The sequence below is a fragment of the Limimaricola cinnabarinus genome (assembly GCF_047631075.1).
Lineage (GTDB): Bacteria > Pseudomonadota > Alphaproteobacteria > Rhodobacterales > Rhodobacteraceae > Limimaricola > Limimaricola cinnabarinus.
The window spans coordinates 1-56662 of record NZ_JBLHYX010000013.1; the positions used below are offsets into that span (position 1 = coordinate 1).

The window sequence follows — 56662 nt, forward strand, 5'->3', positions numbered from 1 at the left end:
CGCGCGCGCTTTCAGTAACCTGGTTCATGGCGTGATCTCCCTGGCGGTTGTCGCCGCCGGTTGGGTGGTTGCAAGTCACCCGGAGATTACGCCGCCCTCAAATTTCTACCAACTTCGCGACACGACCCCGACTGGCAGGCCGCGGTGCCGAGCAGAAGCGCGAGGACCGCGAAGATCCGGACGGGCCAGGCCAGGCTATGCCGGGGAACATAGTTCTCGAAGGCCAGGCCGCGCGCTTGGTCGATGGCATGGAACAGCGGGTTCCAGACGACCCAGTCGAGGAAGGCCGCGGGCAGGACATGGCCCAGAAACATCGCTCCCGACGTGACCATGCCGACCCGCATCCAGCCCATGGCGAGCAGGGAGGCGAGGCCGGGACGGCGCAGGCGCAAGCGCAGCAGCGCAAGGCCGAGGCCGAGCCCGGAGATCCACCCCGCGGCCAGCTGCGGCATCGGGGCGATCAGCGAGGCCTCGATGGGTTCGACAAGCGCGTGATGCGCAAAGATCAGCCCGGCGGCCGACACGAGCTGCAGGTAGGCCGCGCTGATCGCGCTATCGATGGCCAGCACCAGTGGCTGGACCGGATAGAGCCGTCCCGCGGGAGGCCCGGATGCCACCTCGGGCGATCAGCGCCCGGCTACCGCAAGAATCCCTCATAGCGGGCCGTACAGACGAAATGCGTCGTTGCCCGCCACCCGCTGCCGAAGCGCGAAGATGGCGCTCCAGCACCCCTCCTAGCGCCTCCTGGGGGCATTCTCGGCCGATGGGGTGGCCACGGTGGCCCGACGGCGCCGGGCACCGCGACACGCCCGTACGACGCGGGAGCAGGTTACCTGCCATGGCAAATCGTGGCCATCCTTCGGCCTGCCCGGCGGCCCCAGACCTCCCGAAGGGCAAGCGCCTCGAGAACGTCCTGCCGGATGGGCGCGCTCAACCCCTCTCGCCTCCTGCCATGGGGCCTTTCGAGAACGATCCTCTGGGGAGGTTTTCCACATAAATCGGAGTGCGGCACCTCTGACCCCCATTGCCGGGCCGAGGGCGGGCATGGGATTATCGAGGCCTGGCCGGCTGCGGCCTGAGAACGAGCCGGGTGGCGGCGATGGCAATCCCATCCACCCGACTCTCAGCTCTGTTCGCACCGTTTCATACTCAACCACCGCGGACAAGATTCCGCGAACGATGACCTGTGCGACATGAAAGGACAGTGCGCATGAACGACAATACCGAACCCGTGGGTGCCAGCCGCGCCGAACTCATGGCGAGTGCTGCGGCCCTGCCGGGCCAGCAACAGGCCGCGTCCCACCCGGCCCTTTGCGGGGCAATGGACGACGACGGGATGGGGCAGTTCAACCCTGACCACCTGTGGCTTCTGGAGGACGCGAACGCCGCCTTCGTCCGTGAGAGCCTGCGCATCGACCCGGCCCATCTGGACCTCGAGCCCTGCATCCGGTTCTGGTCGCATGTCTGCATCTCACATGGCGATCTGATCGCGGAGGCGTTCGCGCACGACATCCCCGCGCGGACCATCGTCGTGGCGCTGCACGAGGCGCAAGCCGGGTCGGAGGCGGCGCCCGGCATGGCAGAAATCGCGGCGCAGAGCCCGGAGCTCGCCGAGCGGCTTCGCGCGGCCGTCACCCACCCGGACATGACGCTGATTTGGAGCCCGGAAGAGCTTGAGGGCCGCGCTTGCGATTTCCGCCTGGGTGACCTCGCCTCGGACGTGGAGGGCTGGGACATGGAGGCGGTGCAGGACCTGTTCGGCCCGCTCATGGAGATGGTCGATCTGTGCGACATCGCGGGAACGAGCCTGTCCGACTATATCGACATCGACGACCTGCCGTCGGTCGAACTCCCGGCCGGATGCACGGGAGAGGCCATCTGGGCCCTCGATCGCCGCGGGCAGGTGATCGCCGGGACCGCCCTGGCGCGGAGCGAGGCCCGTGTGATGGCGCTCGAGGCCTGTCACTGGGCGTTTCCCACGCCGCACTAGGAGGCAGCGAGCCCACCGGTCGCCTGCGACCGGTGGGCTCGGGCCTTCAGGACGCGTGTCCTCCCGCCTCCCAAGAAGTCTCGCCCGGTATCACGCGCTGCTGCCACCGGACAGCTGTCGATGACGGGTCTGGGCCTGTCCTTCGAACCGGTCGCCCCGCTGCCTCAGGAACCGCGTAAGGATCCGACCTTCGAGGCGGGCCGAGAGGCGCTGCGCTGGTGCCGGGCTCGTCTTCCCGATCCAGAGGGCCGGGACACAAGGTGCTCAGAGCCCTAGCTCGGGGAAGTGCGGAGGCGCGGTCTCGCCGTCCGGCTCCGGAGAGCCGATGCCGTCCGTAGGCTTCATGACCTCGGAGATCTCCGGATTTTTAGGATCACGGGGACGCGGCAGGACCTCGGGCATGAGAGGTGCCTGCCAGCACACCGCGGCGAGGTCCAGCACGGCTTCGCTGCCGATAGCCTCATGCTGCAGGAGCTCGAAGGCGGCCATGAAGCCATCCGCGGCCCCACGGCTCTGCGGCGGGTGGGCGGCGCAAAGCTGCAGCAGGTCCGTGGCCCGCGCGATGGCGTCTGTCTCCCGGAGTGGAGGGCGCGCCGCCTGAGCCTGCGCGACGCTCTGCAGCAAGGCCTCCGCCGACCAGCCCTGTGCCGCGGCCTCCGCCTCCCATGCCACCTGCGCATCACGCAATGTGCCGTGCTGTTTTCTGGACCGGGTGGCATAGGCAGCGAACTGCGCCGCCCGCCGATCCTGCGCCGTGTCGCGCCCGATGGCCGCCATCCGCGAGACAATAGACCGGCGGCGCTTCGAGAACAGCACCAGCAGCGGCTCGGGCACGCCAATGATCTCGTAGCTCTGCGCGACGGGGCGGGTCCGCAACCCGAGCCGCTCGCGCAGCAGGAACACCTCCTCGCACCGCGCCAGCGCCGCGATCGCCCGTGCGTGGGTCAGAAGCAGGTAGTTGTCGAGTTGCCGGATTCTCCCATCCAGCCCGACCGCCGTCTTGGAGAGAACGGCGTGGCTGTGCAGCTGCGGATCGCCAGCCCGGCTGGTGGTGTGATCGAACCGGGCCCCGATTGCGCGCTGAACTGCGACGTAGCGGCCCCGGCTGCGGCTGGCGATGAGGCCCAGATCGAACGCCCACTGCAGGGCCCGGGATATCGCCTGCGCATGGATGGCCCGGATGGCCGCCAGCAGCCCCGGCCGGGCCATGCCCCCCAGCAGACCGAGCACGCTGACACTTTTGGGCAGGCTGAACTGCACGTCATAGCCGCCGGAGGGCGGCACCGCCGCGCCCGCTGCCGGGCGCCGCCGCTGGGCCGCCATCCGCCCGGTGGCCGGATCGCGCCCCGCCACGAGATCGCGCAGCACCTGAGGCGCGACCGGAGCGCCGGGGCGCAGCCCGTCGAGCATGTTCGGCACCCCCGGCCTCAGCAGCAGCGGGGCAGGCAGCTCGGGCCGCAGCACGATCCAGCGGCCTGCGTCATTGCAGGGATCGGCATCCTGCCGATAGCGGCCCTCGTCTCGTGGCGACTCCGATGCCGCATCCTCTGCCTCATGACCCTCGGGTGTCGCGGATGCGAGATAGTACTCGGCATCGAAGATCCTGGTGCAGCTGATCATCTCGCCCCCCTCCCGCAGGTCGGCAAGAGCCGCGCCACTTTCGGCCGCCTCGCCGGGCACAGGTTCGGATCGGGCAACAGCGATGCGGGCCGACAGCAATCGCGATGCGCCGAGAGGCGGTCACGCGGCGGACAGGTTGCGCCGGCATGCGGCCTCGCCCGGACTCGGGGAGGAGCGACGGCACGGGGCGAGCCGAGGGGTGCTGTGAGAGGCATGAACTTCTCCTTCGATGCAGGGCGTCGAAATCGATATTTCTCGCAGGCCCTGAAAACTCCAAACAGCCCCTCGCCGAAATCAGGCCCCGATATGCGTAGTGTGTCGTGGGAAAGGAAAAACGACGATCCGCATGGGGCTGTCTTGAATGCGCAGCCAGATGAATGGCGAATGCCAAGGGATTGCAGGGAAAGTAATGCGAGATGCATGCGGACGCATATGAAAAAAGTATCGGATAAAGAAAATCAATACAAACCATGGTCATGAACGACATCGATGGCCTCAGGGGCGTTCGCATGAAAAAAATGAGAGGCGAAATATAACATACCAGAATTCTTTTCGACGCGGCCTGATGCCTTGGAGCGAATTTGTCTTCTGATGTGGAAAAATGTGGATAACCTCGACGTCGCGCGATCCGGAGGTGAAGAGGTGCTGTATGAAAATGGGGACAGCAACGAAAACAGGATCAGCAAATGTCCGACCCCACCCCTCCCTCCCTGGCTGAGCGCCTCGAGCAGCGCGCAGCCAACCACCCCACGCCGCCCCGTGCCTCCTGCCTGCAGGAGATCATCGCGGCGCGCGGGACCCTCCGCCGCCTGCGCGACCAGGGCTACAGCTCGGCCCAGCTTGCCGCATGGCTCGGAGAGTGCGACCTCCCCGTCCGCGCCGGCACGGTGCGTGCCTATCTCGCCCGCATCGACCGGGTGGAGACGGCGCTCGAAGCCCGGGATCCGGACGCGGAGCCGAGCGACCGCGAGATCCTGAACGCGTGTCGGCGGGCGTTCGTACGCGATGCCGCCGCGAGCCGTGCTCCTGCCTCACCGAAGCTGGGCGCGCACCGTCCGTCTGTCGCAGCGCCAGCGGTTTCCAGGGACCCGGTCGGTGCTCTCAACCACAACCCCCATCGTGATCTGTAAGGAGCGCCGCAATATGACGCATTCGAAGCGCCGGACTGCCCTGGCGATGACCACCTCTCTCAAGGGCGGCACCGGCAAGTCATTCCTGGCCTCCGTCCTGCTCGACGTCCTGCGCCACCGGCAGGTGCCGGTGGCGGCCTTCGACGCCGACGGCGCGATCGGCGCGCTGTCGGCGATGCATGCCGAAAGGGATGACATGGGCCATGTGCTGGACCAGCAGGATGCCGGCACCGGCGTGGTCGCCTACAACATCCGCGACGAAAGCCGCACCAGGTTGATCGACTCGCTCGCCTGCCCCGAACCGCTGATCCTGCACGACTTGGCGGGCGGCTCGCTTGCCGACCTGCAGCGCCTGTTCGACGACCGGGATGGCTTGGGGAACTTCCTGCGCACGGCCGAGCGGCTGGGGATCACCTTGGCGTTCCTGCACATGATCACGCCGGATCGCGGCAGCGTGGAGTCGGTCGCGATCCACTTGGATCTGAGCGCGCCGTACCGCGACAGCGCGCTCGACATCCGGCACGTGGCGATCCTCAACCGCCGGGCCGCTCCCCGCGATAGCGATTTTCCGGTCTGGTTCGGGGATCGCGATCCCGCGGGCGTACCATTCGGCGGCCGGACCCGGGCGCGGTTTCTGGAGGCGGGCGGGATCGAGATGAACCTGCCAGCAGTCGAGGCACGCACCGCCGAACTGGTCAAACGCCTGCAGATCCCCTGGCGACAGGCGGTGCGCGACCCGCGCCTGCAGCTGACCGATCAGCAGCGGGTGCAAAATTTTCTCGAGCAGTTCGAGGCGCAGATGCCCGAGGGCCTGCGGAATCTGGCGGGGCTGCCCACATGACACACGAAGGAGACAAGACCATGGACGAAAAAGTCGAGATGAACCGCCTCGCGGCGTTCCTCGCGAACTATCACCTGAGCCCCGAGGCACTCGAAGATATCCGCAACAAGGTCAGCCAGGCCGGATGCGGTTTCGACGATCCGATGGCCATCCAGATCGCGGTCCCGGAAATCACCTACTACTACAACTACGCGCACCTGCGCATTCTGCAGACGTTGACCCTCGAGATCGTGCTCAAGGTCATCGATGCCGTGCGCTCGGAAATGGCGACGGGGGGGGCGGCCCTGCAGCGGCACAACGAGGGTTTGGCACGTCGGTTTGCGGCTGAAGCGGAGCGTCACCTCGAGGCGATCATGGGCCGGGTCCAGCGGCGCCTGCTGTGGACCAACGCTGCATGGATCGCGCTTGGTCTGATGGTGGCCTTCGGGGCCGGCGGCGGGGCCGGATTCTATCTGAAGCAGGCCTCCGTGGCGACCGGGGGCGCCTTGCCGGACCGGATCGCGGCGCGGCAGGATCTCGGGCACTGGAGCGAGCTCATCGCGGAGAATGGCGACATGGAGGTCCTGTTGAGCACGTACTGTCACGCCGACAGTTCGGCCAGCACGCTCAATATCGACAAGGAGGGTCGGGCATTCTGCTGGCTGCCGCTGAGGCCCCGCTGACAGGAAGAGGATGAGGTGGAGGCGCAAGAGAAAGGCCGCCCGGGGAAACGCCCGGGCGGCCATCCTGCCATCGGCTCATGAGGGACGGCACCCGTCGTCAGGACAGGGAAACGACCGGCTCACTGCCGAGCAGCCTTTCCAGCGCCTCTCCCTCGATGTCCTCCTCGATCATCAACGTCTCGGCAATGCGTCGCAGCCTGTCGAGATTCGACTCGAGCAAGCGGGCGGCCGCGGCCTCGGCCGCCTCCAGCCGCTCCCGCACCCGCGCTGCGAGTGCGCGGTCGAGGGAGAGATGCTGAGCTGACCCCGGGATCCAGAGCGGTCCTTGGCCGCCCAGGCCGAACACGGTTTCGATCCGCAGCGCGGTCTCCGTGGCCATGGCCAGATCGCTCCCCTCGCCGCCGCCCGCGCCAGCGGAGACGTCGCCGAGCAGCAGCCGCTCGGCGGCGCGTCCGGCGAGCAGCGTCTGCAACCGGGCTTCGAACTGGACCAGCGTCTGCGGCTCGACCAGTGTCTGCGGCTCGACCATGCCGCCGCCGAGCGTCAGCCGCATCGCCGTGGGGCGGGTGATCCCGAGCAGATGGTGCGCCAGCGCATGCCCCGCCTCGTGGATCGCGATGGGCTCACGATGCGCGGCACAGCCCCGCGGCCGCAGACCGTCAAGCGCCTGCTGCAGATCCATGCTATCGATCGGTCGCCGGGCCGCCCGCGCCGTGGTCCGGGCCTGCCGGATCAGCGCGGCGATATCGGCCGCCGAAAGCCCCGCCGCCTGTCGGGCAAGCGGCATCAGGTCGAGGTCGGGCAGCGCGCGACCCAGATGATGGCGCAGCATGCCCGCGATCTGGACCGGTCGCGGCAGCGGCAGTTCCAGAATGCGCCCGAGGCGGCCCGGGCGGCGCAGGGCAGGATCGACAAGCTCCGGGCGGTTCGTGGCGCCGATGACGATCACACCCTCGCGGCCGACGACGCCGTCGAGCAATTCCAACAGCGTCGCGACGACCTTGTTCTCATAGGTGGCCCCGCGATCGCTGCCGGCCGCGCTACGATTGCCGATCGCATCGACCTCGTCGATGAACAGGATGCAGCCGTTCGGCGCATTGCGGGCTTCATCGAAGGTCGCGCGGGCCGCGCGCTGCATGTCACCGAGGTGACCGGTCGACTGCCACTGCGCATAAGAGGCGGCGATCAGCGGCACACCGGCAGTCCGGGCCAACGCCGCTGCGAGCATGGTTTTGCCGGTGCCGGGCGGTCCCCAGATGAGCCAACCGGTCTCGATGTCCGACCATGGCAGATCGCCGACGCGCCAGGCCTCAAGGTCCGCCACGAGCTGGATGAGCGGATCATGCACGGCCCGTGGCAGATGCAGCTCTACCAAGCACGGTCCGGTGCCAGCCTGGTCCCGCTGCATGCGCTCGGCCTGACGCCGTAGCGCATCCGCAACCGCGAGCGTGGTCGACTGGCGCAGCGCGTAGACGAGCCCGTCGGGCGAGGCGGCCGTGAGTGCCGCGGGAGCTGGCAACCGCCTACGGATCTCCGTCTCATGCAGGTAGCCGGTCGCACTGCACCAGCGTCGCAGCATTGCCAGCAGCAGATCGGCGCCAAGCGGAGGCAACGCGACAACGGGCAGACCGAGCGCCTGCAGCTGCGGGCTCAGTTGATCGCGGCTCTCGACCAGAATGACGAGTGGTTCCTGCCGGCGCAGCTCGGGCAGGGCGTCCTGGGGCCGATTGGCGCGGCGATGCCGCAGCCCTTCTCCGCTGTCGTAGATCAGCGATCCGAGAGACGGGAACGCGGTCGGCAGGTCCGCGCGCATCATGGCGCCGAGCAGGACGATCTCCTCCTCCGGCGCCGTGCGGATCAGCCGGGCCAGTTCGTTGACGGCCGTCACCGTCTGCACGCTGGCGGGCCCGGGACCGGTCTCGACGATCGTCACGGCCGACGGCGCAAACAGCTGTGCGAAGTGGTTCTCATGCGCCAGCGCCACGCAGAGTGGCAGCAGGTCGATCAGATCCTCGAGAGCGGCGGGAGAAAGCGGCGGCACCTGCGTCCCATGCGTCTGCATGACCGCGTAGAGGTCGATACCCTGCGCAGCGGCAGCAGCGACCTCTGTCGGGGTGCGACCGATGGCGGCGGGGCAGGGCGGGCCGAACGGCACCTCTTCCTGCGGTGCGACTGGGACCGGGCCGGGATCCTCGATTTCCGATAGGTCGACCGGGCCGCCGAAGAGCGCTTCGACGGCATCGTCATATACGCCCCTTGTTTGCTGATACTGGCGGTGCGCGGCGTCGTCAGCATGGTGCCAGTCAGCCAATGCGGTGGCGTGTGCCTCGGCGGCTTTGCGCGCCATCAGCCAGTCGAAGAGCAACAGCCCCCGGGCGGCGGCGGATGTGCTGTCGATGTCGGAGGCGACCTCGGAAGCGCCAAGCGATGCGATGGAGGCGGTGCAGACGGGGGAGGCAGAGCCGGGGATCAGGGACACGAGGGACCTCGTCATGTGGGGGAGGACACAAGGGGATGGGTCCGATGCCGAGGCATCGGAGACGACAGGATGTCTGGAACGAGCAGGGCGAAGCTGAGCGGTCAGCAGGCGCGGTCGGCCAACTCTGCTGAGCGGCAGATCCCCGCGAGCGGTGTCGGCCGGGCAGCTGGAGAAACAGGCGTTGGGTGACCCGATGCCGTCGCTGCGCAAGGGCGTCGGCGCGCGACGGGCCCTACCTGGTGACCGGAACGCCCCGCTCGAGCGCGCCCCATATCCTGCAACGCGTCAGCCGACCTGCCGCCTCGGCGGCCGAGGTGCGCGCGACGGCGATCGAGGATGACACCGAACGAGCGGGGCGGGACTGGGGAGAAGAGGTCAGCATGTCGAACTCCGTTCAGCAGCAGCGCAGGCCATCAGCCGCTCGACGGCAATACCATCGGCTCCAGCTTGATAGCTTTCACTACACCTGTTATGTCAAAAGCATAATCACCCTGCGGCGACCAATCAAGTATCGAATAACATTCGTGATGGCACAGACATGATAAGCCTCGGGCAGATACGTGCCGCGCGCGCCTTCCTGCATATCGATCAGCCAACGCTCGCCCGCCTTGCGGAGGTGTCGGTCCCGACCATTCAGCGCTTGGAAAATCCTCAGTTCGGCCCGGAGCGCTCCTCCGTAAGGGTCATCACGGCCGTGAAGACCGCATTGGAAAAATCGGGCATCGAGTTTCTGCCGCCCTCCGATGAGGCTGGCGAGGGGGTCCGGCTGAGAGTCAGGCGCTGACGATGGCTCCAGGCGTTGCGGCCACGGTCTGAGACCTCTCAACTGAGGCAGGTGCCGCCAGAGGTCGTCCCGGAAAGGTGCGGCGCGACCTCGCCGGGCTGAAGGCGTCGACAGATCGCCGAACTTTTCAGAGACGAGCTTTTGGACGTGTCCCAAGCTTCGACCTCGGATCTTACATTCGAGTAATGCCGGGACATCTCGTGGACCAGACCATCCACGATGGATGTCGCCTCGACGGTGCCCAAGCCGAAGCCCGGGGCGTGATCGAGCATTCTCGTGAGCTGAACCCGCTGCCTTGACCGATGGATCTCGTTCTCCCAGCCAAAGCTCCACTCGGGGTTGAGGGAAAGGGAGAAGGAATGCACTGGCGCGAGCTCGATTTGGCGCCCGTCCCAGAAGAAGAACGGGTTGCAAGCCGAACTGTCGGTATCCCCAAGGAGGGTGCCGAATGCCATCCGTCGAAACAACTCGCGAAGGGCACCCCTCGTGCTCTGCAACAGGTTTGACCGGGTCAGTGCATCCGCCCGCTCCTGCCATCCTGCGTTTGAGGCCCTTTGCCCGGTGAGACCAATGAGGGTCCGCCCGGAGGTCACGGCTCGCCTGATCAGACCGCCGTGGTCGCGATCGAATCGCTCGACGAGCAGGACCGACCGATCACCGATCTGACGCAGGTCGGCTCCCGGCACGTCGAACCCGCAGCATCCTGCCAGTCGAAGCGCGGTGAACTCAGCACGCAGCCTGTCGCCGTGGTCATGCGCGCTGGCAAACTTGGCGATGCAGGGACGGCCCTCCACCTCGACCAAGACCTGGGGCTGCGCTCCCCCGATTGCCACCGCGTGGATCAGCGGAGCTGCCAGATCCGGTGGTAGGTCTTGCCCCGCCTCCACCCGCTCGACAGCTGCGGCCAGCACCGACAGTTCCACAGCTGGGCCGAGACGGGCTTCGAAGGTGGTCGCCGACGCCTGATAGGACAGCGCGCCGATGCCGTCCGTGCCCGCGAGAAGTCCGTACCCGATGTCACTGATTGCGCCTGGATCGACATCTCCATCGCGCCGGTCGAGTTGGCGAGCTTGCGTCACCCGTCGCCCCCACCGACCTGGAAGGGCATCGCGCAGCGTTCCGTTGAGCCCGGGCCCGGGAAGAGCCCGCATGCCTGGCGACAGGGGCAGGTCCGGGCCAAGCGCAATGGCATTCGGTCGGTTAAGATAATCAGACAGATATCCGAAATCATGGCGACTCTCGGTGCCGCCATGCAGTCGCCCTGCCGGCACGGGCCTGACCTCCCCTGGCAACCAGATCCAGACGAATGCAGAGGCGGCCTCCGCGAGATTGGTGAGGCGAGAGGTGGTCAAGGGCCGGCTTCCGTAGACTGAGGCGCCGATCGCGCTTGGCACGACCATATCGCACAACGGCATCCAAGAGACGATGACCGTGAACGAACAGCCGCCGATGCGGCGGCGGTCTGACATCGCGATCGGCATGACGCACCAGGTGCGGCCGCGGAAAGACGCGCGGTTGCGCAAGACGTCGTGTCGGCCAGCTGGCACTCGGACGGGTCGATTGATCCGTCTCATCGGCCAGGCCCCACGGCACTTGGCTGAGCACGATGACCGGCAGTGCTGATAGAACGGCATCCTGAACTCCATCAGCCCTCAGCTCGCGTCTGAGCGCGTGGATGGGTCGAGGCACACTCCTGTCCCCGGAGCGCGGTCGCCGGCTGAGAGGAATATTACGCCTTGTGCCTCGAGCGCCGCCTGTATCCGTTCGACCGTCGAAGCTTTGAGCACGGCACCGCGCTCGAGACGGGCCACGGTGTCGGGCGACACCTCCGCCAGCGCCGCCAGTTCCCGCACCCCGAGCGACAGCATGGCCCGGGCAGCCCGGCATTGCAGCATATCCAATTCATAACCTCGTTACGAAAGTATTGACAGATGATACGATTTGCCGGATCATGGTGGCAGGGTCGACAGTATAGGGCGGCCGCAGTCAATCGTAACAGGATAACGAAACCGGATTCTCCAGATTATGATGGTCATCTCCGCTCCCAGCCGGCCTGCGCTCTGCGCCTGCCAGGCGTTCGACAGACCCGGCCGAACGGTCGGGACGACGCGGACGCGACCATCGCCCTCGCGATGGAGAATCCCATGTCGTCCAATCCCGCCCAGCCCCCCGCACCGCAGCCCTCGGCAAAACGCCCCCGTTCGCGTCACCTGAGCCTGTCTCTTCGCCGCTTCGGGATCCGAGCCGCGAAGTTCCTGCTGGCGCATGCGCCGCGGCTGGTGATCACCCTGCTGTTGCGCTCCTTGGGCGCGGCATTCGATCAGCAAGCGCTGCGCTGGCTGGCTGCAGGCGCAGGACTCCTGACAGGGCTATGGTAACAGCAGTCCGGTTTCAGGCAGAGGCCGAGGCGGGAAGAGGCGCGAATGGCTTCGCCCTTCCTGCCCCCTTCGGGGCGACCCTTGCTGCCGAGCGATTGGAGGACTGGGCAGCATCGTCCCTCCCCGCTGGGAGGCAGGCGGGGAGGGAAGACCTGCACTGCGACTGGCAGAAGATCCGGTTGCCGGATGCCGGCATTGGCATATTATGCCAGTACAGGCATTGAAGGAGAAGCGCATGGCCACTCGAAATGTCGTTCTGACCCCGCAGCAGGACGAGTATGTCCAAGCTCTCGTAGCATCGGGTCGGTTCCAGAATGCCAGCGAGGCCCTACGCGCGGGCCTGCGCCTTCTCCAGGCCGAAGAGCATCGAAATACTGTGCTGCGAGCCCAGCTGAGCGCCAGCCTCGACGAAGCTCTTGCTGGCAAACGCGCGCCCGGTTCGGGAGAGCAGGCGGTCCGACGCGCGTTCGCGACCGCCCGGCAGCGGCACACCGAAGGATGAAGGTTTGGCGGCTCACTCCGCGCGCGGAAGAGAGCCTCGTCGACATCGCCTTGTGGACGCTGGAGACGTTCGGGCCGCGTCAGGCGGAGATCTATGAAACCGAACTTCTCGACAGGTGCGCAGCCTTGGCGGCAGGGCGGGCTGCGAGCCGAGATTGCTCGAGCCTACTCGATCCCGATGCCGATGCCGAAACCGATCTGCGCTATGCCCGGGCGGGCGAGCATTTCATGGTGTTCATCGACACGCCGGACGAACTCGTCATTCTCGACATCCTACATGGGCGCAGCGACCTGCCGGCGCGTATCGCGGCGATCCAAGCGCAGGTGTGAGTGGGGGTCACGGCAAGCCCAAACAGGAGAAGCTTGAGACGCGAGACCTTCGCTGTGCGATGTATGAGCGGCCGTTATGCGCAGAGAGCGGAGTACGTAAATTAGGACGGCAGCGTTGGGGTAACCGACGCGACCGGCCCTTAGCGGTCTATGATGCATTGCGCAGCGAAGGTCTGGATCGAGCCAGCCCAGACAAGCCATCTTGTTTGTGAAGGTCTTCCGGGTTGCAGTATAGGTTTGGTCGTCGCGACTGGACCTAAGCCGGCATCTCTCTCCCACGCAGAGAATAGCTGCTTCGACTGCTTGGCGACGGCCAATGAGGCCGTCGCCTCGCCCCACATCAAGGAATCGAACGGTGCTCAGTTGGGGCTTCCCCGGAACAGGTGCGTCTGCTCTGGGCGGAAGGTCAGGCTCACCTCCCGGCCACGCTCGAACACGGCATCCTCCGAGAGAGCGGCAATGAGAGGACTGCCATCCGTCAACTCGAGGTCGACCACTGTTTCGGAGCCGAGCCGCTCGGTCAGCTTCACTTTGCCGTGCAGCTTGCCTTCTGACGGGTCGAGCGAAGGGTGCAGGTATTGTGGCCTCAGGCCCAGTGTCAGCCGTTCGCCGGGACGAAGCCCGTCAAGCTTGCAAGGCAGTTCGATTGGGTCGAGCGCAGGGTTCTTCACCACCGCCGAGCCGGCACGCGCCTCGGCCACCTCAACCTCGATCAGGTTCATGGATGGCGCGCCGAGGAACTTGGCGACGAAGAGGTTGGCGGGGTTGTGATAGAGGTCCATCGGCGCGCCGACCTGCTGCACCTCGCCATCCTTCAGCACCACGATCTTGTCGGCCAGTGTCATCGCTTCGACCTGATCGTGTGTGACGTAGATCATCGTGGTCGCCAGTTCCTTGTGAAGCCGGCCGATCTCCATCCGCATGTCCATCCGCAGCGCCGCGTCGAGGTTTGACAGCGGCTCGTCGAACAGGAACACCTGCGGCTTGCGGGTGATCGCGCGGCCAATGGCGACGCGCTGCCGCTGGCCGCCCGAAAGCTGGCTCGGGCGACGGTCGAGCAGATGCTCCATCTGCAGGATGCGCGCGGCCTCGGCGATCGCCGCGTCCTTCTCGGCCTTTGGGGCCTTGGCGACGGTCAGGCCGAAGCCGATGTTCTCGCGCACCGTCATGTGCGGGAAGATCGCGTAACTCTGGAACACCATGGCGATGCCGCGTTCCTTGGGCTGCACCTCGTTGACCACGCGGCCGCCGATTTCGAGCGTGCCGTCCGAGATCGTCTCGAGCCCCGCGATCATCCGCAGCAGGGTGGACTTGCCGCAGCCCGAGGGGCCTACGAAGACGCAGAACTCACCATCCTCGATCTCGAGATCGATGCCCTTGATCACCTCGGTCGCGCCGTAGCGCTTGCGGATGTCCTTCAGCCTGACCGTTGCCATTGTCCTATTTCCCCCTGTCGACCGGTTCGATGTAGAGAAGTCCCTGGTCGTCCACCTTGAGCGGCACCGGGTCCATCACGTAGCCGCCGAACTTGTCCTTGCCGCCATCGGCAAAGCCCATGATGACCCAGCCCGCCTCGGTTTCGAGCACCCGCGCCGCGTAGCGGTAGCAGGGTAGATCGCCGTCGAGGAACCCGGGCGCCACGGTCCAGGGTCCGCGCACGTCATCGGCCGTCAAGTAATGGTTGCCGGTCACCGGCGGCGTCCCTGCCTTGGCCTTGCGGGCTTCGGACCAGTGCTCGTCCGAGGTGCAGAACAGGCAGTAATATTTCGTGCCGATCCGGAAGACCTGCGGCACTTCGAGCTGGCCGTAGTCGCCGACGAAGACCGGCGGTTGCAGTGTCCATTCGTAAAGATCGGGCGAGGTGGCAAAACCGATGGCTCCGGCCGCATTGGCCTCTTCGATGCCGGGCGCGCGGGCGGTGAAGTACATCAGCCAGCCGTCGCCGTCGGGGTCCTTCATCACGAAGGGGTCACGCATCGCCCGGTCGTGCCACTGGCCGACCGCATGCTCGCTCTCGTAATGCGTGGCGTTCGGTCCCGTCATGTCGAGGCACAGCCCCGATCCGACCCGTTCCCAGCTGTGCATGTCGGTCGAGGTGGCATGACCGATGCGCTGGTAAAGACCCTTCTCGGCCGAACCGCCGCCGGTGTAGAATAGGTGCCACAGCCCGTCCGGTCCCTGGATCACCGACCCGGTCCAAGTCGTTGTATCATCGAAAGACGGGCCTTCGGCGGGGGCCAGACAGGTGCCCTTGTGCTCCCAATTGATAAGGTCGTCCGAGACGGCATGGCCTTGGCTGACATTGAAGTGGCGCAGGTCCGGATCGCCGAGCGACTTGTCGGCCTGCAGGAAGTAGCCGTGCCAGCGCTTGCCGTCATGCGCGTACCAGCTGTCCCAGATCCATTTGTCGTCGTCGAGTGCGAGAGGCATGTCTTGTCCTTGTGAGTGAGGGATCTCAGCCCTTCACGCCGGTCGAGGCGATCGAGGAGATGAAGGCGCGCTGAAGCACGAAATAGAAGGCGAGGACCGGGACCGTGATCATCGACAGGTAGGCCATGATCTCGCCCCATGCGCGGTTCAGCTGGAAGAAGTACTGCAAACCGACCATGACCGGCCGGTAGGCTTCGTCCTGGACCACGAGCAGCGGCCAGAGGTACTGATTGTACATCACCAGGAACTTCAGGATCGCCGCCGTCGCCAGCACCGGCCCGGCCAGCGGCATCACCACGCGGCGGTAGATCATCCACCAGCTTGCGCCTTCGACGCGGGAGGCCTCGATCAGCTCGCGCGGCAGGTCGCGGAAATACTGGACGAAGAGGAAGATCGTCAGCCCGTCCGCCGCCCAGGGCAGGATCTGCACCTGGTAGGAGTTCAGCCAGCCGACGCTGAAGCCGTCGAGGCCGATCCAGGGCAGCTGGTTGACGATCAGCAGGAGCGGGATCGCGATGGTCTCGAACGGCACGATCAGCGTGGCGAGGATGATCGACAGCAGCAGCCCGCGCCCGCGCCATTCGAGGAACACGAAGGAAAACGCGGCGAGCGAGCAGATCAGCAGCGACAGCGTCACGGTGATGCCGGTGACCAGTACCGAGTTGAAGATGAACAGCCCCACCGGTGCCCGCTGGAATGCGCGGCTGTAGTTGTCGAGGCTGATGTCGCCCACCGGCAGGAAGGCCCGCAGGTTGCCGGTGTCGGACAGAAGCTGCTGGTCCGGCTTGAGGCTGCTTACCACCATGAAGACCAGTGGGAAGATGAAGATGATCGCGATGAGGACAAGGACCGCGTAGCGGGTGACAAGTCTCAGGCCGCGGTTGGAGGGGTCGATCTGGGCCATCAGCTGCGCTCCCGGGTCAGGTATCGCTGGATCAGCGAGATGGTGAGGACGAGGACGAACAGCAGCACCGAGATCGTCGAGCCGCCCGAGATGTCCTGCTTGCCGTAGCCGCGTTCGACCGCCTGGAAGACGATGGTCTGGGTGCTGTCGAGCGGCCCGCCGCCGGTCATCACGTCGATCTGCGCGAACAGCGCGAAGGCCTGCATGGTGATCACGATCAGGATCAGCACGGCGGTGTTTCGCAGCCCCGGCCAGGTCACGTATCGGAAGGTCTGCCAGCGTGACGCGCCCTCGATATCGGCGGCCTCGTACAGCGTCGGGCTGATGGTCTGCAGCCCCGACAGCCAGATCACCATGTGAAAACCGACCGCCTGCCAGATCGACATCGCCATGATCGACGGCAGCGCCGTGTCCGGGTTGCCCAGCCAGTCGACCGGCTCGAACAGCCCGAAGGTCAGCCCTTGCAGCATGTTGTTCAGCAGGCCGTCATTGCCGTCGTAGATGAACCGCCACAGCAGCGAGACCACGACGATAGAGACCACCACCGGCATGAAGTAGATGGTGCGGAAGATGTTGATGCCGCGCAGCCGCTGGTTGATCAGCAGCGCCAGCCCCAGCGCGATGGCGGCCTGTACCGGCGCCACCACGATCACGAAGGTCAGCGTATTGATGATCGCAGTCATGAACACCACGTCGCGCGCCAGCACCACCACCTGGTTGTCGCCCCAGGACCAGCTTTTCCATTCGCGCATCCCGTCGAGATGCGGGTAGTCCGGGTTGTTCCGAGTGTATTCGCGCAGCCGGGGATACTCTATCGCGCCATCCTCGTCACGGATCACCGCGCCCGCATCGTCGCGCTCGGGCTCGAGCGTCAGCACGCCCATACCCAGAAGCTGGCGGTAGTTGTCCATGCCGACCCATTCGGTCGGGTTGGGCGAAATCAGCCGCTGGTTGGTGAAGGACAGCCCGAAGGCGAAGAAGAACGGCAGGATAATGAAGACCGCGATCAACCCGAAGCCCGGGATCGCCATCGCCCATCCGGCCCGGTTCGATTGCGTCAGTCTGGAACGGGACATTCGGGGCACCTCTGGTCAGGGCCCGGCCCCCTCATTCGAGGGGCCCGGAGGGGAGGATCAGTGGCCGTAGCCGGAGTTACGCTCGATATCGCTGTCGATCTCGTCGACGGCGGCATCCAGCGTGTCGACCACGTCGGCGCCGTTGGCGATGTCGGCCAGCGCCTTCTCGAACACCTTGGCGGCGACGACGTAGCCCGGCGTGACGGGGCGCAGCATGCCCTGCTCTTCGGACAGCTCGTAGAATACAGCCATCGCGCCGCCCTCCTTGTAGTTCTCGGTCATCTCGGCCGATGACGGGGTCGGCGGGATCAGCCCGATGCCGTTCGAGAAATCGGCCATGTACTGATCCTGAAGCGCGAACTCGATGAAGGCGGCCGCGCCTTCGGGATGCTCGGATTCCGCCGAAACGCCGAACTGCCAGCTGGCCGCGCCGATCACCGGGCCGTTGCTGAAATCGGGCGCCGGCAGGAACAGCGTGTCGTCGCCATATGCTTCGAGGATATTCTTGGCGGCCCAGTTGCCGTTCCAGCTGATCGCGTACTTGCCTTCGACAAAGCCATTCTCGCGGTCCGCCGGGTCCTGGCTGGTGCCGGGCACGAGGTCACGCTCGAACAGCGACTGCCACCATTCGCCGAACTCGACCGCGGCATCGCCGTTCAGCGCGCCCTCGGCGGTGGCATAGGTTTCGCGGTCGATGATGTCGCCGCCGAAGCTCTGCAGGAACGGGCTGAAGGCGTAGGGATACCATTCGCCGGTCCAGGCCATGCCGAGATCGAGCGGGTACTGGAAGTCGCCGCTGTCCTGCAGCGTCACCAAGGCGGCGTCGAACTCCTCGAGGGTCCAAGGCTCCTCGAGTGTCGGAATGCGGATGCCGTGCTCCTCGAGGTAGCTCTGACGCGTCACCATGGCGACGGCAGCGTCCCACAGGCCGATCGAGTACAGCTTGCCGTCCCATTCGCCCTTGGTGCCGGGCAGGAAATTCTCGATGATCGTCTCGTCGATCGGCAGCGGCTGAAGGTAGCCCGACCAAGCCCAGTTCGGCATAACGGGGCCGTCGACATCAAGGATGTCGGGCAGGTTTCCGGCCAGTGCGGCCGCGATGACGCTGTCGTTGTAGCTGCCCTGCGGGAAGCTTTGCAGGCTGACCTTCCATTCATCCTGGCTTTCGTTGAAGTCGCTGACGATGCCGTTGATGATATCGCTTTCTACCTCGTTACCGGCGCCGTGATACCACATGCTCAGCTCGGTCTGCGCAGCCGCACCAGTGGCGAGAGCGCTGGCAAAGATCGTGCCTGCCATTAGGTTCGTTCTGGTCATCTTCGGGTCTCCTCCCAGTTGGATGTCAGTGTTCGGTTACGGATCGGCGCCAGCAGACCGGTCCGCCGACCAGTTCGACTTCGGTCGGTGCTGGTGCCCCCGCGATCAGCGAAAGAAGACGGCGCGCCGCCGCCTCGCCGATGCCGCGATAGTTCAGATCCGCCGTGGTGAGCGGCGGGTACAGCGTCTCGGAAATGACGCGGTAATCGTCGTAGCCGGCAATGGAGATCTCCTGCGGCACGCGGATGCCGCGGTCGCGCAGTTCGCCGTAGAGCCGGAGAGCCAGTTCGTCATTGCCGCAACAGATCACGCTCGGCCTGTCCTCGAGCGCCAGCAGTTGGTCGAGCGCAGATGTGAGGAACGGCTTGGGTCCCTCGCCGCGATCAGCGAAGCCCCCAATCACCAGTGCCGGGTCGAAGGCCAGTCCCGCGCCCTCCAGCGCCTCGCGATAGCCTTGGCTGCGAAGTTCCGTCGCGATCATACCTTCGGGAAGGGTGAAATAACCGATGCGGCGATGCCCGGCAGCGATCACCCGTTCGACCAATGCGCGCTGGCCCGCGCGATCGTCGGGCAGAACCGCGGGCGTGTCCGCGGTGTCGAAACAGTTGGCCAGCACCAACGGCGTGCCGCGCGGGTCGAGATCATCGATCCGCTGATGATGATCGGCGACATAGACCAGCCCCTCCACCCGATGCTGAGCGAAGGTCGCCATCAACTCGGAGGCGCGATCAACCTCGCCCCCGGTATCGGCGATCATCAGGGTCATGCCCGCCTCGGCCACGACGCGTTGGATCGCCTGCACGATGAACAGGTCCGGCAGGCCGGATGGTCCGGCACTTCCGTCGCCCCGGGAGATCGCCCCGGTGATCAGCCCGATCAATCCGGACCGGCTGGAGCGCATCGTCCGCGCTGCACGCGAGGGGCGATAATCGAGTTCACAAATAGCAGCCTCAACCGCATCGCGTGTCTTGAGCCCGACCGGCGCATCGCCATTGATCACCCGCGAGACAGTCTTAGGAGAGACGCCGGCCTGCTTTGCAACGTCGTAGATCGTCGCCATCGTCTCGCTCTCCCCTCACCCTACCCATTCAGACCACATGGCATGACATCGGTGTCATGACATCGGTGTCATAACAAATCCAATTTCGTATGGTCAACCCCTTTCAGATTGCGCTCGCGACTGCGGTCTTGGATCTGGCACCGCGACTTACCGGCGCTGGCACGTGATGATCCTGCCAATCGCATCGGAGCCCGGGAGCGTTTTACAGGCATAGGACCACTGCTTGGTTCCCCCTGCACATCCGCTGGCAGCCCTCTGCGCTGAAAATAACGACAACATTCGAAGATCGCCGTCTGCCTGCTTCGGCCTTAGGCGCTGAACGCAGCGAAGGTCGGCTCTCCGCTGTTCGTGCCCAAGGTCTGGTTTTGTGCTGCGCGTTGCGCAGAGGTCTAGAAAGGGCTGATTGTGATCTTTGCTTCAGGCTGCTCGAAAGTCTGCTAATATTGGTGGGGACAAGTAGCCCGCATTGTCTCATCCCATCACCCCCGGTACAGCGAACCGCCTCGAGACCGGTTCTTTCCCAGACAGATAGCAGACGACCACCTGGCACCATGCGATCAAATGCCTTCGCGCGATGGCTCTTCGTGGGACTCAAACCCGAGCCGCGCGTGGAACCGGGCAAGTTCGTTCGGCGCCGGGGCAGCGCCGCAATAGGTCCTCACATAGGCGGGGACCCGGCCCATGCGCACGTCCCAGTCCTCCCGAACCTGCATCGAGATATAGCCGATTTGCACGAGGTAGACCGTTCGCGCGCGCGCGTCCGCATCCTCGGGCGCGAAGCCGAAGCGCTCGAACATCGCCCGGATCGCCGCCAGTCTTCGCTCGTCGGCGGCGTTGACCCGGGCCATCACGTCGTCCGATTTGTGAGCCCAACTGCGCACTGCGAAGTCGAGTTGCGGCTCGAACAGACCCTCGTCGTGGAACATGGCAATGAGGTTCAGCACCGCCTCGGCAATGGTCTCGGCATAAGCATCGCACGCGGCGACGAAGGCCCCGGTGTTCTTCGCCTCCCACTCCTCGAGCAGGGCATCGAGGAGTGCGTCCCGGTCACTAAAGAACCAGTAGAAGCTGGTGCGCGAGATGCCCAGTCGAGCTGCCAGAGGCTGGATCTTCACCGCGTCGAGACCGGCCTCCAGCAACGCCTGCTTGGCTGCGTCTAGCCACAGCTCTCGCGATCCGCGCCAGCCTGTCGTCTTTTCTGTTGCAATAGGGCGCCTTGGCATCAGGGCAGCATAGGGGCGGCAGACATAAGCTGCAACAAAATATACAGAGGTGATCCTTTAATTGACATTAATGAACATTTTGATGGATGGTCGCTGTATCAGGCCACGGAGTCACCATGTCCCAGGATCCCTTGCTCCAACCCTATGATCTCAGGCATCTGCGTCTGAAGAACCGGCTGATGATCACGAGCCATGAGCCGGCCTATCCCGAAGACGGCATGCCGAAAGACCGCTACCGCGCCTATCACGTGGAACGGGCGCGCGCGGGCGTGGCCCTGACCATGACTGCCGGCTCAGCCAGCGTGGCGCGCGACAGCCCGCCGGTCTTCAACAACATCCTCGCCTGGAAGGACGAGGTGGTGGGCTGGATGAAGAAGCTCACCGACCAATGCCACGACCATGACTGCGCGGTGATGATCCAGCTCACCCATCTTGGCCGGCGCACCCGCTGGGACAAGGCCGACTGGCTCCCCGTCATCTCGTCGAGCCATGAGCGCGAGGCGTCGCACAGGGCCTTTCCAAAGAAGGCCGAGGACTGGGACATCGCGCGCATCGTCGAGGATTACGCCAATGCCGCCGAGCGGATGCAGGCCGCCGACCTCGACGGCATCGAACTCCAGGCCTACGGCCACCTGCTCGACCAGTTCTGGTCGCCGGTCAGCAACACGCTCGATGGCGTCTGGGGCGGAAGCCTCGAAAACCGGATGCGGCTGTCGATGGACGTGCTCTCCGCGATCCGTGACCGGGTGGGAGAGAGATTCCTCGTCGGCATCCGCTACACGGCCGACGAGGACATGGCCGGTGGCATCACCAAGGAAGAGGGCTTCGAGATTTCGCGCCGGCTGAAGGACAGCGGTCTTGTCGATTTCCTCAATGTGGTCCGGGGTCATATCGATACCGATGCCGGGCTCACCGATGTGATCCCGGTGCAGGGAATGCGGTCGAACCCGCATCTCGACTTCGCGGGCGAAATCCGTGCCGCGACCAATTTCCCGACCTTCCACGCCGCCAAGATCCAGGACGTAGCAACGGCACGGCATGCCATCGCCAGCGGCAAGCTCGACATGGTCGGCATGACCCGGGCGCACATGGCCGACCCGCATATCGTCGCAAAGATCCTGCGCGGTGAGGAGGAGCGCATCCGTCCCTGCGTCGGGGCGAATTACTGCCTCGATCGGATCTATCAAGGCGGCATGGCGCTGTGCCTGCACAACCCAGCGACGGGGCGCGAGCTCGAGCAGCCGCATGTGGTGCCGAAGGCGCAGGCGCGCCGTCGAGTGGTGATCATCGGCGCCGGTCCCGCCGGGCTGGAAGCGGCTCGGGTCTGCGCTGAACGGGACCATGAGGTGATCGTCCACGAGGCGGCGAATGATCCGATCCCGGGGGGCAGGTGCGGCTGACCGCACTCACGCCGCGCCGGGCCGAGATGATGCAGCTCATCCAGTGGCGTTTTGCCGAATGCGCGCGGATGGGCGTCACCTTCCGCTTCAACAGCTTCACCGACGAAGAGGCCGTGCGGGCCGAGGCCCCCGACGTCGTCATCATCGCCACCGGCGGGCTACCCCACACCGACATCCTGGCGGAGGGCAACGGTCTTACAGCGTCGGCCTGGGACATCCTGTCGGGCGATGTCGCCCCGGGCGTGAACGTGCTGATCTATGACGATGCAGGGGATTATGCAGGCCTTCAGGCGGCCGAGAAGATCGCCGCCACGGGCGCGAAGGTGGAGATCGTCACCCGCGATCGGACCTTCACGCCCGAGGTCATGGCCATGTCGCTCACACCGGCTTTGCGCGAGCTGCAAAAGCGCGACGTCACCTTCACCGTGACCTGGAAGCTCGACGCCGTGCATCGCGACGGCAACGCGCTCATGGCGACGCTCGGCAGTGATTACGGTGGCGTCAGCCGCGAGCGCCGGGTCGACCAGGTGGTGGTGAACCACGGCACGCGGCCGCTCGACGATGTCTATTTCGACCTTCTGGAGGGCTCTACCAATCGCGGCGAAGTCGATTACGAGGCGCTGATCGCGGGCCACCCGCAGCAGGTCGTCTGTGATCCGGGCGGCGCTTACCAGCTGTTTCGCATCGGCGACGCCGTTGCCGCCCGCAACACCCACGCGGCGATCTATGACGCGCTACGGCTGTGCAAGGTGCTCTGAGATGCGCTCGGTCAAGACCATCCATGTGATCTCCGCCCATGCCGAGGGCGAGGTAGGCGACGTCATCGGCGGCGGCGTGCTGCCCCCGCCGGGCGACACGCTCTGGGCGCAGAGCCGCTGGATCGCCCGCGACAACAGTCTGCGCAACTTCGTTCTGAACGAGCCACGCGGTGGTGTCTTCCGGCACGTGAACCTGCTGGTGCCCCCGAAGCATCCGGACGCACAGGCGGCTTGGATCATCATGGAGCCTGAGGATACGCCGCCGATGTCCGGCTCGAACGCGATCTGCGTCGCCACGGTGCTGCTCGATGGCGGGCTGGTGCCGATGGAGGAGCCCGAGACGCAGCTTGTGCTTGAGGCACCTGGCGGTCTCGTCCGAGTGCGCGCGGCGTGCCGGGACGGCAAGGCGGAGCGGATCTTCGTCGAGAACGTGCCGTCCTTCGCCGACCGGCTCGACGCCGCACTGGAGGTCGAGGGCTTGGGCACGCTCACCGTCGACACCGCCTATGGCGGCGACAGCTTCGTGATCGTCGATGCGACAGCACTTGGCTTTTCGCTGACCGAGGACGAGGCGCACGACATCGCCACGCTCGGCGTGCGGATCACCAACGCCGCTAATGATCAGCTTGGCTTTGAGCATCCCGAGAACCCGGACTGGCAGCACATCTCGTTCTGCCTGTTCGCCGGGCTGCTGGCGCGAGGTCTTGCGGGGTTCGAAGCCGGGTCGGCCGTTGCGATCCAGCTTGGTAAGGTCGATCGCTCGCCCACCGGCACGGCGCTTTTGGCCCGCATGGCGGTACTGCATGCGCGCGGCACGATGAAGGCCGGTGACCGCCTGACCGCCCGCTCGGTGATCGGCTCGACCTTCGACGGCACCATCCTCGGCGAGACGACGCTTGGCGGCCGCACGGCGATCCGCCGCGAGATCTCCGGACGAGGCTGGATCACCGGCATTCACCAGCACATGCTCGACCCCTCCGGTCCTTGGCCGGAAGGCTACCGGCTGTCGGATACCTGGGGCGCACGTTAAGGCCGATCTCTTGCTCTCACGCGACAGTCATGCGCGCTGCGGACCTTGGCGCATCACCCGCGAGGTCCGCGCTGCGGCAGTCTGTTCAGTCACCTTCGATGAAATGCTGGCCTTTCTGGGCGGGATAACGAGCCGCACCATCTTGTTCAGAGCCTAACCATTGCCTCGCCGACGTAGAACGCGCGGCTCTGCTTTGAGGGCAAACGCATCCCCCCGTTCAGGCCGTCTGCGGCGCCGGGCGGGCGCGCCCCAGAACCGGTGACAGCACCGCGATCAGCAGCGCGAAGAGACCGACCAGAGCGAAGGAGATCCGCAGCGAGCTGGCGTCAGCGATGAAGCCGATCGCCGGGGGCCCCATCAGCATCGCGCCATAGCCCAGCGTCGCCACCGAGGCGATCGCCTGTCCGGCCGGGATCTCGGGATCGGCGGCGGCACGGCTGAAGGCCAGCGGGATCACCGCCGCGTAGCCCAGCCCCATCAGCACGAACCCCGCGAGTGCCACAGTGAGGCTGTCCGACAGGGCGCAGATCAGGTAGCCCGAGGCCGCCAGCAGGCCGCTTGCCAGCGCCACCCGGCGCGGCCCGTGGCGGGTGATCAGCCGATCGACGCAAAGCCGCATCGCCACCATGGTGACCGAGAACACCGCGTAGCCCAGCGTCGCGTGCGACTCGGCGGCGCCGAGCACATCGGCGAGAAACACCGCGCTCCAATCCACCGCGGCGCCTTCGCCAAGGCCCGCGCCGAGCGCTATGAGGCCAACGAAGATCAGCGCACCGCGTGGAAAGGTGAAGACCGGCTCGCCCGTGCCGCCGGTCGCGATGCGTGAGGTCCAGTCGAGGCGCAGGAACGGGCCGAGCAGCAGAGCGGCCAGGAGGGCCGCCAACAGGAAGTGAAGACCCACCGGTGCGGCGAAACTGGTTGCCACAAAGCCGCCAGCGGCGCCCAGACCGGCGCCGAGGCTCCACATGGCATGGAAGGATGACATCACCGAACGCCCCATGTGCTGCTCCACCTCGGCAGCCCAGGAATTCATCGCCACGTCCATTGAGCCATGGCACATGCCGAAGAGGAACAGCGCCACTCCCAGTGCGGGCACCACCGGCGCCAGCCCGACGAGCGCGATCGACACCAGGTAGACCACCGTGATCCAGCGGGTCACCCGCACCGCGCCGAACCGATCGGCAAGCTTTCCCGCAATAGGGAAGGAAACCAACGCACCCACTCCCATGACCAAGAGCAGCAATCCAAGCGCGCCTTCGTCGAGGCCGAAGCCCGAGGCCACGGCCGGGACCCGCGAAGCCCAGCTTCCCAGCAGCATTCCGTTCAAGGCGAATGCGGCAGCGACGCTGCGCCAGGGGGTTACGATATCAGGCATTCAAGATCTCCAGTCCCGTCGAGGCCAGTGGCGCCGTTGCGTCCGCCTTGGCATCGGTAATCAACATGTCGAGGGCATCGCAGGTCACCACACGGTGTCGTGCCCGTCGTCCGAGTTTCTCGGCTCCGGCCAGAGCCACGTTGCGGTGACTCGCGGCGATCATCGCGCGTTTCGTGTGGCACTCGTCGGAATCGTCAGCGCTCAAGCCGAACCCGGCCTCCAACCCACAGACCCCGAGGAAGGCGATGTCCACGGTGATCCCCGAAAGCGCCGCTACGGTATCAGGGCCAACAGTGATCGCGCCCGCGGCGGAGAGACGTCCACCGACGAGCTGGGTCGGGATGCCGGCGGCAAGAGTGGCCAACGCCACTGCCGGGGCCGGCGTAACAACGAGGCCGTTCGGCAGCGAAGGCAGGCGCTGAGCCAGCGCCAACACGGTCGAGCCGCCGTCGAGGGCGATCACCATGCCATCCTCGATCAACGACAGGCCTGCGGCCGCCAGTCGTTCGGCCAGCACATCGGTAATCGCCATGCGCTCGAGCGCTGGTCGAACCGGACGGGTCACGGGCAAAGCGCCGCCACGGATGCAGCGGGCGACGCCCTGTTCCTCCAGGACCTTGAGGTCGCGGCGGATGCTGTCTGTCGAGACGCCGAACTCTCTCGCGGCGGTCGCAAGAGACAAAGCCGAGCCTCGCTCCAATCGGCTTCGCAGTGCGTCCTGTCGCAACTCGGGGCTAGGTTGATCTAACTTCATGCCGCAAGCTGATTCCACATTTCACCGCTATATGCCGAGTAATGCGAAGATATGCAACGTTATGCCAGATAATTGGTATGCTGCGAAACGATAGAGACAATCACTTCGTCAGTCAGGAAGTCAAAGGTGCCGTCCGGTGGCAAATCCTCTGCTGATGATTGCAAGACTGATCGATCTGGAAGCGCAACATGATGAGCCTACGAGCTCAAAGTGAAGCTGCATGACCTAAGAAATAGCGCCATAGTTAACATAACGTTAATTACGCGTTAAAGTTGTTTGTAGCGGCGCGCGCTACTTCCAACTGCGACTCTTGTTTGAAAACAATGCCCTATCAAACAGGAGTTTTCCAGTATGGGACGTGTTTACGCGCAGCTGACGCTCGAGGAGCGCCGCAAGATCGAGCGTTGGCGTCATGCCAGAGTGTCCGTGAACGAGATGGCGCGGGTGCTGCGCCGCCACCGCTCGACCATCTTCCGCGAGCTCCGACGCAACCATTTCCAGGATCCCTGCATGCCCAAGGTCGTGGGCTACTTCGCGATGGCCGCGCAGCTGAGAACCAGTGACCGTCGCGCCCGGCAGCGCAAGCTGATCCGGCATCCGCAGCTGTGCGATCAGGTCGTCGAGCGGATCAAGGATGGTTGGACGCCGGAGCAGATCGCCGGTCGAATGCGCATGGAGCGCGCGCCGCTGCGGGTTTGCCAGGAAACGATCTATCGCTACATCTACGCCAAGGAAGGTATGCGCGACGAGCTCTGGTGGTATCTGCCGACCCATCGCAAGGCCCGCCGCCCGAGGCGCGCCCGCAAGCGTCGTGCGCCGAAATTCCACCGTGATGTCAGCATCCTGTTCCGGCCCGAGGCGGTGGCACAGCGCTCCCAGTTCGGCCATTGGGAGGCCGACCTGATGCTGTTCCGGCAGCGGTTCGGGTCCGCCAACGTGACCACACTCGTGGAGCGCGTCAGCCGCTTCACCGTGCTTCTGAAGAACGCCGACAAGCGGACCCAGCCCGTCATGGGCAAGGTCATCGCGGCCATCCGCGCCCTGCCCCAACCGGCGCGCCGATCCATCACCTTCGACCGCTGCACCGAGTTCACCGCCTGGGCGCATCTCAAGGCCGGTCTCGGCGTGGCTCCATGGTTTTGCGACCCGCAATCGCCGTGGCAGAAGGGCACGGTCGAAAACACCAATAACCGGAACCGAAGCTACGCAGCTTGAGAGAGTAACCAACCACCCGACGGTGGAGGAGATAACCGGCCGCGCGATGACGCGCGGAGGATCCCTTGACCCGTGTCGCAACCAGCATTGAACTCACACCCTCAGGAGAACTCGCTCAGTTTGACGGAACGCCCCTCGCGAACCGACAAACGCGCAGCTTCCGCGAGTTCCAAAGCCTTCTGGCCGTCGGCGAACCCAACCGAAGGAGGCTGCCCAGTCTCGACAGCATCGACGAAGGCATCGATCTCCGCGGCGAAAGCAGAGCCATAGCGTTCGATGAAGAAATTCAGGTTCGGCGCGCCCTGATCGGTGAAGGTAGCACCGTAAATTTTTGCACCATGCTCTGTGCGGTTCTCAGAAATCGCCATGCCAGCGCTGCCGAACGCTTCGACCCGCTGATCGCTACCATAAACGGCACGGCGCGAGTTTAAAATGGTGCATTGCTTGCCGCTGGCGGTCGTCATCACCACGGTGATGGTGTCATAATCGTCGCACCGCTCCATGAGTTCGGGCGACACCAGCCGCGCACCCACGGCGCTGACAGTCTCGAATTCTTCGCCCATGATGAACCGTGCCATGTCGAAGTCATGGATGGTCATATCATGGAAAATGCCGCCGGACGCCTCGATATAGGCGTCTGTCGCGATGTCGGGATCGCGTGAGGTGATGGTAAGCTGATGCAGTTCGCCCAGCGTGCCAGCCGCGACCGCCTTGCGCACTGCCCCGTGGCCTTCGTCGAAGCGGCGTACAAAGCCCAGCATGATGGGTAGATCGCTGCCAGCAATACGCTCGGCGCACAGCTTGACCCGATCAAGAGACAGATCGATGGGTTTTTCACATAACACTGGCTTTCCGCAGCGCATCGCCTGCTCGATGAAATCGGCATGGGTCGCGGTTGAAGTTGCGATCAGGATCGCGTCGACCTCGGCGGAATCGAACACTGCATCGGATGTGGGGAAATGGGGCACGCCAAGCCGACTGGCGATATCCTCGGACGCAGCTTTTACCACATCGAACACGCCGGCCAGCACGGCACGTGGATGGGTGTGGATATTTTCGGCATGCATTCGGCCAATCCTGCCGCAACCGAGCACTGCAATTCGCAACATCAGGTTCCTCCCATGGTATGCCTGCAATCTCTGTTGCCAAATTGAAAGTTTGTCAATAGATGTTTCAAAAAGGCGGCGATGACTCGTCGAGGAGGAGGGAAGATGACCAGCAAGACAATACGTTTGACTATGGCGCAGGCGCTCGTGCGCTACCTGTGCGCACAATACACAGAGGTCGATGGCGTCCGTATCCCGCTTTTCGCGGGAGTGTTCGGAATCTTTGGGCATGGCAATGTGACTTGTCTGTCTGAAGCGCTGGAGCAAGTGCAGGAAAGGCTGCCCACATGGCGCGGCCAGAATGAACAGAGCATGGCGCTCGCCGCAATCGGCTTTGCCAAGGCGAAACTGCGCCGACAGATCATGGTGGCGACCACCTCGGTAGGCCCCGGTGCGACGAACATGGTGACCGCGGCAGGCGTGGCGCACGCCAATCGCCTGCCCGTGCTGCTGATTTCAGGCGACACTTACATGAACCGCCTGCCCGATCCGGTGCTGCAACAGGTCGAGCACTTCGGCAACCCGGCGACGACGGTCAATGACAGTTTCAAGCCCGTCTGCCGCTATTGGGACCGGATCACCCACCCCGCACAGATCCTGTCATCCTTGCCGCAGGCCATCGCGACCATGCTGGATCCGGCGGATTGCGGCCCTGCCTTTATCGGGCTGCCGCAAGACACGCAGGAACTGGCCTATGATTACCCCGAGGCATTCTTTGCCGAGCGCACTTGGACCATCCCGCGCCCGCGCGCCTCGCGCGATCAGCTCGACGCGGCGGTTGCCCTGCTGAAAACAGCGAGGAAGCCGCTGATCATCTCGGGTGGGGGCGTACGCTATTCTGGCGCGGGCGAGGTGCTGGCGGCATTTGCCGAGGCGCGCGGCATTCCCATGGCCGAGACCATCGCCGGCAAGGGGGCGGTGACGCATGATCACCCTGCCTATGTCGGCGCACTGGGGATCGAGGGCACTGACGCCGCAATGAATCTGGCACTGGATGCCGATGTGGTACTGGCCATCGGAACAAGGCTTCAGGATTTCACTACCGGATCGTGGACGACTTTTTCGCCCGACGCCCGGTTCATCTCGATCAACGCGGCGCGTCACGATGCCCACAAGCACCAGTCCCTGCCCGTGGTCGGCGATGCGCTTGAAACGCTTCACGAACTGAACAGCGCGCTGGACCGCTGGGCCTGCGATCCCGCGCGGATGGCACAGGCGCAAAGCCTTTACGCCGACTGGAACGCCGCGCTGGATGAAGGCCAAGCCGCGACCAACGCGCCGGTGCCGTCCTATGCACAGGTCATCGCCGTGGTGAACAAGGCGGCCCGCCCCGAAGATACCATGGTCACCGCTGCGGGCGGCTTGCCGGGTGAGACCGTCAAGAACTGGCGCGTCAAGGCGCCCAACACCTTCGACTGCGAATTCGGCTTTTCCTGCATGGGCTACGAGATCGCCGGCGCATGGGGTCATGCGATGGCCAAGACCGAGGGCGATACCCAGACCGGCGTACCCATCGTCATGGTCGGCGACGGGTCTTACATGCTGATGAATTCCGATATCTATTCCAGCGTGTTGTCGGGCCATAAGATGATCGTCGTGGTCTGCGACAACGGCGGCTTCGGGGTGATCAACCGACTCCAGACCGGCATGGGCGTGCCGGGGTTCAACAACCTGCTGAAGGACAGCCGCGTCCTGAACCGCGACAACCCGCTCCACGTCGATTTCGTCAAGCACGCGGAAAGCATGGGCGCCCTCGCGCGGCATTGCGACAGCCTGTCAGACCTCGAGGCGGCGATGGACTGGGCGCTTGGCACCAACCGGACCACCGTACTGTCGATCAACTCGGATGCCTGGACCTGGACCGATGGCGGGGCGGACTGGTACGTCGGCGTGCCCGAGGTCAATGACCGGGAAAGCATCCGCAAGGCCCGCGAAAAGCAGGAAGCTTTCCGCTCCAAGCAGCGGCAGGGGGTGTGACATGGGTCTTAAGGCAAAACTGGGCATCGCGCCCATCGCGTGGTGGAACGACGATCTGGCCGAACTGTCGGACGATGTCTCGCTCGACGAGTGTCTAAGGCAGGCGGCAGAAGCCGGGCTGACAGGGATGGAAACCGGGCGCCGCTTTCCGATGGACATGGGCACGCTCGGCCCGATCCTTGCAACGCACGGGATTTCGGTCTGCGGCGGCTGGTTCTCGGGCCTGCTGCTGGATGGCGACATCGAGGCCGAGAAGGACCGCATTGCCGAACAGCACGCGTTCTTCAAGGCCGCCGGTGCGCCCTGCATCGTCTACGGCGAAACCGCCCGCTCGGTGCAGGGCGCGCGGGATATCCCGTTGGCGCGAAAGCCCAAACTCTCCGAGGCGGAAATGGCCGCCTACGGGCGCAAGGTCAGCGATTTCGCCGATTGGTGCGCGCGTGAAGGTATGCCCCTCGCCTACCATCACCACATGGCGGCAGCGGTAGAAACCGAAGCAGAGTTGGACCGGTTCATGGCGCATAGCTCGGTGCCGCTGCTGTTTGACGCGGGGCACATGGCCTTTGCCGGGGGCGACAATTTCCGTGTTATAGAAAACCATCACGCCCGGATCAGCCATGTCCACACCAAGGACGTGCGCCGCGCGGTGATCGACGGGCTCGACCGCAGCCGCGAGAGTTTTCTCGACGCGGTCATCAAGGGGGCCTTCACCGTTCCGGGCGACGGCAGCCTCAATTTCGAGGCCATCGTCAAGGCGCTGGCAGAGAAGGGCTATGAGGGCTGGTTCGTGATCGAAGCGGAGCAGGACCCGGTGGCCAACCCGCCGCTCGACATGGCGCGCAAGGGCCGCGCCGAATTGAAACGCGTCATGGACGCCGCAGGATACGAGGTGCAGGCATGAACCGCATCGATGGAAAGATCGCCGTCATCACCGGCGGCACACAAGGGCTTGGCGCGGCCATCGCGCGGCTGTTCGCCGAGGCGGGTGCTGCGGGCATCGCCATCGTCGGGCGGGGCCGCGAAAAAGGCGAAGCGATGGCGCGGGCGATCACCGATTCGACCGGCGTGCCGGTGCTGATGATTGCCGCCGACCTTGGCAACACCGACGATGTGCAGCGCATCATCGCGCAGGCCGACGCCCGCTTTGGCCGGATCGACATTCTGGTGAACGCGGCCGGGCTGACTGACCGGGGCAATCTACTGAACACCTCGCCGGAGCTGTTCAACCGGATGTTCGCGGTCAACACCCGCGCGCCGTTCTTTCTGATGCAGGGTGCGGTCAACGTGATGGACCGCGAAGGCGCCGGCGGGCGCATCGTCAACATCGGCTCCACCTCATCGCAAGCTGGGCAGCCGTTTATCGCGCCCTATTGCGCATCAAAGGCGGCGCTGTCGACGCTGACACGTTCGTCGGGCTATGCGTTGATGCGCAACGGTGTGCATGTGAACCAACTCGATATCGGCTGGATGTCCTCGGATCACGAACGCGCACTGCAACTGGCGGAATCCGGCGATCCCGACTGGGAGACAAAGGCCAACGCGGGCCTGCCCTTCGGGCGCCTGCTCGATCCTGCCGAGGTCGCCCGCGCGGTGCTGTTCCTTGCCTCGGACGACAGCGGCATGATGACCGGCGCGGTGATCCATTTCGACCAATCGGTTTGGGGCGGCTATGACGGTCAGGCCCCCGGCCCGGCGGAAAAGCTGCGGCCATGAGCGCGAAGACCACGATCAAGGGTCCGGCGGTGTTTCTGGCCCAGTTCGCCGCCGACGAGCCACCCTTTGACACCCTGCCCTCGCTGGCCGAATGGGCGGCGAACAAAGGCTTCAAGGCTGTGCAGATCCCGACTTGGGACACGCGGCTGATCGACCTGCCCACCGCGGCGCAAAGTACCGATTATTGCGATGATCTACGCGGCACTTTGGCGGAACATGGGCTGGAGCTAGCGGAGCTGGCCTCGCATGTGGTGGGCCAGCTTGTCGCGGTGCACCCGGCGCATGATGTCATCATGGACGGCTTTGCCCCCGAGGCGGTGCGCGGCAATCCCGCCGCGCGCCGCGCCTGGGCCGAGGAGCATCTGCAACATGCGGCGCGCGCCTCGCGGCGTCTTGGCCTTGGCACCCACACCACCTTTACCGGATCGCTGGCCTGGCCCTATCTCTACCCTTATCCGCAATGGCCCGAAGGACTGATCGACGAGGCCTTCACCGAGCTCGCCGCGCGTTGGAAACCGCTGCTGGACAGCTTTGACGCCGAGGGCGTGGATACGTGCTTCGAAATCCACCCCGTCGAGGATACCCACGATGGCCACAGCTGGGAGATGTTCCTCGACCGGTTAAACGGTCACACGCGGGCGAACATCATGTTCGACCCCTCGCATTTCGTCCTCCAAGGTCTCGATTATCTCGCCTTCATCGACCATTACCACGACCGCATCCGCGCCTTTCATGTCAAGGACGCAGAATTCCGCCCCGACGGAAAATCCGGCGCCTATGGCGGGTTTCAGCCTTGGGAAAAGCGGGCCGGGCGCTTTCGCAGTCCCGGCGACGGGCAGGTGGATTTCAAGGCGATCTTCACCAAGCTGGCGACCTACAGGTTCGATGGCTGGGCGACGCTGGAGTGGGAATGTTTCATCAAGAACCCCGAGGACGGCGCGCGAGAGGGCGCGGCCTTCATCGCCGATCACATCATCAGCGTCTCGGACCGCGCTTTCGACGATTTCGTGAAATCCGGCGCGGACAAGGGTGCTAACCGCGCCATGCTTGGACTGGAGTAAACAATGACCGCTTATCAACGCCCTCTGCGCCTTGGCATGATCGGTGGCGGCGATGGCGCCTATATCGGTAACATACACCGGATCGCCGCGCGTCTGGACGGCGCGTGGCAACTGGTCGCCGGGGCCTTCGACGTCAATCCCGAAAAAGGCCGCGCCTTTGCGGGTGGCCAAGGCATCGACGAGGCCCGCAGCTATGGCAGCTATCAGGATCTGATCGCAGCGGAACAAGACCGCGCCGACCGGGTCGAGGCGGTTGCAATCTGCACCCCGAATTTCACCCATTTCCCTATCGCCAAGGCGTTGCTGGAAGCGGGTTTCGATGTGATCTGCGAAAAGCCCCTGACGGCGACGCTGGCCGATGCCGTTGCGCTCGAGGCGCTTGCGCGCAGCTCGGACCGTTTCGTGGGGGTCACCTATACCTATTGCGGCTATCCCATGGTCCACGAGGCGCGCGTGCGCGTGGCGGCGGGCGACATCGGCGCGGTGCGTTCGGTGCAGGTCGAATATCCGCTGGAATGGATGGCTACAGCCATCGAACAATCCGGCAACGCTCAGGCGGCCTGGCGCACCGATCCCGCAAAGAACGGGCGTGGCGGGTCCATCGGCGACATCGGCACCCATGCCTATCATCTTGCTGGCTTCGTCAGCGGGCTGACGCTGGACAGTCTGACCGCCGATCTAGCGACGTTTGTGCCGGGGCGCGCGCTGGATGACAACGCCCATGTCATGATGCGGTATCAGGGGGGCGCACGCGGGCTCTTGTGGTCGTCGCAGGTGGCGCTGGGGCACTCCAACGGGGTGCGTCTGCGAGTGTTTGGAGAGACCGGATCGCTGCAATGGTTCCAGGAACAGCCCAATGAGCTAATCCTGTCGCCTCTGGCCGGACGGGTGCAGACCATAAAGCGCGGGGCCGATGATCTCTCCGAGGACGCCAAAGCGCGCACTCGAACGCCGGCGGGCCATCCTGAGGGCTATCTCGAAGCATTTGCCAATCTCTACGCCGGATTTGCCGAGGCGATCCGCGCGCAGCGCGAGGGGCGCGCCCCCGGTCCGCTGGGTCGCAACCTGCCCACAGCCTCAGACGGGCTGAAGGGCGTGGCCTTCGTCGAAGCGGTCGTCGACAGCCACGAGGCGGCCGATCAGCCGTGGCTAAGGCCCGTCGCAGTCTGACCTTTCGATGGTCCCCAGTGCAAGGCGCGCCCCCTCGTGGGGCGTGCCTTTTTCGTATTCAGCAGCAAATATTGCGAATATGCTCCAATATGCAATATACATTGACTGAACGGCAGACTGGCAATATAAATATCAAACACCTTGTTCATGCAACAATCGTTGCGGCCGCAGGAGGGCGGTTCTTGAACAGCCGGGTGCCAACATGGAGGAATTACCAATGAAGCTCACCCACAGCCTTGCCTTGGCAAGTGTGATGACCGCTGCTGCGCTGTCCGGTCCCGCCGCGGCGCAGGACAAGGAATTCCGCTTCGTTATGGTCTCGCACATCGGCTCCAACGACGCCAACATGGGCTGGCTGACCGAGTCCATGGCCGCGTTCGAGGAGAAATACCCGGACGTGAAGACCGAATACATCTCGACCAATAACTACTCGGTGCAAGAGCATGTTCGTCTGCTCGAACAGGCGATCTCGACCCAGCCCGACGGCATCGCGGTGCCCATCGTCGACAACGACGCCTTCGAAGGCCCGCTGCGCCGCGCCATTGAGATGGGCATCCCCGTCGTCGCCTTCAACATCCCCGACAGCCGCCCCGCGGATGAGCGCATTCCCTACCTGACCTATGTGGGCGGCGACGAATATCTCACCGGCCTCAACCTTGGCAAATACCTGCTGGAACAGGCCGATGCCGGTGACATCCCCGCCCCGACCGGCGTCATCTGCGCCAACCACGATTCGGCGCATCAGGGCCTTAAGGCACGCTGCAACGGCATGAAGGATGCCCTCGAAGGCACCGGTGCCAAATTCGAGGAACTGTTCATCGGGGCAGAACCGGCCACGGCGCGCAACACACTGCAATCCTACCTGTCCGCCAACCCCGAAACCAACGTCATCTTCACGGTGGCGGGCTGGTCTTCGCCCTGGGCCTGGGGCGTGGCAAATGACATGGACCTGAGCCCGGATGTCGACAACGAGGGCGTGACCGTCGTGACGGTCGACGAGGCGCCCGTGTCCATCGAAGGCGTGCGTCAAGGCAAGCTGCTGGCTTCCAACAGCCAAGGCTTCTGGCTTCAGGGCTACGCGCCGATGGAATGGCTCTACTGGAACAAGACGCTTGGCTACGAGCCGCAATCCGACATCCTGACCGGCCCCGTCATCATCAACGCCGAGAACGCCGACAAGTGGGCCGACCTCGTGCGCAGCGTGTTCGGCGACGAAGAGTACGACAACCAGAACACCTGGTAAGCCGACCGTCATCTTTCGGGCAGTCGGTCGCTGTGCCGGCTGCCCGGTTCTCCGGCGGCGAAAGTCGGGCATTCAACGAAATTCGGGAGGGGGAATGATGCCTCTGATACGGCAATTTGCCTCGGGCGCGGGCCTTGGGTCGATGATCGGCGTCGTCGTGATGCTGGTAGCGTTCACCGCGATCGACGCCGGTGGCTGGTGGTCGACCCGGACCCTTTCCAACGTGATCCACTTCACAGCGATCCTCGGGTTGATCGCCATGGGCCAAGCGCTGATCATCATGTCGAAAGAGATCGACCTGTCAGTAGGCTCCGTCTACGGGCTGACAGGCGTTGCCTTCATCACGCTGCAACCCGATCTGGGGGTGCCAGGCGCGACAATCGCCGCGCTTGTCATCGCCGCAGCCTGCGGGCTGATCCAGGGTTTTGCCGTGGTCAAGGGCGGGCTGCCGTCGATGATTGTCACGCTTGGCGGGCTGTTTACCTTTCGCGGGGTCATCTATGTCTGGACCGGCGGCTCGGTGCGCAACTTCCCCGAAGAAGCGCGCGCCCACTGGCTGACCCGCATGTTCGGCGGCGAGATCCTTGGCATCGAGGCGGCAATCTTCTGGGCGCTTCTGGTGCTGGTGATTCTCAGCGTGGTGCTGTGGATGACCCCCTTCGGTAACCGGCTACTGGCCACCGGGGGCAATGCCGAAAGCGCCGCCTCGCGCGGTGTGCTGATCGACCGCACCAAGATAGCCGCATTCACGCTGTGCTCCCTGCTGGCTGGGTTCGCCGGGATCGTCACCCTTGCCGATCAGCCCCAGACCCATGTGACGCTTGGCGATCTGCTGGAACTGGAGGCGATCTCGGCGGCGGTGATCGGCGGCTGCCTGCTTTCGGGCGGGCGCGGATCACTGATCGGGGCGGTGCTTGGGGCCTTCATCGTCATCAGCTTCCGCTACGAGCTTATCGCACTTGGCGCGCCGTCGTCCTGGTTCATCACCTTCATCGGCATCGTGCTGATCGTCGCCGTCATCTTCAATCAGAAGCTCGCCCGCTGGGCCGGCCATTCTGTCTGACACAGGGGGAGGAGAAACCCATGTCGAACGCAACGCCGCTCATTCAGGTCAAAAATCTCGATTTGTACTTCGGGCTGTTCCACGCGCTCAAGAACGTCTCTGTCGATTTTCACGCCGGCGAACTGGTCGGTCTGGTCGGCGACAACGGGGCGGGAAAAACGACGCTGATCCGCATTCTGTGCGGCATCCACACCCCCAGCGAGGGCGAGGTCTATTTCGACGGCAAACGGGTGACTGAATTTCACCCGAAGCTCGCCATCGACCAGGGAATTGAGACGATCCAGCAATCGGTCGGCTTGTGCGACAACCTGTCGATCGCGCGCAACTTCTATCTCGGGCGCGAGCCGGTGAAGAAGATCCTCGGCATTCCGTTTCTCGATTTTGCAAAGATGCGCAGCAAGTCGGCCAAGGTGATCCGCGAGTTCGGCTTGCGTGACAACGTGTCCGCCGATGATGAGGTGGAGCGGCTTTCGGGTGGCGAACGCCAGTCGGTCAAGATCGGCCGTGCGGTCGAATTCATGAACCGCGTGGTCATCATGGACGAGCCGACCAACCACCTGAGCGTCCGGGAGCGTGAGCATGTCAACGAGCTTGCCGTGCAGCTGAAGGAACAGGGCCTTCTGGTGATCTACATCACCCACGACATCTTTCAGGTGCACAAGTTGGCCGACCGGATCGTCATCATGGAGAACGGCGAGAAGGTTGCGGATGCCTCGACCAGCGAGATGACCGCCGAAGAGCTCGAGGATGTCATCCGTCAGGGTGGCCGCCTTGTCGAGAAGCACGAAGACGCGATGCAGCGGGAGGCGGTGTGATGGTTGCGGCAACAATCAAGCCCTTCATCAGCCGCCATACCGAAATCGGCATCGTGCTGATCGCCGCACTTCTGGTGGTTTTCTTTTCGGCCACCTCCGATGGCCGCTGGGCGAACGCCTACAACCTTGGCACCATCATGCAGATCACGGCGACGCTTGGCCTGATGAGCATGGGCGTAGCGCTTGTGATTGGCACCGGAGAAATCGACATCTCTGTCGGGTCCACCTTCGGGGTCGGGGCGCTAGTCTATCTGTGGCTTGCGGTGCAAATCGACCCGGCGCTGGCGGCGGTGGCGGCGGTAGTCGCCGGGGCGGCGATCGGGGCCTTCAACGGCCTGCTGATCACCCGGACCGGGACGCCGTCTCTTATCATCACGCTTGGTACGCTGATGATCTTTCGCGGCATCGCCATCGCACTGACTAGCGGTTTCGCCTTTTCGATCCCCTTCAAGGAGCGCGGTGGCGTCAGCTACTGGCTGCTGGGCGGCGACACGCTTTGGGGGTTCAACACCGCCTGGCTGTGGATGCTCGCGGGGCTCGTGGTGCTGACGGTTATGCTCAAGGCGATGCCCTTCGGCAACCGGCTGCTGGCCACCGGCGGATCCGCCGACAGCGCATTGTCGCGCGGGGTGCGAGTGGACCGGGTGAAGCTTTCGGCCTTCGTGCTGTGCGGCACGCTAGCAGCACTTGGCGGCGTGCTCGAGGCGGGCAAGCTGGGGTCCGCCGACGGGTCGATGGGCCGGTTGATGGAGCTTCAGGCAATCGCGTCCTGCGTGCTGGGCGGCTGCCTACTGGCTGGCGGGCGGATCTCGCTGCTGGGGGCGCTGGTCGGGGCCTTCGTGCTGTCGTCGATCCAGTCCTACCTCGTGGTGATGGGCGTGAAGCCACAGTGGTTCATGCTGCTTTTGGGGATCATCGTCGTTGCGGCCGCCTATGGCGATCGGCGGCTGCGCCATTGGTCGCTCAAGCGATAACGCTACCCGGCGCTGATGGCGCGCGCGCCGCCCAACCATACAGATCAGAAGGTTGAGAAATGTACCAAAATTTCGGACTGTTCATCGACGGGGCATGGGTCCGGTCCAGTGACGGCTTGGACGTGCTGTCGCCCGTCACGGAAAAGCCGCTGGGCCGGGTGCCCGCAGCATCGCCCGAGGACACCGCGCGCGCCATCGATGCCGCCGCCCGCGCCTTGCCCCACCTGCGCGAGATGGGCGGGTTTGCCCGCGCCGACGCGCTGCACCGCATCGCAGACGAGATGCTGGCGCGCGCTGATGAAGCCACCCGAATGATCTCGGCCGAGACTGGCAAGCCGCTGGCGCAATCGGGCCGGGAATGGGCCCTCTCCTGCGACCAGTTCCGCTGGTACGCCGAAGAGGCGCGCCGCATCTATGGCCGCATGGTCGAAAGCCGGGTGCCTGGCGGGCGGTTCGAGATCACCCGCGAGCCTGTCGGCATCGTGGGCGCCTTCACCGCGTGGAATTTTCCTGCCGCCCTTCCCGCCCGCAAGCTGGCACCGGCCTTGGCAGCAGGCTGCTGCGTAGTGCTGCGCCCCTCGTCGCAGACGCCGGGCGTCGCGATGGTGATGGTTGATTGCATCCGCGCGGGCGGCCTGCCGGACGGCGCTGTGAACCTTGTCGTCGGCTCCACCGCAAACACCTACGTGCCGATCATGGCGGATGCGCGGGTGCGCAAGGTATCACTGACAGGGTCCACCCGCGTCGGCCAGCAGATGATCCGCGATGCCGCCGATACCGTGAAGAAGGTCAGCATGGAGCTGGGCGGCAACGCCCCCCTGATTGTCTACGACGATGCCGATCTGGAACCGACACTGGATGCAGTTGTGGCGACCAAGTTCGCCAATTGCGGCCAGGTCTGCGTCACCCCCGACCGGCTGTTCGTGCATGACAGCGTGCATGACGCATTTGTCGAGGGCTTCGTCAGGCGTGCGCGAAAGATCCGCGTCGGCGACGGGATGGACTCCGACACCGGCATGGGCCCGCTGATCAACGCCGGTCGCCTGTCCGAGATCGACGCCATCGTGCAGGGCGCCATCCGGGCTGGTGCCACCCTTGCTTGCGGCGGGCAGCGCCCAGCAGGCCAGAACAGCGGCCATTTCTACGAGCCGACGGTTCTGACCGGCGTGACCGACGACATGAGGGTCTTTGCCGAAGAAAACTTCGGCCCCGTTGCCGCTATCACCCGGTTTGGCGACGAGGCAGAGGTGCTGGCCCGCGCCAATGCATCCGACATGGGCCTTGCCGCCTATGCCTTTACCCGATCGCCGGACCGCGCCCGTCGCACGGTCGCCACGCTCAAGGCCGGGATGGTGGGGATCAACAGCTTTGCCCTCGCCGCGAGCGAGGCGCCATTCGGGGGCACCAACTTTTCCGGAATGGGCCGCGAGGGCGGCACCGAGGGGATCGGCGATTACCTCGACACCAAGCTGGCACAGATCGTTTTCTGAGGGAGGAGAGACAGATGATCGAGAACAAGCTCACGCAGATCTGGGCCGAAGGCAGTCCCGTGCTGCATGGCTGGCTGTCCATCGGAAACCCGTTCACCGCCGAAATCATGGCCGCACAGGGCTATGACGCGGTGTCGATCGACTGGCAGCACGGTGCGCTCGACTATTCCGCAGTATTGCCGATGTTTCAGGCGATGCGCGCTTCTGGCGTGGTGATCGGGGCGCGGGTGCCCTGGCTTGATCCGGCGGCGATCATGAAGGCGCTGGACGCGGGCGCCATGCAGATCATCTGCCCGATGATCAACACCGCCGAACAAGCCGCCGAATTCGTCAGCTATCTGCGCTATCCGCCGCATGGGCAACGCAGCTTCGGCCCCACCCGCGCCGCCTATGCACAGGGGGCGAACATCCACGCCGAGGCCAACGACAGGATCGTCGGCTGGGCCATGGTTGAAACCAAGGAAGCCATGGCCAACCTCGACGCCATCGCCACGACGCCAGGGTTGGACGGGATCTATGTTGGCCCGGCCGATCTGACCTTTTCGCTCTGCGACGGCAAGTATCCCCCCGGGTTCGACCGCGAAGAGCCTGAGATGATTGAGGCGCTACAGACCATCGCGGACACTTGCCATCGTCACGGCATCATGGCCGCCCTGCACTGCGGTACCGCCGAATATGCCGCCCGCGCCGTAGGCTGGGGCTATGACATGACCACCGTTTCGGGCGACACCCGCCTGCTTGCGGGGGCGGCAGCGGCATCGGTGCGCACCTTCCGTGAGGCGGTTTCGAGGAGGGCGGCTGCCACGGCCCCGGCAGCGATGAAGGGGGCCTACTGATGGCGCATGTGATCGTTGCTGGAAAAATCCACCCGGCGGGCCGCGCGGTGCTAGACAGCGCCGAAGACATCACCGTGCGTTATATCGATGAGGTAAGCGAAAACAGCTACGCCGCGTTCGTGCATGAAGCCGACGCGGTGCTGATCCGCACCCAGCCGATGAGCGCGGAAACGGTGGCGAAGGCGGGGCGCCTGAAGATCGTCTCGCGTCATGGCGTCGGGTATGACGCAGTCGACCTCTCGGCATTGAACGAACGCGGCATCGCCTTGGCGGTCTGCGGCGATGTGAATAGTTATTCCGTCGCCGAACACGCCTGCATGATGATCCTTGCTGCATCCAAGCGCGCTTTGCGGGGCAACGCTTCGGTGCGCAGCGGCCCTTGGGGCTGGCGCAACAAGCTGGAAAGCCAGGATCTGCGCGGGCGCAACCTGCTGATCCTTGGCTATGGGCGGATCGGGCGGCACACGGCGGCGATGATGGCGGGCTTTGGCATGACCATCCGCGCCTATGATCCATACCTTGTTTCGCGAGGCTGGCCCGAGGGGCCCATCGCCGCGGCAGAAGATCTCAACGAGGCGCTCGGCTGGGCCGACGTGATCTCGGTCAGTGCCCCGAAGCCGGAAAAGCCGCTGATTGGCGCAGCAGAATTTGCCGCAATGAAGGACGGTGCGATCATCGTGAACACAGCGCGCGGCGGCATCGTGGACGAAGCCGCTCTGATTGCCGCGATCGGTTCGGGCAAAGTCGCTGCCGCCGGGCTTGACGTGTTCGAGAACGAGCCCCCCGCTGCGGACAATCCGCTCAATGCGTTCGACCAGGTGATTCTAAGCCCCCATATCGGCGGGTTGACCGAAGGCGCCGCCGAACGCATGGCCGTCAATGCCGCGCAAAACATTCTCGATTATCTCGCCGGGGGAATTGATCCCGCGCTGGTCGTGAACAGGGACTATGCACATGGCCTCGTCAAAGCCTGATCTCAACATCGGCCTGATCGGGACCGGCTTCATGGGCAAAACCCATGCCTTCGGCTTCTCCACGGCGCCAAAGGTGTTCGATCTGCCACGCAATATCGTGCTCCATACCGTCGCAGACGTGACGCAGGACTCCGCGACGCAGGCGGCAGGGGCGCTTGGCTTTGCGCGCGCCACCGACGATTGGCGCAAGCTGATCGCAGACCCGGACATCGACGTGATCGACATCACCACGCCCAATGCGCTGCACAAGGAAATGGCGCTTGCGGCCATCGCGGCGGGCAAGCATGTCTATTGCGAAAAGCCGCTTGCCCCCTGCGCATCGGATGCGCTCGAAATGGCCAGAGCGGCGGAGGCGGCCGGCGTGAAAACGCAGGTTGGTTTCAATTACCTGTGCAACCCGATGCTGCGCCTCGCCCGCGCGATGATCGAGGCGGGTGAGCTTGGCGATATCCGCGGTTATCGCGGCATCCACGCCGAGGACTACATGGCCGATGCCGCCACGCCTTTCAGCTTTCGCCACGATCCCGTGGGCGGCGGCGCGCTTGCAGATATTGGCAGCCATGCGCTTGCCACTGCCGAGATGCTCCTCGGTCCGATCACCGAGGTCATGGGCGATTGCGTCACGATGATTGGCACCCGCCCCGACGGGCGCGGGGGTACGCGGGCGGTCGAGGTCGACGATGTGGGCCGCGCCTTTTTGCGGTTCGCAAACGGCGCGCAAGGGTCGGTCGAGGGCAACTGGATCGCAACGGGCCGCCAGATGCAGCATGATTTCGAGATCTACGGCACTAAGGGGGCGCTCGCCTTCAGCCAGCAGCGTTTCAACGAGCTGCATTTCTACGACGGGTGCGATGCTCCCGGGCGCCGCGGCTTTCGCCGGATCGAAGCCGCACCGGAGCATCCGCCGTACGGTCGCTTCTGCGTCGCGCCGGGCCACCAGATCGGTTTCAACGACCTCAAGGCGATCGAGGTCGCAGGCTACGTGGACGCTATTGCCGGTGATGGTGCCGAACCATTCGGCTTTTGCGCCGGGCACCGTATCCAGACGCTGGTGGAGACGATCCAGACCTCATCGCGCCACCGGGCCTGGAAATCCGTCTGAAGCATTTGCCTGATCACTTCCGGCACGGCGGGCGCATGAAAGCGCCCGCCGTGCAGACGTCATTTCCCCCGGAGTTTCCCATGTCCAAGCCAGTCACCAAGTCCTTCCAGAAGATTCTCGTTGCGAACAGGGGAGAGATCGCCATTCGCATCATGCGGGCGGCGAACGAGATGGGCAAGAAGACGGTCGCCGTCTTTGCCGAAGAGGACAAGCTAGGCCTGCACCGCTTCAAAGCGGATGAGGCCTACCGGATCGGCGAGGGGCTTGGCCCCGTTGCAGCCTATCTGTCGATCTCCGAGATCATCCGTGTCGCCAAGCTGGCGGGGGCGGATGCGATCCACCCGGGCTATGGCCTGCTGTCGGAAAACCCCGAATTCGTCGATGCCTGCGATGCTGCAGGAATCACCTTCATCGGACCGAAGGCGGCCACCATGCGCGCCCTTGGCGACAAAGCCAGCGCCCGCAAGGTCGCCGTCAAGGCTGGCGTGCCCGTCATTCCCGCCACCGAGGTGCTGGGCGATGACTGGGACGCCATCGCAGCCGAGGCCGAGGAAATCGGCTATCCGCTGATGCTCAAGGCGTCCTGGGGCGGCGGCGGTCGCGGGATGCGGCCCATCGAAGGGCCAAAGGAACTTAAGGAAAAGGTGCTGGAAGGCCGGCGCGAGGCCGAAGCCGCCTTCGGCAACGGCGAGGGTTATCTGGAAAAGATGATCATCCGCGCCCGCCACGTCGAGGTGCAGATCCTTGGCGACAAGATGGGCAACATCTATCACCTGTACGAACGCGACTGCTCGGTGCAGCGCCGCAATCAGAAGGTCGTTGAACGCGCCCCCGCCCCCTATCTTTCCGAAGCGCAGCGCGAGGAAATCTGCGAGCTGGGCCGCAAGATCTGCGCGCATGTGAATTACGAATGCGCCGGCACCGTCGAATTCCTTATGGATATGGAAACCGGCAAATTCTACTTCATCGAGGTGAACCCTCGCGTTCAGGTCGAACACACCGTCACAGAGGAAGTCACCGGCATCGACATTGTACAAGCGCAGATCCTGATCGCCGAGGGCAGAAGTCTCCCCGAAGCCACCGGCAAGGCGTCTCAATACGATGTGCGCTTGACTGGCCACGCGCTTCAGACCCGGATCACTACTGAAGATCCGACCAATAATTTCATCCCCGATTATGGGCGCATCACCGCCTATCGCAGCGCCACCGGCATGGGCATCCGCCTGGACGGCGGCACCGCCTATGCGGGCGGCATCATCACCCGCTATTACGATTCGCTGCTGGTAAAGGTGACCGCCAAGGCCGCGACCCCGGAAAAGACGATCAAGCGGATGGATCGTGCCTTGCGCGAGTTCCGCATCCGCGGAGTCAGCACGAACATCGACTTCGTGATCAACCTGCTCAAGCACCCGGTGTTCCTGAATAACCAATACAGCACCAAATTCATCGACACGACGCCCGAGCTGTTCGATTTCAAAAAGCGCCGCGACCGGGGCACCAAGGTTCTGACCTATATCGCCGACATCACGGTAAACGGTCACCCCGAGGTGCAGAACCGCCCCAAGCCCGCCGCCGAGCTGAAACCCGCGCGCGTGCCCACGGCGCTGCACGAGGTGCCGCCCGCCGGCACTCGCACGCTGCTCGAGGAAAAAGGCGCGCAGGCGGTAGCCGGCTGGATGTCGGCGCAAAAGCGGCTATTGATCACCGACACCACCATGCGCGACGGGCACCAATCCCTGCTGGCGACACGAATGCGCTCGATCGACATGATCAAGGTCGCCCCCGCCTATGCCGCCAATATGTCCGACCTGTTCTCGGTCGAATGCTGGGGCGGCGCGACTTTCGACGTGGCCTACCGCTTCTTGCAGGAATGCCCGTGGCAACGCCTTCGCGACATTCGCGCGCACGTTCCAAACATCATGACGCAGATGCTGCTGCGCGCCTCGAACGGCGTGGGTTATACCAACTACCCCGACAACGTGGTGCAAAGCTTTGTCGCGCAGGCAGCCGATAGCGGCGTCGACGTGTTCCGCGTGTTTGATTCGCTGAACTGGGTCGAAAACATGCGGGTCGCGATGGATGCGGTAATCGAAAGCGGTAAAGTCTGCGAAGGCACCATCTGCTACACCGGCGATATACTTGACCCGGCCCGCGCCAAGTACAACCTGAAGTACTACGTCGACATGGGCAAGGAACTGAAGGCCGCCGGCGCACATGTGCTTGGCCTCAAGGACATGGCAGGGCTACTGAAAGCCAATGCCGCCGGAATGCTGATCAATGCGCTCAAGCAAGAGGTCGATCTGCCGATCCACCTCCACACCCACGACACCTCTGGTGCCAGCATCGCCACGATCATCGAGGCCGCGCGCGCTGGTGTCGACGCGGTAGACGCGGCGATGGACAGCCTTTCGGGCAACACCTCGCAGCCGACGCTTGGCTCAATCGTCGAGGCGCTGCGCCACACCGACCGCGACACGCTGCTGGACGTGGGCACGATCCGCGAGCTGTCGAACTACTGGGAAGCGGTGCGCGGCCAGTATGCGGCCTTCGAATCCGGCCTTCAGGCCCCGGCCTCCGAGGTTTACCTGCACGAAATGCCCGGCGGGCAGTTCACTAACCTCAAGGCGCAGGCCCGCGCGATGGGGCTGGAAGAACGCTGGCACGAGGTCGCCCAGACCTATGCCGACGTGAACCAGATGTTCGGCGATATCGTCAAGGTGACGCCCTCGTCCAAGGTGGTCGGAGATATGGCGCTGATGATGGTGAGCCAGAACTTGACCCGCGCGCAGGTCGAAGACCCCGGCACCGATGTCAGCTTTCCCGAGTCGGTGATTGACATGATGCGTGGCAATCTTGGCCAGCCGCCAGGCGGCTTCCCTCAGACCATCGCAGGCAAGGTATTGAAAGGCGAAAGCCCCAATTTGGAACGTCCCGGCGCGCATCTTGCCCCGGCCGATCTGGCGGCGATGCGCAGCGAGCTAGCCGACAAATTCCCCGATGTCGATTTTGACGACGAGGATTTCAACGGCTACCTGATGTATCCCAAGGTCTTCACCGATTACGTCGCCCGCCACGAGGAATACGGTCCGGTGCGCGTGCTGCCAACGCTGACCTATTTCTATGGGATGAAGCCCGGCGAAGAGGTCACCGCCGAAATCGACCCCGGCAAGACGCTGGAAATCCGGCTGATCACTGTGGGCGAAACCCAAGACGACGGCGAGGTCCGGGTGTTCTTTGAACTCAACGGCCAGCCGCGCGCGGTGCGCGTACCCAACCGCAAGGCCAAGGCAACCTCTGCCGCCCGGCCCAAGGCAGAACTGGGCAATGCCTCGCACATCGGCGCGCCGATGCCCGGCGTGGTGGCTTCGGTCGGGGTGCAGGCGGGGGCGCAGGTCCAGGAAGGCGATCTGCTGCTGACTATCGAGGCAATGAAGATGGAAACCGGCCTACACGCCGAACGCGATGCGGTGGTCAAGGCGGTTCATGTGGTGCTCGGCGGCCAGATCGACGCCAAGGATCTGCTGATTGAACTGGAGTAGGCCCCCGCACCGGATGAGCGCGCTGCCCCTGCCCTTCGGGCTCCCCTAGAGTATTCCGGGAAAGGCAAAAAGGTAGTCCTAGCGCATGGGGCCGCATTTCTCTCATGTGACTACCAGAGTCTTGTTGGCTGGCCACCTTGCAACGAATATTGCATAATTAGATAGTGCGCTACGGGTTGTCATGTATGGGACGTGACGCTTGTAGAACTCGACGCGTCGAGCGGAAAGGCAGAGCAGATGCAGAGCGACCGGCGACCGGAGAATTACGAAGAGCTCATCCGCCTCATTCACGAACGCTATGACTCGATGAGTAAGACCTACCAGAAGATTTCGGTCTACCTCACACAGAACCCCAACGATGTCGCGGTCAAATCCGTCAATGCGATTGGCGAGCACTGCGGCATCCATGCCTCGAGTTTTGTACGCTTTGCGCAGGCACTTGGCTACAAGGGCTTCAAGGACCTGCAGGCGTTGTTCCAAAAACGTCTTTCGACGGCTGCGCCCGGGTTCGAGGCTCGGCGGCAGGCGCTCGATGCGGCGCTAGAGGGGCGCGAGGATCGGTCAGAGTACGGGTTTCTACGCGATCTGGTCGTTTCAGATATAGCCTCGCTCGAGGGCCTGCTGGATAATATTGCGCCGGATGATCTGGCCCGCGCGGCCGATTGCATCGTTTCGGCCCGCACCGTCTATATCATTGGGCAACTGCGCGCCGCTCCAGTGGCGGACCTGCTGCGCTACGTCCTTACCATGCTGGGGCAGTCTTGCGTGCTGCTTGACGCCAGCGGAGGTCTTGCAACCCACATCGCGCGAACCATTGGCCCGCAGGACATGCTGATCGCAGTCTCTTTCCGTTATTATGCCACCGAGGTGGTGAACATTGCCGAATCCGCCAGCAAGGCAGGCGTGCCGATCATCGCAATCAGCGACAGCACCCTTTCGCCGCTGGCAAAGACCGCCGCAGTACTCTTTGCGGTGCCGGAGCACGACTACATTTTCTCACGCTCGCTAGCGGCACCGATGTGCCTTGCGCAGGCGCTGACGGTTGCCGTGGCAGCGCGGGTTCAAAAAAACACCGAAAGCCCTCGCATTCCAACGGTCACAGCGACACGCTGACGCTGTAGCGCCCTTGCCGGGGGAAATCTGAAAGCTCGGATGCCCGCTGCCGCTCGCATGCCAGCCCTTGTGGCACCGACCACGAAGAACGACGAAGCTATCGCATAAAGCTGATATCGATTTCCGCGATCAAGGGTCACTAACGCCCGGCTTGCCGCGCAGGCGCGGGACCAGATAGATGGGAGGGCGGCAACCATCCCATCTATCGGGACGCGTGACGATGCGGCGGGGGAGCGATAGCGTCCCCCGCCACGCCGCAGTCACGCCGCTAGTTCCCAGGCCAGCGCAGCGTCACTGTGGCGCCGTCCCCGGAGCGCTCCAGCTCTGGCACCCCCATCGCGACGATCTCGGACGCATAGAAGGGCTGCACGAACCAGTTGTGCGAGAAGGCGCCGTAATCGATCGTGAAGTCGAGCCTCTCGAGTCGGGACGGCAGCTCGGCTTCGGCGCGCCATATGATTTGGCCGAGACCGGTCTCCACCCGGTCGCGCTCGGCGATCGTGACCTCGGGTGTGGACAACGCCAGCGCGGCACCGCCCGCCGAGAGATGAGTCGCTGCCAGGAGTTCGGCCCCGAAGTCCGTCGCCTCGAAACCCGAGACGGCCCCGTCGCCATCTCTGTCAAGTTGGGCGTAGATTGCCACGCCGTCGGGCGCCGACGGCATGATCACCGCCTCGATCACCACCCGTCCCGGGAGTAGCGATAATGTCACCTGCTGATCCACCTCGCCATGCGGATGAGCCAGTACCGACCCCGCCGTCAGAGCCGAGATCAGCGCCACGGCCGCGGCGCGCATCATTCGGCCTCGACCCAGGCCACGCCATAATCGTTGGCTGGGTCGCGATACATGTTATGGGCGTGGTCGGTAGGATCGCCGTCCATATCCTGCGGGGCATATTCGGTGATCACCGACGGCGCGGTGACCCTAAAATAGGCCGCGCCCAGCGTGCCCTCAGGGCCCCACCAGCCGAACCAGGTGTCGTCCAGCTCGACCTCCACGACCTCCATCTTGGCCGCGAAATCATCGGCATTGATGAAGCCGAGCCGAGCCGCGATCACGTCCGACAGCAGCGCCTTCTGAGCGTCGTCCAGATCGCTGCCCTTGATGCCTTCCGGCGCGACTCTGGTGCCGAATTCACCCGGCCCCAGCAGCAAGTTGATCGGCGTGTCGGAGACGATCGCTTGTGCTTTCTGATCCTCCGAAAGGCTGTCCATTAGGGCCTGCGCAGCGGTGGTCTCGTCGGCGGTGATGTAGATCTGCTGGCCCTCGTAATCGATGTTCAGCGGTTCGCCGCCCGTCAGCATCGGAGAGAAGGTCACGTCGGGGCCGAAGATCGTAACGTTGATCGCCAAGTGATGTCCGCCGAACTGAAGCATCCAAGGCGCGTGGGTCGAGGGTTCGCCGAGAAACGAGACATAGTAATAGTCGCTGCCGAAATTCGGCCCGCCGCTGCCGTCGTCGAGCGTATCCTCGGCGGCGAGCTGGTAGCGGACGTTGTTCACCCCGTCCTCGCTCATCACCGTGGACAGCAGCGCATCGAGCGCGGCCAGCTGATTCTCGGTCATGTCGCCGCGCATGACACCGGCGCGCTGCACGGGGCCGTCCGGGAAGTTCGACCAGTTGCCCCTCTGGGTCGCGTCGTCGAAGGCGAACATGGCCGCCTCGCGCTGCGCTTTGTCGAGCGTCTCGAGGAAGGCCTGCGCCGCCGTTACGATGGCCTCGGTCTGTGCGTCCGCGGCGGGCACCTCGAAGCTCGACTTCATCTCGATCTCGACCGGCGGGGATTGCAGGCTGCGGCCTTGGGCCGAGAGCGGCCCTTCGGCCAGGCCATAGATCCCGGCAGCGGCAGCAATGGCGGTGGCGCCGAGAAGAATGACGGATGTCTTTTTCATGATGACTGTCCAATTAGCGGTAAGTGAGAGCTTCCGGCTCGTAGAGTCGGGTCACTGGGAAGCTGAAGTTGCGAACCCGTCAGGGGGTCGGTTCAGAGGCGTGTGGACGGGACCCGGTGTCGGCATGGCGCTCTCTGGCGTTCCCTAACATCCGGCGCAGCGTGTCGTCGTGATCGACGAGGTGATGCTTCAGGGCTCCGCCCAGATGAAGTGCGACGAGCCCGACCAGAACCGGCAGCGCGGCCTCGTGCAGCGCGCCCGCGGTAGCCGCCAGCCAGCCGATCTCGCCCCAGGCCGGGATCACGGTCAGCCCCCAGAGTTCGACCGCCCGTCCCCGTGCCACGGTCATCAGCACCCCCGAGAGCGGCATCGCCAGCGTCGCGGCGAGTAGCGCCCAATGGGTGGCGCGGGCCGCCAGGGCCTGCCAGCGCGGCTGCAACGCCTCGGGTGCGGGAAAGCCGATACGGACCCGCCGCAGCAGCCGCCACATGCCGAAGGCCAGCACCCCGAGGCCGAGCGTGCGGTGCGGATCAAGCCAGACGCCGCGAGCCTCGCGCGGCAACCAGTCCAGCAAAAGGCCTATGGCCAGCGCACCAAGGAAACCGGCGGCGACGCTCCAGTGCAGCAGCCGCGACAGGCGAGAATAGCCACCTTGGTCGGATGACGGGGTGTAATCGGTTGCGAAAGAGCGATCGGTCATTCCGGCGCCCTCTCAAGACGCTGCCCTCTTCTCGTGGCGTTCAGGGACTGGGTGGCGGATCGTCTGCAATTGTAAATTCGTCTGGGGATGTCCCGGGCGGCCAGGGACGGGACGCGAAGCGTCGTCATAGGGTGAGCCTTTCCAATCGATGCCCAGCGTCTACGCGGCTGTGCTGTCGGCCAGCTGGCATCGGCCTTACAATTCTGTCAGGTTCGCGATCCCGCCGGGGCCCGGTCATCCGGTATCGAGCCCAGCGATCCAGGCCTGGAGCAGAATTCCGGTCGTTTTACGCCGGCTCAGCTGTCGCCGGCCAACTTCAGGTCGAGCACGACCGGGTAGTGGTCGGTCGGCCATTCGTCGGAGAATTTGCGCCGGACCACTACCGGGTCATCCACCATGGCGACGGGGCCGGCCCAGCCGAGGTGGTCGATGGCGCCGAACAGGTTCAGGCCGCGATCGAAGTGGTAGGTCGCGCCCTCGACCGGGGCGAAGGTTACGCCGGCGGCCTCGATGATCTCCAGCACCCGGTCACCTGACCGAGCGTTGAGGTCGCCCGCGACCAGCACCGTCTCGCCCGCCTTGATCCAGGGCGCGATCCGCTCGGTAACCAGCTCCGCCGAGCGGAGGCGGTTGTCGCGGCTGGCGTAGTCGGTGTGGATGTTGACCACCTTGAACCGCGCGCCGGTGCGTCGGTCGGCGAACTCGGCCCACGACGCGAAGGCCGGATGGGAGCCGTTGAAGGTGCGCGAGTAGATCACGTCCGGCGTTTCGGAGAAGAAGAACCAGCCCTGATCCGCGAGGGACAGCCGGTCGGCCTGGTAGAGGATCGGCTGGGTCGAGGGGAACTCGGAGACGTCGCCCACCGCCGCGGCGGCGTAGTCCGGGTTGTTGGCGAGCAGCCAGTCCAGCGTCAGGTTCCGTTGGCTCTCAGAGCGGCCCGCATGGCTCTCCATTTCCTGGAAGGCGACGAGATCAGCCTCAAGAAACTTGAACGCCTTGTCGAGCGGACCCTTGCGCCGCTCCCAGTCGCCCACCGACCACGGGCCGGTCTCCTGGCGCAGCGAGATGTAGTGGACATTGTAGCTCGCCACCCGCAGGCTCGTTGCGTAGCGCAGCGGCAGGGGTTCGCTGCCGGAGTTGCGATAGATCTGCGCGCAGGCGACAAGGGCCAGCAGGGCCAGCGCCGCCGTGGCGGCCTTCGCCGCGCGCCTGATCCAGCGCGTGAGAGTGGTCTTCGGCATCCTATTCATTCCTCAAAGGCTGACTGGGCGCGGCGGTAGTTGCGTATGAGCCAGGCCAGACCGCCAATGGCGAGCGCACCGGCCATTACGACGCCGACTGAGCTGCTGATCAGGGAGGCGATCTGGGCGATCCGGTCGGCGAAAGCGAAGCCGAGCCACGCGTAGCCGAGGCTCCACAGGAACCCGCCGCCAAGGGCTGTCAGGGTGAAGCCGACCCAGGACATGCCGAGCGCGCCGGAGATGTAGCCGACATAGGGCCCGAGCGGGCTGAGCACGGTGCGCGACAGGAACACGGCCGCGAGCCCGCGTCGCTCGACCAGCCGTTGCGCGCGGCCGATGACCTTCGCAGTGCCGGGACTGCGCCCCATACGCTCGATCAGTGGCCCGCCGGCCCGGTGCGCGGTCCAGAAGGCGATCTGGTCGCCGATCGCGAAACCGGCATAGGCGAAGGCGACGAGCTGCCACAGCGCGAACTCCTCGGCTGCGGCGAAGCCGCCCGCGACCATCACCATCATCGAGGACGGCACCGGGAGCGCGAGGCCCGACAGGGTGACGCAGCCGAAGATCAGCCACAGCCCGTAGGTCGGGATGAGGGCGAGGAAGGTCTCGGTCATCTGTTCCTCTGCTCCCGAAGCAGCTGCTGCGCCTCTTCGATCCGGGCCTGGAACTCCGGTAGCGTCATGCCGCTCTCGCGCAGGAATTCCGCGACCGAGCGCGGCACCGCATCGGGGGGCGTGTCGACGTCGTAGCCGATGATGTCGAAGATCACAGGCTTGGTGAGGTCCCAGGACCGCTCGACGTAGCGGATCGACATCCACGGCTCGACGGGACGATCCCGGTTGGCGGGGTTGGCGAAGTAGATTGCTTCGCCTGCGAAATCGGCGGCGAAGAAGATCAGCATCCCGAACGCCACCAACGTGACCAGTCCGAGCCTCCTGTGCCTGTGCCAGACAAATCTGAAAAAGCCTGTCATCCGGTAGGTCCTGCCTGTTCGCTACGACGTAGCCACCCTGTCATCTCGTCAGCAGGCCCGCGACCTTGGCCTGCCTCCCGCGAGGGAGGCAGGCGTGCCGCAAGGCCCGGTGACGGTCAGGTCCGGTCGTGGCCGCGACGGTCGTCCGCGTCGATGACACCGTCCTCGTTGCGGTCCATCCGGTCGATGATGCGGCCAAGCGCGTCGTCGAACTCCTGCCCAGTGATGCTGCCGCTGGCATCGCCGTCGAGCTCCTGGAAGCTGTCGACGAGGCGCTCCCGCATCAGCTCCGCGAAGATCGCCTCGTATTCCTCGAGGGAGATATCGCCATCACCGCTCGCATCCGCACCTGCGACGAGGGCCGCGCGGGCCAGGTCGATCTCGTCGGTGGTGATCCTGCCGTCGCCATCCGCATCGGTGACGAGGGCGCCAAGGGTCATGCCGCGCCCGTCGCGGCCCCGTTTGCCGCCGCGGTGGTCGACCGGAACCACCATCTCGACGGACGCGACGGTCGCGGGCTGGTTCGCTTGAACTTCCGTGCTCGCGGTCTGCGCGGTTGCGACCACCATGCCCGACAGGGTCAGGGCGGAGGCGAGAAAGCCGATGGGGAGGATCTTGTCTTTGAACATGGAGGTGGTCCTGTCTGAATTGGTGTTGGAAAGGGTCAGGCGGGCTGGGTGTCGGCCTGCGACGGCGAGGCCTCTTCAGCGTCCTGCGCGTCGGCGTCGGCTTGGCGGCTCTGCTGCCAGATCTTCGCGGTGACACCGCCCGTCAGCAGCGCCGCCGCGCCGATGGCGAGGCCGAGCACCGTCAGACCGAACAGCGCGACGACGGGCGCAAGGACCAGCGCGACCAGCGCACCGCCGACGACTTGCAGGGTGTTGGTGATCTTCTTCATCTCGATGTGCCTTTCGTCTCTATCGATGAGGCACATATGGAACCGGGGTTTTGCACCCGCTTGGCGCGAAGCTTACAGTTCTGTCAGCTTCGGCTTTTCCAAAGCCCGGCCCCAAACCATCTGGGCGAACAGCCCGCCGCCGGGCGTCTCGGACAGAACCAGCCGGCCGCCATGTCGCGCGGCGATCGTCCGGGCCAGCGCGAGGCCGAGCCCGGCGCCTTCGGTGCCGCGGCTGCGATCGAGCCGGTAGAGCGGCTCGAGCACCCGCTCGCGCTCGGCCTCTGGGATGCCGGGCCCGTCATCCATCAGGCCGAACGCGCCGTCACGCGCCACCAGCGTCAGGATGCTGCCCTCAGGCGTGTGCCGCAGTGCGTTCTGGATGAGGTTGGTCATGAGCTGGCTGAGCAGGACTTTGTCGCCCTGCATGGTGATCGGGGCGATCTCAGTGCGCAGGACGCGGCCCGAATCCTCGATCACCGGCGCGTAGGTCTCGGCGATGTCACGGGCGAGCGCAGCGAGGTCGACGGTCTCAAAGCGCCGCTCCAGCGCACCGCTCTCCAGGCGCGACAGCCGCAGGAAGGCGTCGAAGATCGCGATGGCGCGGTCGGTTTCCTCAAGCGCGGCGCCGATCTCGTCCTCGCGGTCGGCCTCGGCCATCAGCGCGCTTTCCAGCCGGATGCGGAGCCGGGTCAGCGGCGTCTTCAGGTCATGCGCGATGTTGGCGGAAAAGCCCTTGGCCTGTTCGAGCGCAGCCTGGATGCGGGCAATGGTCTCATCGACCTGTTGGCCCAGATGATCGAGATCGTCCCGGTCGCGGTCCGGTGCTACCCGCGCGGTCAGATCGCCCTCCGCGGCGCGGCCCAACACGCCGGTGATTTCCGACAGGCGCCGCTGCGTGCGCCAGCCCAGGGCCAGCCCCATCAGCATCGCCACCGCGAGCGTCGCCCAGCCGATGCCGATGAAAGTGTCGACCAGCACCTCGTCGAAGACCGATAGCTCGCCCACGTTCTGGCCAACGATTAGCCAGCCGCCAGCGGCCGAGCCGCCGAAGAACAGCCATGGCTCGGGCGGGCCGCGGCGCTGGCGTGGCACGAGGTCTGCCTCGTAAAAGGTGCCGCGCCGGCCAAACAGCGCGTCGTCGCGTCGGGCCTCGGGCAGGAAGATCACCCGCTCCAGCGAGGAGCCCCGTGCCTGCGCCGGGTCGAAGTCGCCCTCGGCGATCGACTGGCTGGCCACCGCGAAGCGCGCCTCGAGCCGGTCATCGACGCGACGGTCCATCGCCTGCCGGACCTCGAAAACCGAGAACACGGCGGCACCGACGAGGATGGCGAGGAAGGCGGCGGTCAGCAGCACAGCCTGCCGCAGCGCCGAGAGCCGCCAGAGCCTGCGCGCCGCCCTAAGCGGCGTCGATGACATAGCCCGCGCCCCGGATCGTGCGGATGATCGTGTCGCCGAACGGCTTCTCGATCTTGGCCCTGAGCCGGCTCATATGCGTCTCGACCACGCTGGTGGTCGGGTCGAAGTTCATGTCCCAGACCTTCTCGAGCAGCATGTTGCGGGTCTGGACCCGGCCCTTGGCCCGCATCAGGGCCTCGAGTAGGCGGAACTCCTTGCCATTTAAGTCGATCTGCTGGCCGCGCCGCATGCAGGTCTGCTTCAGCAGGTCGAGCGTGACATCGCCTGCGACCAGCTTGGTGACCTCCGAGGCCGATGAGGGCGCGGCGCGGCGGCCGAGCACCGAGACCCGAGCCTCCAGCTCGGTCAGGGCGAAGGGTTTCGACAGGTAATCGTCCGCCCCCGATTGCAGCCCCTCGACCCGGTCGTCGATGTCCGACAGGGCGGTCAGGAACAGCACCGGGGTCTGCACCTTGGCAGCTCTGATCGATTTCAGCACCGACAGCCCGTCGAGCCCCGGCACCATGCGGTCGAGCACCAGCACGTCGAACTCGCGCGTCGTGGCGGCGATCAGCGCGTCCTTGCCGTCGGTCACGAGATCGACCGTGTGGCCGGCACGGGTCAGACCGTCGCGCACCCAGGCGCCGATCTCCTTGTCGTCTTCGAGAACCATCACCTTCATGGCGCGACCCTAACCGGGATGAGCGTGGAGAGACCAGTTGCAGCGTGCAGCCGTTTGAAAGCGGGCGGCGCCGCGCGTCCCACTGCGGCCGCAGGGCCTATGAAGAGGAGGGCGATACGCCGCACTCCGGCTGCCAGATCGGCCAGCGACCACGCCGCTCGGAAGTCGAAATCCTCGTGGCGAACCCGTCCTGCCTTTTCCGCCCGGCGATAAGCTGCACGGGCCATATCCTTCAGAGCCTCAGGTCCGCACATGTAAAGGTCGCAGCGGCGGGGCAGTGCCGTCATGACCGCATCCAGAACCAAGCCTGTGATCCGTCCCTCACAGGCGCTGTCATGCAACACCAGCTTTAACTGCGGCAGGCGCGCGCTCTGGCGGTGGAGGCGGTCCAAGCCGATGGCACCGGGCGCACCGCGATAGACGTAGATCAGGGTGATAGGTGCCGCATCGTCCGGCTGCATCGTCTCCAGGGCCGCGAGAAAGGGCGTGATGCCCGCCCCGCCCGCGACCCAGATCTGGGCCTTGCGGGCGCTATCGAGACGCGGCGTGAAGCGGCCCTGCGGCGCGCCAAGCGTGACCATGTCCCCCACCCGCATCTCGCGGTGCAGTCGCGCGGTCCAATCGCCCGCCACACGTATTCCGAACTGACGCCGAGCGCCCGATCCGCCGGCGATCGAGAAAGGATGCGGCTCGTCCGAAAGGCCCGGCACGATTAGGGCCGCGAACTGTCCCGGGCGGTAGCGGGGGGTCGTTATGTCGGCCGCGACCTCGAATTCGATGGCCCCGTCCCGCCGCTCGATCCGGGTCACATGCGCCGGGACCTCGGCGCGCGACACCTTGCGCAGGCTGGCGATCCAGCCCCACGACCCGATGCCGCTGACCGCTAGCAGCACCAGCCACGGCGGCGAGAAGGCGGGAAGCGGACCGGCCGAGAGAAATGTGTGAAAGACCGAGACGGCGAAGAGCGGCCCCATCAGCCAATGGCTCGCCCGCCACCAATGATGCGGGACCAGGCGCAGCGCCGAGATGGTGGACAACACCACGATGCCGACGCCCGCGCCGAGCCCGGCGAGCTCACCGGCATCGGCCAGCGGCGGTATCGGCCCCGCCCCGACCGACGAGGCCAACAGCCAGTGCCCGACCAGCCCTGCCACGGCAGCGTAACCCGCGGCACGGTGCCACGCAAAGGCCTTGTCCGGACCGCCCAATGCGCGGTCCAGCCAAGCCCCGCGCCCTGCGATGGCTAGCGACAGTGCCATTCCGGACAACGCGAGAGCCCCAAGCGTCGCGGGAACGATGTTCGCCACCGGCACGAATGGGGCGATCAGGACAACGAGGCCAGCGAGGGGCATTGGCATGAACGCACGAGCCGCCCAACGGCGCGTCGTGGAGAAGAAAACAATTCGTCCGGTCATCCTGTCCTCATGCGGTTTGCGTGAAAACAGAT

At 64.9% G+C, this 56662-nt stretch carries 50 protein-coding genes and 2 pseudogenes; 26 read left to right on the plus strand and 26 right to left on the minus strand.

All coding sequences use genetic code 11. The features are described from left to right. Window positions 1-86: 86 nt before the first annotated feature. Window positions 87-617 carry a hypothetical protein gene (locus ACJASC_RS11555; protein ID WP_415146167.1) on the minus strand — a complete coding sequence of 177 codons (531 nt, stop codon included), beginning with the start codon at window positions 615-617 and terminating at the stop codon, window positions 87-89. A 593-nt stretch (window positions 618-1210) separates the two neighbouring features. Between ACJASC_RS11555 and ACJASC_RS11560 the strand changes: the two genes are divergently transcribed. Then, entirely contained in the window at window positions 1211-1990 is a 780-nt protein-coding gene (locus ACJASC_RS11560) for a hypothetical protein (protein WP_415146169.1), read from the plus strand. Window positions 1991-2254: 264 nt separating this feature from the next. Here ACJASC_RS11560 and mobF read toward each other — a convergent pair whose 3' ends face one another. After that, window positions 2255-3610, minus strand: coding sequence for a MobF family relaxase (gene mobF / locus ACJASC_RS11565; RefSeq protein ID WP_415146171.1), 1356 nt, complete (start codon window positions 3608-3610; stop codon window positions 2255-2257). A 686-nt stretch (window positions 3611-4296) separates the two neighbouring features. Here mobF and ACJASC_RS11570 point away from each other — a divergent pair. The 3 genes from ACJASC_RS11570 to ACJASC_RS11580 are packed head-to-tail and all read left to right on the plus strand — an operon-like array spanning window position 4297 to window position 6243. Continuing rightward, window positions 4297-4740, plus strand: coding sequence for a hypothetical protein (locus ACJASC_RS11570; RefSeq protein ID WP_415146173.1), 444 nt, complete (start codon window positions 4297-4299; stop codon window positions 4738-4740). Then, window positions 4706-5581, plus strand: coding sequence for a nucleotide-binding protein (locus ACJASC_RS11575; RefSeq protein ID WP_415146175.1), 876 nt, complete (start codon window positions 4706-4708; stop codon window positions 5579-5581). Before ACJASC_RS11570 ends, ACJASC_RS11575 begins: the two co-directional genes overlap by 35 nt. Window positions 5582-5601: 20 nt before the next feature. Then, window positions 5602-6243: a hypothetical protein gene (locus tag ACJASC_RS11580; protein WP_415146176.1), complete on the plus strand. Its 642-nt coding sequence runs from the start codon at window positions 5602-5604 to the stop codon at window positions 6241-6243. Window positions 6244-6340: 97 nt separating this feature from the next. On the opposite strand, the gene ACJASC_RS11585 is transcribed toward ACJASC_RS11580, so the two are convergent. Beyond that, window positions 6341-8722, minus strand: a complete 2382-nt coding sequence (locus ACJASC_RS11585) for an AAA family ATPase (protein WP_415146177.1) — start codon at window positions 8720-8722, stop codon at window positions 6341-6343. 538 nt (window positions 8723-9260) lie between these two features. Between ACJASC_RS11585 and ACJASC_RS11590 the strand changes: the two genes are divergently transcribed. Continuing rightward, window positions 9261-9506, plus strand: a complete 246-nt coding sequence (locus tag ACJASC_RS11590; RefSeq protein WP_415146178.1) for a transcriptional regulator — start codon at window positions 9261-9263, stop codon at window positions 9504-9506. 38 nt (window positions 9507-9544) lie between these two features. Here ACJASC_RS11590 and ACJASC_RS11595 read toward each other — a convergent pair whose 3' ends face one another. Next, complete coding sequence (locus tag ACJASC_RS11595; RefSeq protein WP_415146179.1) at window positions 9545-10987, minus strand: type II toxin-antitoxin system HipA family toxin; 1443 nt, start codon at window positions 10985-10987, stop codon at window positions 9545-9547. 171 nt (window positions 10988-11158) lie between these two features. Next, window positions 11159-11407: a helix-turn-helix domain-containing protein gene (locus ACJASC_RS11600; protein ID WP_415146180.1), complete on the minus strand. Its 249-nt coding sequence runs from the start codon at window positions 11405-11407 to the stop codon at window positions 11159-11161. Between the two features lie 243 nt (window positions 11408-11650). Here ACJASC_RS11600 and ACJASC_RS11605 point away from each other — a divergent pair, with 243 nt between their 5' ends. The 3 genes from ACJASC_RS11605 to ACJASC_RS11615 all read left to right on the plus strand — a co-directional run bounded on the left by ACJASC_RS11605 (window position 11651) and on the right by ACJASC_RS11615 (window position 12715). After that, window positions 11651-11884 (plus strand): hypothetical protein, encoded by a 234-nt coding sequence (locus ACJASC_RS11605; RefSeq protein WP_415146181.1) that lies wholly within the window; start codon window positions 11651-11653, stop codon window positions 11882-11884. Between the two features lie 235 nt (window positions 11885-12119). After that, window positions 12120-12386 carry a type II toxin-antitoxin system ParD family antitoxin gene (locus ACJASC_RS11610; RefSeq protein ID WP_415146182.1) on the plus strand — a complete coding sequence of 89 codons (267 nt, stop codon included), beginning with the start codon at window positions 12120-12122 and terminating at the stop codon, window positions 12384-12386. Continuing rightward, on the plus strand, window positions 12383-12715 hold the full coding sequence (locus ACJASC_RS11615; protein ID WP_415146183.1) for a type II toxin-antitoxin system RelE/ParE family toxin: 333 nt from the start codon (window positions 12383-12385) through the stop codon (window positions 12713-12715). Before ACJASC_RS11610 ends, ACJASC_RS11615 begins: the two co-directional genes overlap by 4 nt. 359 nt (window positions 12716-13074) lie before the next feature. Here the strand turns inward: ACJASC_RS11615 and ACJASC_RS11620 are convergent, their stop codons facing one another. From ACJASC_RS11620 to ACJASC_RS11650, 7 genes are all read right to left on the minus strand, one after another. Continuing rightward, window positions 13075-14151 carry an ABC transporter ATP-binding protein gene (locus ACJASC_RS11620; RefSeq protein ID WP_415146184.1) on the minus strand — a complete coding sequence of 359 codons (1077 nt, stop codon included), beginning with the start codon at window positions 14149-14151 and terminating at the stop codon, window positions 13075-13077. Between the two features lie 4 nt (window positions 14152-14155). Next, window positions 14156-15145 (minus strand): glycoside hydrolase family protein, encoded by a 990-nt coding sequence (locus ACJASC_RS11625; protein WP_415146185.1) that lies wholly within the window; start codon window positions 15143-15145, stop codon window positions 14156-14158. A gap of 25 nt (window positions 15146-15170) precedes the next feature. Next, on the minus strand, window positions 15171-16049 hold the full coding sequence (locus ACJASC_RS11630) for a carbohydrate ABC transporter permease (RefSeq protein ID WP_415146186.1): 879 nt from the start codon (window positions 16047-16049) through the stop codon (window positions 15171-15173). Continuing rightward, complete coding sequence (locus tag ACJASC_RS11635; RefSeq protein ID WP_415146187.1) at window positions 16049-17125, minus strand: carbohydrate ABC transporter permease; 1077 nt, start codon at window positions 17123-17125, stop codon at window positions 16049-16051. The genes ACJASC_RS11630 and ACJASC_RS11635 overlap by 1 nt, the downstream gene beginning before the upstream one ends. Window positions 17126-17182: 57 nt before the next feature. Then, entirely contained in the window at window positions 17183-18442 is a 1260-nt protein-coding gene (locus tag ACJASC_RS11640; protein WP_415146188.1) for an ABC transporter substrate-binding protein, read from the minus strand. Window positions 18443-18467: 25 nt separating this feature from the next. After that, window positions 18468-19502 carry a LacI family DNA-binding transcriptional regulator gene (locus ACJASC_RS11645; RefSeq protein ID WP_415146189.1) on the minus strand — a complete coding sequence of 345 codons (1035 nt, stop codon included), beginning with the start codon at window positions 19500-19502 and terminating at the stop codon, window positions 18468-18470. A 557-nt stretch (window positions 19503-20059) separates the two neighbouring features. Next, entirely contained in the window at window positions 20060-20725 is a 666-nt protein-coding gene (locus tag ACJASC_RS11650; RefSeq protein WP_415146190.1) for a TetR/AcrR family transcriptional regulator, read from the minus strand. A gap of 116 nt (window positions 20726-20841) precedes the next feature. Between ACJASC_RS11650 and ACJASC_RS11655 the strand changes: the two are divergent. Then, window positions 20842-22883 (plus strand): annotated as a pseudogene (locus tag ACJASC_RS11655) (oxidoreductase). A 1-nt stretch (window position 22884) separates the two neighbouring features. After that, window positions 22885-23913, plus strand: coding sequence for a trans-3-hydroxy-L-proline dehydratase (locus tag ACJASC_RS11660; RefSeq protein WP_415146191.1), 1029 nt, complete (start codon window positions 22885-22887; stop codon window positions 23911-23913). 217 nt (window positions 23914-24130) lie between these two features. Here the strand turns inward: ACJASC_RS11660 and ACJASC_RS11665 are convergent, their stop codons facing one another. Beyond that, entirely contained in the window at window positions 24131-25288 is a 1158-nt protein-coding gene (locus ACJASC_RS11665) for an MFS transporter (protein ID WP_415146192.1), read from the minus strand. Next, window positions 25281-26042 (minus strand): DeoR/GlpR family DNA-binding transcription regulator, encoded by a 762-nt coding sequence (locus ACJASC_RS11670; RefSeq protein WP_415146193.1) that lies wholly within the window; start codon window positions 26040-26042, stop codon window positions 25281-25283. The genes ACJASC_RS11665 and ACJASC_RS11670 overlap by 8 nt, the downstream gene beginning before the upstream one ends. A gap of 351 nt (window positions 26043-26393) precedes the next feature. On the opposite strand from ACJASC_RS11670, the pseudogene ACJASC_RS11675 reads away from it, so the two are divergent. Beyond that, window positions 26394-27248, plus strand: a pseudogene (locus tag ACJASC_RS11675) (IS30 family transposase); the annotation flags it as partial. Window positions 27249-27358: 110 nt separating this feature from the next. Here the strand turns inward: ACJASC_RS11675 and iolG are convergent. Beyond that, the gene (iolG, locus tag ACJASC_RS11680) at window positions 27359-28366 is read right to left on the minus strand and encodes an inositol 2-dehydrogenase (protein WP_415146195.1); all 1008 of its coding nucleotides are present in this window, start codon (window positions 28364-28366) and stop codon (window positions 27359-27361) included. A 102-nt stretch (window positions 28367-28468) separates the two neighbouring features. Between iolG and iolD the strand changes: the two genes are divergently transcribed. The 15 genes from iolD (at window position 28469) to ACJASC_RS11755 (ending at window position 47433) form a co-directional block, all read left to right on the plus strand. Then, window positions 28469-30340: a 3D-(3,5/4)-trihydroxycyclohexane-1,2-dione acylhydrolase (decyclizing) gene (iolD, locus tag ACJASC_RS11685; RefSeq protein WP_415146196.1), complete on the plus strand. Its 1872-nt coding sequence runs from the start codon at window positions 28469-28471 to the stop codon at window positions 30338-30340. Between the two features lies 1 nt (window position 30341). Then, window positions 30342-31241, plus strand: coding sequence for a myo-inosose-2 dehydratase (gene iolE / locus ACJASC_RS11690; protein WP_415146197.1), 900 nt, complete (start codon window positions 30342-30344; stop codon window positions 31239-31241). Next, entirely contained in the window at window positions 31238-32053 is an 816-nt protein-coding gene (locus ACJASC_RS11695; protein ID WP_415146198.1) for an SDR family oxidoreductase, read from the plus strand. The genes iolE and ACJASC_RS11695 overlap by 4 nt, the downstream gene beginning before the upstream one ends. Next, window positions 32050-33114, plus strand: a complete 1065-nt coding sequence (locus tag ACJASC_RS11700) for a sugar phosphate isomerase/epimerase family protein (RefSeq protein ID WP_415146199.1) — start codon at window positions 32050-32052, stop codon at window positions 33112-33114. Before ACJASC_RS11695 ends, ACJASC_RS11700 begins: the two co-directional genes overlap by 4 nt. Window positions 33115-33150: 36 nt before the next feature. Then, complete coding sequence (locus ACJASC_RS11705; protein ID WP_415146273.1) at window positions 33151-34284, plus strand: Gfo/Idh/MocA family protein; 1134 nt, start codon at window positions 33151-33153, stop codon at window positions 34282-34284. Window positions 34285-34501: 217 nt separating this feature from the next. Beyond that, complete coding sequence (locus ACJASC_RS11710; protein ID WP_415146200.1) at window positions 34502-35527, plus strand: sugar ABC transporter substrate-binding protein; 1026 nt, start codon at window positions 34502-34504, stop codon at window positions 35525-35527. A gap of 94 nt (window positions 35528-35621) precedes the next feature. Continuing rightward, on the plus strand, window positions 35622-36590 hold the full coding sequence (locus ACJASC_RS11715; RefSeq protein WP_415146201.1) for an ABC transporter permease: 969 nt from the start codon (window positions 35622-35624) through the stop codon (window positions 36588-36590). Window positions 36591-36610: 20 nt separating this feature from the next. Then, a complete protein-coding gene (locus ACJASC_RS11720) occupies window positions 36611-37405 on the plus strand; it encodes an ATP-binding cassette domain-containing protein (protein WP_415146202.1) in 795 nt (264 codons plus the stop codon). Continuing rightward, window positions 37405-38379 carry an ABC transporter permease gene (locus tag ACJASC_RS11725; RefSeq protein WP_415146203.1) on the plus strand — a complete coding sequence of 325 codons (975 nt, stop codon included), beginning with the start codon at window positions 37405-37407 and terminating at the stop codon, window positions 38377-38379. Before ACJASC_RS11720 ends, ACJASC_RS11725 begins: the two co-directional genes overlap by 1 nt. A gap of 59 nt (window positions 38380-38438) precedes the next feature. Beyond that, window positions 38439-39869: an NAD-dependent succinate-semialdehyde dehydrogenase gene (locus ACJASC_RS11730; protein WP_415146204.1), complete on the plus strand. Its 1431-nt coding sequence runs from the start codon at window positions 38439-38441 to the stop codon at window positions 39867-39869. A 14-nt stretch (window positions 39870-39883) separates the two neighbouring features. Then, window positions 39884-40705: an HpcH/HpaI aldolase family protein gene (locus ACJASC_RS11735; protein ID WP_415146205.1), complete on the plus strand. Its 822-nt coding sequence runs from the start codon at window positions 39884-39886 to the stop codon at window positions 40703-40705. Then, complete coding sequence (locus ACJASC_RS11740; RefSeq protein WP_415146206.1) at window positions 40705-41679, plus strand: hydroxyacid dehydrogenase; 975 nt, start codon at window positions 40705-40707, stop codon at window positions 41677-41679. Before ACJASC_RS11735 ends, ACJASC_RS11740 begins: the two co-directional genes overlap by 1 nt. Then, window positions 41660-42781 carry a Gfo/Idh/MocA family protein gene (locus ACJASC_RS11745; RefSeq protein ID WP_415146207.1) on the plus strand — a complete coding sequence of 374 codons (1122 nt, stop codon included), beginning with the start codon at window positions 41660-41662 and terminating at the stop codon, window positions 42779-42781. The genes ACJASC_RS11740 and ACJASC_RS11745 overlap by 20 nt, the downstream gene beginning before the upstream one ends. A gap of 80 nt (window positions 42782-42861) precedes the next feature. Next, a complete protein-coding gene (pyc, locus tag ACJASC_RS11750; protein WP_415146274.1) occupies window positions 42862-46320 on the plus strand; it encodes a pyruvate carboxylase in 3459 nt (1152 codons plus the stop codon). Between the two features lie 192 nt (window positions 46321-46512). Continuing rightward, the gene (locus ACJASC_RS11755; RefSeq protein WP_415146208.1) at window positions 46513-47433 is read left to right on the plus strand and encodes a MurR/RpiR family transcriptional regulator; all 921 of its coding nucleotides are present in this window, start codon (window positions 46513-46515) and stop codon (window positions 47431-47433) included. A gap of 268 nt (window positions 47434-47701) precedes the next feature. Here ACJASC_RS11755 and ACJASC_RS11760 read toward each other — a convergent pair whose 3' ends face one another. The 11 genes from ACJASC_RS11760 to ACJASC_RS11810 all read right to left on the minus strand — a co-directional run bounded on the left by ACJASC_RS11760 (window position 47702) and on the right by ACJASC_RS11810 (window position 56630). Then, a complete protein-coding gene (locus ACJASC_RS11760) occupies window positions 47702-48214 on the minus strand; it encodes a hypothetical protein (RefSeq protein ID WP_415146209.1) in 513 nt (170 codons plus the stop codon). 14 nt (window positions 48215-48228) lie between these two features. Then, on the minus strand, window positions 48229-49326 hold the full coding sequence (locus ACJASC_RS11765) for a DUF3500 domain-containing protein (protein ID WP_415146210.1): 1098 nt from the start codon (window positions 49324-49326) through the stop codon (window positions 48229-48231). 79 nt (window positions 49327-49405) lie between these two features. After that, window positions 49406-50026 carry a cytochrome b gene (locus ACJASC_RS11770; protein ID WP_415146211.1) on the minus strand — a complete coding sequence of 207 codons (621 nt, stop codon included), beginning with the start codon at window positions 50024-50026 and terminating at the stop codon, window positions 49406-49408. Window positions 50027-50322: 296 nt separating this feature from the next. Next, the gene (locus ACJASC_RS11775; RefSeq protein ID WP_415146212.1) at window positions 50323-51267 is read right to left on the minus strand and encodes an endonuclease/exonuclease/phosphatase family protein; all 945 of its coding nucleotides are present in this window, start codon (window positions 51265-51267) and stop codon (window positions 50323-50325) included. A gap of 5 nt (window positions 51268-51272) precedes the next feature. Further along, window positions 51273-51881, minus strand: coding sequence for a DedA family protein (locus ACJASC_RS11780; RefSeq protein WP_415146213.1), 609 nt, complete (start codon window positions 51879-51881; stop codon window positions 51273-51275). Continuing rightward, a complete protein-coding gene (locus ACJASC_RS11785) occupies window positions 51878-52240 on the minus strand; it encodes a hypothetical protein (protein ID WP_415146214.1) in 363 nt (120 codons plus the stop codon). The genes ACJASC_RS11780 and ACJASC_RS11785 overlap by 4 nt, the downstream gene beginning before the upstream one ends. Before the next feature lie 116 nt (window positions 52241-52356). Then, on the minus strand, window positions 52357-52869 hold the full coding sequence (locus tag ACJASC_RS11790; protein WP_415146215.1) for an EF-hand domain-containing protein: 513 nt from the start codon (window positions 52867-52869) through the stop codon (window positions 52357-52359). 35 nt (window positions 52870-52904) lie between these two features. Next, a complete protein-coding gene (locus ACJASC_RS11795; RefSeq protein WP_415146216.1) occupies window positions 52905-53138 on the minus strand; it encodes a hypothetical protein in 234 nt (77 codons plus the stop codon). Window positions 53139-53210: 72 nt separating this feature from the next. Then, the gene (locus ACJASC_RS11800; protein WP_415146217.1) at window positions 53211-54554 is read right to left on the minus strand and encodes a sensor histidine kinase; all 1344 of its coding nucleotides are present in this window, start codon (window positions 54552-54554) and stop codon (window positions 53211-53213) included. Then, a complete protein-coding gene (locus ACJASC_RS11805) occupies window positions 54535-55215 on the minus strand; it encodes a response regulator transcription factor (RefSeq protein ID WP_415146218.1) in 681 nt (226 codons plus the stop codon). The genes ACJASC_RS11800 and ACJASC_RS11805 overlap by 20 nt, the downstream gene beginning before the upstream one ends. Further along, a complete protein-coding gene (locus ACJASC_RS11810; RefSeq protein WP_415146219.1) occupies window positions 55212-56630 on the minus strand; it encodes a ferredoxin reductase family protein in 1419 nt (472 codons plus the stop codon). Before ACJASC_RS11810 ends, ACJASC_RS11805 begins: the two co-directional genes overlap by 4 nt. Between the last annotated feature and the right edge of the window lie 32 nt (window positions 56631-56662).

Coding starts and splice junctions, on each gene's coding strand:
- ACJASC_RS11635 (WP_415146187.1), bottom strand. CDS start 17,125: ATGTCCCGTTCCAGACTGACGCAATCGAACCGGGCCGGATGGGCGATG.
- ACJASC_RS11715 (WP_415146201.1), top strand. CDS start 35,622: ATGATGCCTCTGATACGGCAATTTGCCTCGGGCGCGGGCCTTGGGTCG.
- ACJASC_RS11650 (WP_415146190.1), bottom strand. CDS start 20,725: ATGCCAAGGCGCCCTATTGCAACAGAAAAGACGACAGGCTGGCGCGGA.
- pyc (WP_415146274.1), top strand. CDS start 42,862: ATGTCCAAGCCAGTCACCAAGTCCTTCCAGAAGATTCTCGTTGCGAAC.
- ACJASC_RS11730 (WP_415146204.1), top strand. CDS start 38,439: ATGTACCAAAATTTCGGACTGTTCATCGACGGGGCATGGGTCCGGTCC.
- ACJASC_RS11810 (WP_415146219.1), bottom strand. CDS start 56,630: ATGACCGGACGAATTGTTTTCTTCTCCACGACGCGCCGTTGGGCGGCT.
- ACJASC_RS11735 (WP_415146205.1), top strand. CDS start 39,884: ATGATCGAGAACAAGCTCACGCAGATCTGGGCCGAAGGCAGTCCCGTG.
- ACJASC_RS11775 (WP_415146212.1), bottom strand. CDS start 51,267: ATGCCGAAGACCACTCTCACGCGCTGGATCAGGCGCGCGGCGAAGGCC.
- ACJASC_RS11570 (WP_415146173.1), top strand. CDS start 4,297: ATGTCCGACCCCACCCCTCCCTCCCTGGCTGAGCGCCTCGAGCAGCGC.
- ACJASC_RS11590 (WP_415146178.1), top strand. CDS start 9,261: ATGATAAGCCTCGGGCAGATACGTGCCGCGCGCGCCTTCCTGCATATC.
- ACJASC_RS11720 (WP_415146202.1), top strand. CDS start 36,611: ATGTCGAACGCAACGCCGCTCATTCAGGTCAAAAATCTCGATTTGTAC.
- ACJASC_RS11790 (WP_415146215.1), bottom strand. CDS start 52,869: ATGTTCAAAGACAAGATCCTCCCCATCGGCTTTCTCGCCTCCGCCCTG.
- ACJASC_RS11700 (WP_415146199.1), top strand. CDS start 32,050: ATGAGCGCGAAGACCACGATCAAGGGTCCGGCGGTGTTTCTGGCCCAG.
- ACJASC_RS11615 (WP_415146183.1), top strand. CDS start 12,383: ATGAAGGTTTGGCGGCTCACTCCGCGCGCGGAAGAGAGCCTCGTCGAC.
- ACJASC_RS11660 (WP_415146191.1), top strand. CDS start 22,885: ATGCGCTCGGTCAAGACCATCCATGTGATCTCCGCCCATGCCGAGGGC.
- ACJASC_RS11710 (WP_415146200.1), top strand. CDS start 34,502: ATGAAGCTCACCCACAGCCTTGCCTTGGCAAGTGTGATGACCGCTGCT.
- ACJASC_RS11620 (WP_415146184.1), bottom strand. CDS start 14,151: ATGGCAACGGTCAGGCTGAAGGACATCCGCAAGCGCTACGGCGCGACC.
- ACJASC_RS11740 (WP_415146206.1), top strand. CDS start 40,705: ATGGCGCATGTGATCGTTGCTGGAAAAATCCACCCGGCGGGCCGCGCG.
- ACJASC_RS11805 (WP_415146218.1), bottom strand. CDS start 55,215: ATGAAGGTGATGGTTCTCGAAGACGACAAGGAGATCGGCGCCTGGGTG.
- iolD (WP_415146196.1), top strand. CDS start 28,469: ATGACCAGCAAGACAATACGTTTGACTATGGCGCAGGCGCTCGTGCGC.
- ACJASC_RS11770 (WP_415146211.1), bottom strand. CDS start 50,026: ATGACCGATCGCTCTTTCGCAACCGATTACACCCCGTCATCCGACCAA.
- ACJASC_RS11705 (WP_415146273.1), top strand. CDS start 33,151: ATGATCGGTGGCGGCGATGGCGCCTATATCGGTAACATACACCGGATC.
- ACJASC_RS11670 (WP_415146193.1), bottom strand. CDS start 26,042: ATGAAGTTAGATCAACCTAGCCCCGAGTTGCGACAGGACGCACTGCGA.
- ACJASC_RS11630 (WP_415146186.1), bottom strand. CDS start 16,049: ATGGCCCAGATCGACCCCTCCAACCGCGGCCTGAGACTTGTCACCCGC.
- ACJASC_RS11745 (WP_415146207.1), top strand. CDS start 41,660: ATGGCCTCGTCAAAGCCTGATCTCAACATCGGCCTGATCGGGACCGGC.
- ACJASC_RS11625 (WP_415146185.1), bottom strand. CDS start 15,145: ATGCCTCTCGCACTCGACGACGACAAATGGATCTGGGACAGCTGGTAC.
- ACJASC_RS11640 (WP_415146188.1), bottom strand. CDS start 18,442: ATGACCAGAACGAACCTAATGGCAGGCACGATCTTTGCCAGCGCTCTC.
- ACJASC_RS11765 (WP_415146210.1), bottom strand. CDS start 49,326: ATGAAAAAGACATCCGTCATTCTTCTCGGCGCCACCGCCATTGCTGCC.
- ACJASC_RS11725 (WP_415146203.1), top strand. CDS start 37,405: ATGGTTGCGGCAACAATCAAGCCCTTCATCAGCCGCCATACCGAAATC.
- ACJASC_RS11560 (WP_415146169.1), top strand. CDS start 1,211: ATGAACGACAATACCGAACCCGTGGGTGCCAGCCGCGCCGAACTCATG.
- ACJASC_RS11695 (WP_415146198.1), top strand. CDS start 31,238: ATGAACCGCATCGATGGAAAGATCGCCGTCATCACCGGCGGCACACAA.
- iolE (WP_415146197.1), top strand. CDS start 30,342: ATGGGTCTTAAGGCAAAACTGGGCATCGCGCCCATCGCGTGGTGGAAC.
- ACJASC_RS11580 (WP_415146176.1), top strand. CDS start 5,602: ATGGACGAAAAAGTCGAGATGAACCGCCTCGCGGCGTTCCTCGCGAAC.
- mobF (WP_415146171.1), bottom strand. CDS start 3,610: ATGATCAGCTGCACCAGGATCTTCGATGCCGAGTACTATCTCGCATCC.
- iolG (WP_415146195.1), bottom strand. CDS start 28,366: ATGTTGCGAATTGCAGTGCTCGGTTGCGGCAGGATTGGCCGAATGCAT.
- ACJASC_RS11780 (WP_415146213.1), bottom strand. CDS start 51,881: ATGACCGAGACCTTCCTCGCCCTCATCCCGACCTACGGGCTGTGGCTG.
- ACJASC_RS11645 (WP_415146189.1), bottom strand. CDS start 19,502: ATGGCGACGATCTACGACGTTGCAAAGCAGGCCGGCGTCTCTCCTAAG.
- ACJASC_RS11605 (WP_415146181.1), top strand. CDS start 11,651: ATGTCGTCCAATCCCGCCCAGCCCCCCGCACCGCAGCCCTCGGCAAAA.
- ACJASC_RS11665 (WP_415146192.1), bottom strand. CDS start 25,288: ATGCCTGATATCGTAACCCCCTGGCGCAGCGTCGCTGCCGCATTCGCC.
- ACJASC_RS11795 (WP_415146216.1), bottom strand. CDS start 53,138: ATGAAGAAGATCACCAACACCCTGCAAGTCGTCGGCGGTGCGCTGGTC.
- ACJASC_RS11595 (WP_415146179.1), bottom strand. CDS start 10,987: ATGCCGATCGCGATGTCAGACCGCCGCCGCATCGGCGGCTGTTCGTTC.
- ACJASC_RS11610 (WP_415146182.1), top strand. CDS start 12,120: ATGGCCACTCGAAATGTCGTTCTGACCCCGCAGCAGGACGAGTATGTC.
- ACJASC_RS11800 (WP_415146217.1), bottom strand. CDS start 54,554: ATGTCATCGACGCCGCTTAGGGCGGCGCGCAGGCTCTGGCGGCTCTCG.
- ACJASC_RS11785 (WP_415146214.1), bottom strand. CDS start 52,240: ATGACAGGCTTTTTCAGATTTGTCTGGCACAGGCACAGGAGGCTCGGA.